Origin of the sequence: Caulobacter sp. 17J80-11 (assembly GCF_014349105.1) — a bacterium.
Taxonomy (GTDB): domain Bacteria; phylum Pseudomonadota; class Alphaproteobacteria; order Caulobacterales; family Caulobacteraceae; genus 17J80-11.
Genome location: NZ_JACSJI010000001.1, coordinates 323,731 through 379,626, shown reverse-complemented (window position 1 = coordinate 379,626; position 55,896 = coordinate 323,731). Strand labels below are relative to the sequence as shown.

The 55,896-nt window shown below is 71.1% G+C and carries 52 protein-coding genes (2 of these 52 cut by a window edge); 33 read left to right on the top strand and 19 right to left on the bottom strand.

Annotated features, from left to right (window positions below; translation table 11 throughout):
• Window positions 1–430 carry the final stretch of an aromatic ring-hydroxylating dioxygenase subunit alpha gene (locus H8B08_RS01970; protein ID WP_187448531.1) on the top strand. 632 nt of this gene lie to the left of the window's left edge, so only the last 430 of its 1,062 coding nucleotides appear in the window; the start codon falls outside the window, past its left edge; it ends in the stop codon at window positions 428–430.
• Between the two features lie 18 nt (window positions 431–448).
• Window positions 449–1,759 (top strand): amino acid permease, encoded by a 1,311-nt coding sequence (locus H8B08_RS01965; RefSeq protein ID WP_187448530.1) that lies wholly within the window; start codon window positions 449–451, stop codon window positions 1,757–1,759.
• Here H8B08_RS01965 and H8B08_RS01960 read toward each other — a convergent pair.
• Both H8B08_RS01960 and H8B08_RS01955 read right to left on the bottom strand, forming a co-directional pair.
• Window positions 1,756–2,235 (bottom strand): GNAT family N-acetyltransferase, encoded by a 480-nt coding sequence (locus H8B08_RS01960; protein WP_187448529.1) that lies wholly within the window; start codon window positions 2,233–2,235, stop codon window positions 1,756–1,758. The genes H8B08_RS01965 and H8B08_RS01960 overlap by 4 nt on opposite strands.
• Window positions 2,232–2,477, bottom strand: coding sequence for a DUF1272 domain-containing protein (locus H8B08_RS01955; RefSeq protein WP_187448528.1), 246 nt, complete (start codon window positions 2,475–2,477; stop codon window positions 2,232–2,234). Before H8B08_RS01955 ends, H8B08_RS01960 begins: the two co-directional genes overlap by 4 nt.
• A gap of 194 nt (window positions 2,478–2,671) precedes the next feature.
• Between H8B08_RS01955 and H8B08_RS01950 the strand changes: the two genes are divergently transcribed.
• Entirely contained in the window at window positions 2,672–3,097 is a 426-nt protein-coding gene (locus H8B08_RS01950; RefSeq protein ID WP_187448527.1) for a hypothetical protein, read from the top strand.
• 147 nt (window positions 3,098–3,244) lie between these two features.
• On the top strand, window positions 3,245–4,411 hold the full coding sequence (carA, locus tag H8B08_RS01945; RefSeq protein WP_187448526.1) for a glutamine-hydrolyzing carbamoyl-phosphate synthase small subunit: 1,167 nt from the start codon (window positions 3,245–3,247) through the stop codon (window positions 4,409–4,411).
• Between the two features lie 151 nt (window positions 4,412–4,562).
• On the opposite strand, the gene H8B08_RS01940 is transcribed toward carA, so the two are convergent.
• Window positions 4,563–7,694, bottom strand: a complete 3,132-nt coding sequence (locus H8B08_RS01940; RefSeq protein WP_187448525.1) for a TonB-dependent receptor domain-containing protein — start codon at window positions 7,692–7,694, stop codon at window positions 4,563–4,565.
• A 275-nt stretch (window positions 7,695–7,969) separates the two neighbouring features.
• On the opposite strand from H8B08_RS01940, the gene carB reads away from it, so the two are divergent.
• The 5 genes from carB to H8B08_RS01915 all read left to right on the top strand — a co-directional run bounded on the left by carB (window position 7,970) and on the right by H8B08_RS01915 (window position 14,625).
• Complete coding sequence (carB, locus tag H8B08_RS01935; protein ID WP_187448524.1) at window positions 7,970–11,266, top strand: carbamoyl-phosphate synthase large subunit; 3,297 nt, start codon at window positions 7,970–7,972, stop codon at window positions 11,264–11,266.
• A gap of 119 nt (window positions 11,267–11,385) precedes the next feature.
• Window positions 11,386–11,634 (top strand): hypothetical protein, encoded by a 249-nt coding sequence (locus H8B08_RS01930; protein WP_187448523.1) that lies wholly within the window; start codon window positions 11,386–11,388, stop codon window positions 11,632–11,634.
• A 222-nt stretch (window positions 11,635–11,856) separates the two neighbouring features.
• Entirely contained in the window at window positions 11,857–12,540 is a 684-nt protein-coding gene (locus H8B08_RS01925) for a response regulator transcription factor (protein ID WP_187448522.1), read from the top strand.
• Window positions 12,540–13,892: a HAMP domain-containing sensor histidine kinase gene (locus H8B08_RS01920; protein ID WP_187448521.1), complete on the top strand. Its 1,353-nt coding sequence runs from the start codon at window positions 12,540–12,542 to the stop codon at window positions 13,890–13,892. The genes H8B08_RS01925 and H8B08_RS01920 overlap by 1 nt, the downstream gene beginning before the upstream one ends.
• Before the next feature lie 70 nt (window positions 13,893–13,962).
• On the top strand, window positions 13,963–14,625 hold the full coding sequence (locus H8B08_RS01915) for a glutathione S-transferase family protein (RefSeq protein WP_187448520.1): 663 nt from the start codon (window positions 13,963–13,965) through the stop codon (window positions 14,623–14,625).
• On the opposite strand, the gene H8B08_RS01910 is transcribed toward H8B08_RS01915, so the two are convergent.
• Together H8B08_RS01910 and H8B08_RS01905 are read right to left on the bottom strand one after the other, a co-directional pair.
• Window positions 14,622–15,452, bottom strand: coding sequence for a DMT family transporter (locus tag H8B08_RS01910; RefSeq protein WP_187448519.1), 831 nt, complete (start codon window positions 15,450–15,452; stop codon window positions 14,622–14,624). The two genes, H8B08_RS01915 and H8B08_RS01910, sit on opposite strands and share 4 nt — an antisense overlap.
• Window positions 15,452–15,892 (bottom strand): Lrp/AsnC family transcriptional regulator, encoded by a 441-nt coding sequence (locus H8B08_RS01905; RefSeq protein WP_187448518.1) that lies wholly within the window; start codon window positions 15,890–15,892, stop codon window positions 15,452–15,454. The genes H8B08_RS01910 and H8B08_RS01905 overlap by 1 nt, the downstream gene beginning before the upstream one ends.
• Window positions 15,893–16,011: 119 nt before the next feature.
• Between H8B08_RS01905 and H8B08_RS01900 the strand changes: the two genes are divergently transcribed.
• From H8B08_RS01900 to H8B08_RS01890, 3 genes are all read left to right on the top strand, one after another.
• Window positions 16,012–16,584 carry a cysteine hydrolase family protein gene (locus H8B08_RS01900; protein ID WP_187448517.1) on the top strand — a complete coding sequence of 191 codons (573 nt, stop codon included), beginning with the start codon at window positions 16,012–16,014 and terminating at the stop codon, window positions 16,582–16,584.
• Window positions 16,585–16,763: 179 nt separating this feature from the next.
• On the top strand, window positions 16,764–17,237 hold the full coding sequence (greA, locus tag H8B08_RS01895; protein ID WP_163260461.1) for a transcription elongation factor GreA: 474 nt from the start codon (window positions 16,764–16,766) through the stop codon (window positions 17,235–17,237).
• Between the two features lie 51 nt (window positions 17,238–17,288).
• Window positions 17,289–18,335: a mitochondrial fission ELM1 family protein gene (locus tag H8B08_RS01890; protein WP_370545374.1), complete on the top strand. Its 1,047-nt coding sequence runs from the start codon at window positions 17,289–17,291 to the stop codon at window positions 18,333–18,335.
• Window positions 18,336–18,356: 21 nt separating this feature from the next.
• On the opposite strand, the gene H8B08_RS01885 is transcribed toward H8B08_RS01890, so the two are convergent.
• From H8B08_RS01885 to H8B08_RS01875, 3 genes are all read right to left on the bottom strand, one after another.
• Window positions 18,357–20,099 carry a hypothetical protein gene (locus tag H8B08_RS01885; protein WP_187448516.1) on the bottom strand — a complete coding sequence of 581 codons (1,743 nt, stop codon included), beginning with the start codon at window positions 20,097–20,099 and terminating at the stop codon, window positions 18,357–18,359.
• Window positions 20,100–20,224: 125 nt separating this feature from the next.
• On the bottom strand, window positions 20,225–21,277 hold the full coding sequence (locus tag H8B08_RS01880) for a LacI family DNA-binding transcriptional regulator (RefSeq protein WP_187448625.1): 1,053 nt from the start codon (window positions 21,275–21,277) through the stop codon (window positions 20,225–20,227).
• 67 nt (window positions 21,278–21,344) lie between these two features.
• A complete protein-coding gene (locus H8B08_RS01875; protein WP_187448515.1) occupies window positions 21,345–22,868 on the bottom strand; it encodes an MFS transporter in 1,524 nt (507 codons plus the stop codon).
• A gap of 272 nt (window positions 22,869–23,140) precedes the next feature.
• Here H8B08_RS01875 and H8B08_RS01870 point away from each other — a divergent pair, with 272 nt between their 5' ends.
• Complete coding sequence (locus H8B08_RS01870; RefSeq protein ID WP_187448514.1) at window positions 23,141–23,587, top strand: VanZ family protein; 447 nt, start codon at window positions 23,141–23,143, stop codon at window positions 23,585–23,587.
• On the top strand, window positions 23,584–24,006 hold the full coding sequence (locus H8B08_RS01865; protein ID WP_187448513.1) for a hypothetical protein: 423 nt from the start codon (window positions 23,584–23,586) through the stop codon (window positions 24,004–24,006). Before H8B08_RS01870 ends, H8B08_RS01865 begins: the two co-directional genes overlap by 4 nt.
• Here the strand turns inward: H8B08_RS01865 and H8B08_RS01860 are convergent.
• Window positions 23,972–25,291, bottom strand: coding sequence for a J domain-containing protein (locus H8B08_RS01860; RefSeq protein ID WP_187448512.1), 1,320 nt, complete (start codon window positions 25,289–25,291; stop codon window positions 23,972–23,974). The genes H8B08_RS01865 and H8B08_RS01860 overlap by 35 nt on opposite strands.
• Window positions 25,292–25,524: 233 nt before the next feature.
• On the opposite strand from H8B08_RS01860, the gene H8B08_RS01855 reads away from it, so the two are divergent.
• The 6 genes from H8B08_RS01855 (at window position 25,525) to H8B08_RS01830 (ending at window position 32,350) form a co-directional block, all read left to right on the top strand.
• Window positions 25,525–26,322, top strand: a complete 798-nt coding sequence (locus H8B08_RS01855) for a tyrosine-protein phosphatase (protein WP_187448511.1) — start codon at window positions 25,525–25,527, stop codon at window positions 26,320–26,322.
• A 20-nt stretch (window positions 26,323–26,342) separates the two neighbouring features.
• Window positions 26,343–27,026 (top strand): polysaccharide biosynthesis/export family protein, encoded by a 684-nt coding sequence (locus tag H8B08_RS01850; RefSeq protein WP_187448510.1) that lies wholly within the window; start codon window positions 26,343–26,345, stop codon window positions 27,024–27,026.
• 57 nt (window positions 27,027–27,083) lie between these two features.
• A complete protein-coding gene (locus H8B08_RS01845; RefSeq protein WP_187448509.1) occupies window positions 27,084–29,324 on the top strand; it encodes a polysaccharide biosynthesis tyrosine autokinase in 2,241 nt (746 codons plus the stop codon).
• A 7-nt stretch (window positions 29,325–29,331) separates the two neighbouring features.
• Entirely contained in the window at window positions 29,332–30,576 is a 1,245-nt protein-coding gene (locus H8B08_RS01840) for a type IV pilus biogenesis/stability protein PilW (protein ID WP_187448508.1), read from the top strand.
• Between the two features lie 151 nt (window positions 30,577–30,727).
• The gene (locus H8B08_RS01835) at window positions 30,728–30,952 is read left to right on the top strand and encodes a hypothetical protein (protein ID WP_187448507.1); all 225 of its coding nucleotides are present in this window, start codon (window positions 30,728–30,730) and stop codon (window positions 30,950–30,952) included.
• Window positions 30,953–31,039: 87 nt separating this feature from the next.
• Window positions 31,040–32,350 (top strand): O-antigen ligase, encoded by a 1,311-nt coding sequence (locus tag H8B08_RS01830; protein ID WP_187448506.1) that lies wholly within the window; start codon window positions 31,040–31,042, stop codon window positions 32,348–32,350.
• A gap of 4 nt (window positions 32,351–32,354) precedes the next feature.
• Here H8B08_RS01830 and tviB read toward each other — a convergent pair whose 3' ends face one another.
• A complete protein-coding gene (tviB, locus tag H8B08_RS01825; RefSeq protein ID WP_187448505.1) occupies window positions 32,355–33,632 on the bottom strand; it encodes a Vi polysaccharide biosynthesis UDP-N-acetylglucosamine C-6 dehydrogenase TviB in 1,278 nt (425 codons plus the stop codon).
• Window positions 33,633–33,840: 208 nt separating this feature from the next.
• Here tviB and H8B08_RS01820 point away from each other — a divergent pair, with 208 nt between their 5' ends.
• A complete protein-coding gene (locus tag H8B08_RS01820) occupies window positions 33,841–34,854 on the top strand; it encodes an NAD-dependent epimerase (protein WP_187448504.1) in 1,014 nt (337 codons plus the stop codon).
• On the opposite strand, the gene H8B08_RS01815 is transcribed toward H8B08_RS01820, so the two are convergent.
• Entirely contained in the window at window positions 34,851–35,189 is a 339-nt protein-coding gene (locus tag H8B08_RS01815) for a hypothetical protein (RefSeq protein WP_187448503.1), read from the bottom strand. The two genes, H8B08_RS01820 and H8B08_RS01815, sit on opposite strands and share 4 nt — an antisense overlap.
• A 78-nt stretch (window positions 35,190–35,267) precedes the next feature.
• Window positions 35,268–35,816 carry a helix-turn-helix transcriptional regulator gene (locus H8B08_RS18870; RefSeq protein WP_255500614.1) on the bottom strand — a complete coding sequence of 183 codons (549 nt, stop codon included), beginning with the start codon at window positions 35,814–35,816 and terminating at the stop codon, window positions 35,268–35,270.
• A gap of 125 nt (window positions 35,817–35,941) precedes the next feature.
• On the opposite strand from H8B08_RS18870, the gene H8B08_RS01805 reads away from it, so the two are divergent.
• On the top strand, window positions 35,942–36,406 hold the full coding sequence (locus tag H8B08_RS01805; protein WP_187448502.1) for a hypothetical protein: 465 nt from the start codon (window positions 35,942–35,944) through the stop codon (window positions 36,404–36,406).
• Between the two features lie 5 nt (window positions 36,407–36,411).
• On the opposite strand, the gene H8B08_RS01800 is transcribed toward H8B08_RS01805, so the two are convergent.
• The gene (locus H8B08_RS01800) at window positions 36,412–37,497 is read right to left on the bottom strand and encodes a patatin-like phospholipase family protein (RefSeq protein WP_187448501.1); all 1,086 of its coding nucleotides are present in this window, start codon (window positions 37,495–37,497) and stop codon (window positions 36,412–36,414) included.
• A gap of 320 nt (window positions 37,498–37,817) precedes the next feature.
• On the opposite strand from H8B08_RS01800, the gene H8B08_RS01795 reads away from it, so the two are divergent.
• From H8B08_RS01795 to trxB, 3 genes are all read left to right on the top strand, one after another.
• On the top strand, window positions 37,818–38,270 hold the full coding sequence (locus H8B08_RS01795; RefSeq protein WP_187448500.1) for a DCC1-like thiol-disulfide oxidoreductase family protein: 453 nt from the start codon (window positions 37,818–37,820) through the stop codon (window positions 38,268–38,270).
• Complete coding sequence (locus tag H8B08_RS01790) at window positions 38,267–39,979, top strand: DUF4166 domain-containing protein (protein ID WP_187448499.1); 1,713 nt, start codon at window positions 38,267–38,269, stop codon at window positions 39,977–39,979. The genes H8B08_RS01795 and H8B08_RS01790 overlap by 4 nt, the downstream gene beginning before the upstream one ends.
• Before the next feature lie 89 nt (window positions 39,980–40,068).
• A complete protein-coding gene (gene trxB / locus H8B08_RS01785; RefSeq protein ID WP_187448498.1) occupies window positions 40,069–41,079 on the top strand; it encodes a thioredoxin-disulfide reductase in 1,011 nt (336 codons plus the stop codon).
• A 72-nt stretch (window positions 41,080–41,151) separates the two neighbouring features.
• Here the strand turns inward: trxB and H8B08_RS01780 are convergent, their stop codons facing one another.
• From H8B08_RS01780 to H8B08_RS01770, 3 genes are all read right to left on the bottom strand, one after another.
• Window positions 41,152–42,099 (bottom strand): aldo/keto reductase, encoded by a 948-nt coding sequence (locus tag H8B08_RS01780; RefSeq protein WP_187448497.1) that lies wholly within the window; start codon window positions 42,097–42,099, stop codon window positions 41,152–41,154.
• A gap of 78 nt (window positions 42,100–42,177) precedes the next feature.
• On the bottom strand, window positions 42,178–43,218 hold the full coding sequence (locus tag H8B08_RS01775) for a cell wall hydrolase (protein ID WP_255500613.1): 1,041 nt from the start codon (window positions 43,216–43,218) through the stop codon (window positions 42,178–42,180).
• Between the two features lie 206 nt (window positions 43,219–43,424).
• The gene (locus tag H8B08_RS01770) at window positions 43,425–43,904 is read right to left on the bottom strand and encodes a Dps family protein (RefSeq protein WP_187448495.1); all 480 of its coding nucleotides are present in this window, start codon (window positions 43,902–43,904) and stop codon (window positions 43,425–43,427) included.
• 200 nt (window positions 43,905–44,104) lie between these two features.
• On the opposite strand from H8B08_RS01770, the gene H8B08_RS01765 reads away from it, so the two are divergent.
• The 6 genes from H8B08_RS01765 to nadC all read left to right on the top strand — a co-directional run bounded on the left by H8B08_RS01765 (window position 44,105) and on the right by nadC (window position 51,284).
• On the top strand, window positions 44,105–46,291 hold the full coding sequence (locus tag H8B08_RS01765) for a PAS domain-containing sensor histidine kinase (protein WP_187448494.1): 2,187 nt from the start codon (window positions 44,105–44,107) through the stop codon (window positions 46,289–46,291).
• Between the two features lie 171 nt (window positions 46,292–46,462).
• A complete protein-coding gene (gene nadA / locus H8B08_RS01760) occupies window positions 46,463–47,560 on the top strand; it encodes a quinolinate synthase NadA (protein WP_187448493.1) in 1,098 nt (365 codons plus the stop codon).
• A gap of 7 nt (window positions 47,561–47,567) precedes the next feature.
• Complete coding sequence (locus H8B08_RS01755) at window positions 47,568–48,389, top strand: metalloprotease (protein ID WP_187448492.1); 822 nt, start codon at window positions 47,568–47,570, stop codon at window positions 48,387–48,389.
• A gap of 2 nt (window positions 48,390–48,391) precedes the next feature.
• Complete coding sequence (locus tag H8B08_RS01750; RefSeq protein ID WP_187448491.1) at window positions 48,392–48,922, top strand: O-acetyl-ADP-ribose deacetylase; 531 nt, start codon at window positions 48,392–48,394, stop codon at window positions 48,920–48,922.
• Window positions 48,919–50,442 carry an L-aspartate oxidase gene (locus H8B08_RS01745; RefSeq protein ID WP_187448490.1) on the top strand — a complete coding sequence of 508 codons (1,524 nt, stop codon included), beginning with the start codon at window positions 48,919–48,921 and terminating at the stop codon, window positions 50,440–50,442. Before H8B08_RS01750 ends, H8B08_RS01745 begins: the two co-directional genes overlap by 4 nt.
• Window positions 50,439–51,284 carry a carboxylating nicotinate-nucleotide diphosphorylase gene (gene nadC / locus H8B08_RS01740; protein WP_187448489.1) on the top strand — a complete coding sequence of 282 codons (846 nt, stop codon included), beginning with the start codon at window positions 50,439–50,441 and terminating at the stop codon, window positions 51,282–51,284. The genes H8B08_RS01745 and nadC overlap by 4 nt, the downstream gene beginning before the upstream one ends.
• Here nadC and H8B08_RS01735 read toward each other — a convergent pair.
• The gene (locus H8B08_RS01735) at window positions 51,238–52,356 is read right to left on the bottom strand and encodes an acyltransferase (RefSeq protein WP_187448488.1); all 1,119 of its coding nucleotides are present in this window, start codon (window positions 52,354–52,356) and stop codon (window positions 51,238–51,240) included. The two genes, nadC and H8B08_RS01735, sit on opposite strands and share 47 nt — an antisense overlap.
• A 136-nt stretch (window positions 52,357–52,492) precedes the next feature.
• Between H8B08_RS01735 and H8B08_RS01730 the strand changes: the two genes are divergently transcribed.
• Complete coding sequence (locus tag H8B08_RS01730; RefSeq protein WP_187448487.1) at window positions 52,493–52,708, top strand: hypothetical protein; 216 nt, start codon at window positions 52,493–52,495, stop codon at window positions 52,706–52,708.
• 1 nt (window position 52,709) lies between these two features.
• Window positions 52,710–52,919, top strand: coding sequence for a hypothetical protein (locus H8B08_RS01725; protein ID WP_187448486.1), 210 nt, complete (start codon window positions 52,710–52,712; stop codon window positions 52,917–52,919).
• Between the two features lie 16 nt (window positions 52,920–52,935).
• Here H8B08_RS01725 and H8B08_RS01720 read toward each other — a convergent pair whose 3' ends face one another.
• Together H8B08_RS01720 and H8B08_RS01715 are read right to left on the bottom strand one after the other, a co-directional pair.
• Window positions 52,936–54,018: a cell wall hydrolase gene (locus H8B08_RS01720; RefSeq protein WP_255500612.1), complete on the bottom strand. Its 1,083-nt coding sequence runs from the start codon at window positions 54,016–54,018 to the stop codon at window positions 52,936–52,938.
• Between the two features lie 396 nt (window positions 54,019–54,414).
• Window positions 54,415–55,896, bottom strand: partial view of a glucan ABC transporter ATP-binding protein/ permease gene (locus H8B08_RS01715; protein ID WP_187448485.1) — the 3' portion only. 273 nt of this gene lie beyond the right edge of the window; only the last 1,482 of its 1,755 coding nucleotides appear in the window; the start codon falls outside the window, past its right edge; its stop codon occupies window positions 54,415–54,417.

Genomic DNA, 55,896 nt, shown 5'->3' with positions numbered 1-55,896 from the left:
CATGGACGGCCGGATCGCCGTGCACGAGGTGCCCTCGGCCGAGGGCAGCACCCAGGAGGGCCTGTGGGCCTGGGTCTGGCCGAACCTGGCGGTGAACGTCTACCGGCGCGGGCTGATGATCGAGCACATGCGCCCGGACGGCTTCGGCCGCACCCGGCTGGACTACCTCTACCTGCACCACGCGGACGAGCCGATGGACGACACCCTGGCCGCCTCGGACCGGCTGACGGCCGAGGACGCCTGGATCTGCGAGAAGGTGCAGCAGAACCTCGACGCCGGCGTCTACGAGTTCGGCGCCTTGTCGCCGCGCCAGGAAAACGCCGTGGCCTGGTTCCAGGCCCAGGTGGCCGAGGCGCACGCGCGGCCGCATAGACGGGCTGAAGAACCCGAGCCGGGCTTCGCCGAGGGCGGCTGCCTGGTGGCTGAGTAGAGCGCGCCGGGGGGCGGCATGACTACGACCAAGAAGATCGGGCCGTTCCTGGCCGCCCTGCTGGTGGCGGGCAATATGATCGGCTCCGGCGTCTACCTGCTGCCGGCCACCCTGGCCTCGGTGGGCTCGTCCAGCGTGCTGTCGTGGCTGGCGGCCACCGCCGGCGGCCTGGTGCTGGCCGGGGCGTTCGCGCTGCTGGCCATGCTGCGCCCGACGCTGAACGGCATCGCCACCTACGCCGGCGACGGCCTCGGCCGGCCGTTCGGCTTCGCCTCGTCCATGGCCTACTGGGTGTCGAGCTGGGTCGGCAACGTCGCCATCGCGCTGGCCGTAGTCGGCTATCTGGCCGTGTTCGTGCCCGGCCTGAAGGGCCCGGTCCCGACCACCGCCGCGGCGATCGGGGCGATCTGGCTGCTGGCCGGGGCCAACCTGCTGGGCCCGCGCCTGGTGGCGCGCCTGTCGGGCCTGACCCTGCTGATCGGCCTGCTGCCCATTCTGGCGGTGATCGTGCTGGGCGTGATCGACTTCGACCCGCACGTGTTCACCGGCTCGTGGAATCCCTCGGGCAAGCCGCTGGCCGAGACAATCCCCCCCTCGGTCGTGACGGTGTTCTGGGCCTTCCTCGGCTTCGAAAGCGCCAACGTCGCCGCCGCGGCGGTGCGCGACCCGCAGCGCGACATCCCCATCGCGGCGCTGGGCGGCGTCGGCCTGGCCGCCGTGGTCTACATGGCCGCGACCGTGGCCATCATGGGCATCATCCCGGCCGGCGAACTGGCGACCTCGACCGCGCCCTTCGCCGACGCGGTCACCCGCCTGGCCGGCCCGACTGTCGGCGCGGCGGTGGCGGTCTGCGCCCTGGTCAAGGCGATCGGCACGCTCGGCGGCTGGATCCTGGTGGCGGCCGAGACCAACCGCGCCACCGCCGCCGAAGGCTTCCTGCCGCGCGCGATCAGCGAAGTCGAACCGGACCGCACGCCGGTGCGCGACATCCTGGTCACCAGCGCGCTCATGACCGGCGCGGCGGTGCTGTCCGCCTCGCCGACCCTGGGCGAACAGTTCGAGGTGCTGATCAACGTCTCCACCGTGCTGTTCATGGTGGTCTACGGCCTGTGCGCCCTGGCCCTGGTGCGCTTCGCCGGCGCGATCGAACGCCCGGGGCCGCGGCTGGGCGCGCGCCTGCTGGCGCTCGCCGGCGCGCTGTTCTCCATCTGGACGATCTGGTCGTCGGACCGCGAGCTGCTGAAGGTCACCGGGGTCGTGCTGCTGGCGACCACGCCGCTGTGGGCGATCTCGGCCCTGACGCGGCGGCGGGCGGCGGCGGCGGCCTAACCCCGACCCAGCGCCTCCAGGGCCGGCCCGGTCAGGCGGCACACGCGCCAGTCGGGCAGCACGGTCGCGCCCAGGCCCTCGTAGAAGCCGATGGCCGGCGCGTTCCAGTCCAGCACCGCCCATTCCAGCCGCGCATAGCCCTGCTCGACGCAGCGTTTGGCCAGGCCCGCCAGAAGCGCCTTGCCGATTCCCCGCCCGCGGAAGGCCGGACGGACGAACAGATCCTCCAGATAGATCCCGTGGCGGCCGCGGAAGGTGGAGAAGTTGTTGAACCACAGGGCGAAGCCGGCCGGCTCGCCGTCGACCTCGGCGATATCGCAGAAGGCGCGCGCGCCCTCAGCGAACAGGGCGGCGGTGACGTCGGCCTCGCTGGCCACGACCTCGTGCAGCAGCTTTTCGTAGTCGGCCAGCTCGCGCACGAGCTGAAAGACGAGGGGCGCGTCGGACGGGCGCGCCGGACGGATGGTGAGCATCACCCGGCTTTACAGCCCGCGTGCGGCTTGGTCACCCGTTCCGTCGAAGCCGGGAAGCGCTCCAGCGCGGCGGCCGGGCGGACCGGGCGGCGCACCAGTTCGCCGCCGCAGTTCGGGCAGACGCCGGCGAAGCGCCGGTTGGTGCAGTCGGTGCAGAACGTGCACTCGAAGGTGCAGATGAAGGCCTGCGCCGCGGGCGGCAGGTCGCGATCGCAGCACTCGCAATTGGGACGCAACTGAAGCATCGGCCGGGCGCCTCCAGACGACGGTGAAGAGCATTCCGCCAAGCTTTCTGCCGCGCCCTGGCCGCGCCCGCCAGTGAACATTCGGTTAGGCGCAGCGGCGGGTTTCACCGCGCCCGGGACCGGGTTCGCCGCAGCCGCCGCGCCCGCGCGCCGACTGGCGTGAGAGCGTGACGTCGACGCACGGAGTTCGAATCATGCTGGAGGCCCTGCTTTTTCTCGCGATGGCGGCGACCGATCCGGCGCCCGCTGCGGCCCCCTACGAGGTGATCCGCGCCGGCGACCGCGCGAAGACCTGCGAAGTCCTGCTCCAGGAGGTCAACGGCCTCAACGCCGAGCTCCAGGCCGAACAGAACCGTCAGGCCGAAGCCATGAACGACACCGTCAAGGACCAGATGGGGGCGATGACGGGCGGGGTCGGCTCGACCGTCGCGTCCAGCCTGGCCGGCCTGGTTCCGTTCGGCGGCCAGGCCCTGTCCATGGCCCGCCAGGCGCAGGTGAGCGCGGCGCAGCGCAAGATGGCCGATGAGATGACCGCCCTGCAGCAGGAGGCCATGGCGCTGGGACCGAAGTACCAGCGGCTCGACTACCTGATGGATCTGTACAACTCCAAGGCCTGCTGACCGGCCGCCCGCCGCCGGGCTGCGACCGAAAACGCGTTGACCGCGTCTGCCTGAATCACTACCTACGCGACCGTTTGCGCGGCGGGCCGAGAAAGACCTCGGCCCGCCGTTTTGCAAGCCTGGTGTGATTTCCGAGGAGACGCTGCGATGACGACGAAACTCATGAGCGGCGCGACCGGAGTGCTGGCCCTGGCCGACGGCACCATCCTGCAGGGAATCGGCGTCGGCGCGACCGGCGAGGCGCTGGGCGAGGTGGTCTTCAACACCGCCATGACCGGCTATCAGGAAATCCTGACCGACCCGTCCTACATGAGCCAGATCCTGGCCTTCACCTTCCCCCACGTCGGCAACGTCGGCGTGAACCTGGAGGACGTGGAGCAGATCGGCCAGGGCGGCGAGACCTCGGCGCGGGGCGCGATCTTCCGCGACCTGCCGACCGCGCCGGCCAACTATCGCTCGCAGGGCGACCTCGACGGCTGGATGAAGCGCCGCGGCGTCGTCGGCCTGGCCGGCGTCGACACCCGCTCGCTGACCAAGCGCATCCGCGAGCACGGCTCGCCGCACGGGGTCATCGCCCACGATCCGGAAGGCAAGTTCGATCTGGACGCCCTGGTCGCCAAGGCGCGCGAGTGGAGCGGCCTGGTCGGCCTCGACCTGGCCAAGGACGCCACCACCCTGCAGCCGTTCGTCTACGACGAGGGCCTGTGGACGTGGCCGGAAGGCTACGCCAAGGCCGGCCAGCCGAAGTACGAGGTCGTGGTCCTCGACTACGGCGTGAAGCGCAACATCCTGCGCGCCCTGACCAGCGTCGGCGCCCGCGCCACCGTGCTGCCGGCCACCGCCACCGCGGAAGAAGTGCTGGCCCGCAATCCGGACGGCATCCTGCTGTCGAACGGCCCGGGCGACCCGGCCGCGACCGGCGAGTACGCCGTGCCGGAGATCAGGAAGCTGGTGGAGAGCGGCAAGCCGGTGTTCGGCATCTGCCTGGGCCACCAGATGCTGGCGCTGGCGCTCGGCGCCAAGACCGTGAAGATGGACCAGGGCCACCACGGCGCGAACCATCCGGTGAAGGACCTGACCACCGGCAAGGTGGAAATCGTGTCGATGAACCACGGCTTCACCGTGGACCGCGACAGCCTGCCCGCGCCCGTGCAGGAGACCCACGTCTCCCTGTTCGACGGCACCAACTGCGGCCTCGAGGTGAAGGACCGCCCGATCTTCAGCGTCCAGCACCATCCTGAAGCCTCGCCCGGGCCGACCGACAGCCTCTACCTGTTCGAGCGCTTCGCCGCCCTGATGGACGCGCAATCCTAAGGCCAGCAAGGCGGGCCGGCCGCCGGCTCGATCCCAAAAAAAAGGCGGCTCCGCGAGGAGCCGCCTTGAAGGGCTGGGGGCAAACACGCCGCCCAGGAGGAATTGGCGTGAAGCTAAACGCCTCAGGAGCGAAAAGGCTCCCGCGCCCGCGTCAATATTGCAGCTTGACCCCGGCGTAGTAGAACCGGCCGACCCCGTCGTAGACGTCGGGGAAGGTGGTCCAGCCGGTCGCCTGGCCGGCGCCGCCATCGGTGCCGCCGACGAAGACGTACTCGTCGAAGATGTTGTCGACGCCCAGGAACAGGGTCGACTGGTCGTTGAAGTCGTAGCGGACCTGCATGTCGGAGAAGGCGCGCTCACCGATCTCAGCCCCGAAGAAGATGTCGTCGGAGTTGTTGGTGATCTTCACCTTGCCGATGTACTGCGTGGTCCAGGCCACGGTCAGCTTGTCACGGCTGTAGACCAGGTTGAGCAGCCACTGGTTCTCGGGCGCGCCGACGGTGCCCTTCAGGTCGATCGGATCGGCCCCGGCGAACGGCACCGTCTCCAGTTCGTCGACCCAGGTGTAGTTCCAGGTGGCGAGCAGCGAGCCCCAGTCCGTCGAGCTCTCGAAATAGTCGTTGAACTGGAAGGTGTAGCTGGCCTGGACGTCGATGCCCTTGGCGGTGGTTTCGGCGACGTTGTTCTGGGTCTGGTTGACGAACTGCAGCGCGCCGATGGTCGGGCCGCTGTTGAAGCGGACGATCGACGAGCAGAACAGGTTGGTCGGGTCGAACCCGCCGGCGCCGCCGTAGCAGTTGTTCAGCAGGTCCTGCTCGTCGATGGCCTGGATCCGGTTGTCGATCTTGATGTCGTAGTAGTCGATCGACATCGACAGCGGGGCCAACCAGTCGTTGAATTTCGGGTTGAAAATGACCCCGAAGGTCCACGATTTGCCGGTTTCGGCCGCGAGGTCCGGGTTGCCGGTGTCGAAGCCCGAAACGCCCTGCAGCTCAAACTGGGTCTGCGAGAAACCGCCGGTGGCGGCGACGCGCGCGGCCAGGGCCGGATCCGCCAGACAGGCCGCGGCGATCGGATCGCCGATGGTGGTCGGGTCGACGCCGCTGCTGAGAACGTTGCTGGGGTTCTCGCTGTCCTGGCGCACGTTCAGGAACGCCGCCTGGCCGCCGGCGGTGACCGTCACGCCCGCGCACGGATCCGATACGGACGGGAAGTCCTGCTGGGCGGGCTGGAACAGCTCGCTGATGTTCGGCGCGCGCACCGCCTTCGAGTACTGACCGCGGAACTTGGCCCAGTCGGTCGCCTGCCATTCCAGCGAGGCGGCGTAGGCCTGGGTCCAGCCGACGGTGGAGTACTCGGACCAGCGGCCGGCCAGGTTCAGGTCCAGCGACTGGGCCCAGGCCATGTCGGCCAGCAGCGGAATGCGCAGTTCGCCGAAGAACTCGTAGACGTTGAACTCGCCGATGGTCGCCGGCGTGGCGTTGCCGGAGGTGGCGCCCGCCTGGGTGAGCGGGTCGGGGATGTCGCGCGACTTCTCCTGGCGGTACTCCGAGCCCGCCACCCACTCCAGCGCGCCGGCCGGCAGTTCCCAGGCGTGGCCGGTCACGAAGCCGTTGATCACCCACTCTTCGATCGCCGAATCGCGGCTGGTCTGAGCGCGGATGAAGTCGGCCGCCGCCGGCGAGATCGAGTTCTCGCCGAAGATGTTGATCGGCACGCAGCCCTGGGCGCGGAAGTTGATGTCCGAGCAGACGATCTGGCCGGTGGCCGGATCGACCACGGTGTCCAGGGCCGCGCGCAGGCGGTCGGTGTTGATGTCGCCGGTCGAAGTCTGGTCGTCGTCCGTACGACCATAGTTCATGCTGACTTCGTAGTGGATGTTCTCGACCGGATCGCCCTCGACGCCGAACACGACGCGGAAGGTGTCGCGGTTGATGTCGTTGCCGCGGTTGCCGACTTCGGGCGTGCGACGAGCGAAGCCGACGACCAGGTCTTCGTCCGCGAGGCCCGGATTGGCGGCGCGCACCAGGTCCTTGATGTCTCCGGGCACGGAAGCGCTGGTCAGGGGGATGCCGAACCGGCACGCGTCCACGACCCCGTCGCCGTTGTCATCCGCACAGGTGGGAAGGGCGCCGAAGCCCGCTTCGTTGAAATAGACCTGGTCGCTGCCCAGCGGCGTCGGCTCGATCTGGGATTCCGCCTCGGTGCGGATGTAGGCCAACTCCGAGAAGAACCGCATGTTGTCGGTGATGTCGTAGGCGAACTCGGCCCAGGTCGAGATCCGGTTGCTCGGCACCTGCAGCAACCGGAACTCCTGACGGTTGAAGCCGAAGGCGGCGCTCGAATACGGGAAAATCCCCGCGTCGGTGAACACGCCGGTGTCGTTCTCCGTCAGGACCACGGGGCCGTCAGGGGTGGTGACCACGGTGGGCACCGGGATCAGGAAACGGCCCTCGGGGATGAACGAGGAGAAGAGGTTGGTCTGGCCCTTCAGGTCGTTCGGATCGCCGGAGCGGGTCACGGCGTTGACGGCGTCAAACGCCATGCCCTGGTCGCCGCGGCTGCGCGCCCGGATCGGCCCGACGTGGTCGTAGCCGAGGTTCACCACGGCGTGGCCGCGGCCGTCCTGGAACTGCGAGCCGGCCAGGGCGGCGACCTTCCACTCGACCCCGTCGCCGCGGTCGCTGATGCCGTACTGGCCGTTGAGCTGGAAGCCCTCGAAGTCGTTACGGGTCAGGATGTTGACCACGCCGGCCAGGGCGTCGGAGCCGTAGACTGCGGAAGCGCCGCCGGTGATCACGTCGATGCGGTCGACCAGCCCGGTCGGGATGGTGCTGTAGTCGACCGCCTGGGTGCCGACCACGCCCGGCACGAACCGGCGGCCGTTGACCAGGGTCAGGGTGCGGTCCTCGCCGAGGTTGCGCAGGTCCACGGTGGTGATGGCGTTGCCGGTGGTGGCGAAGCCCGAATTGGTCGGCGTGATCGACGAGACGCCGGTCGCCGGCAGGGTGCGGACGATGTCGCCCGTGTTGATGGAGCCGGTCTGCTCGATGTACTGCGTCGTCACCACCTGCACGGCGGTGGGCGAGGTCTGGTTCGGCCGCGGGATGCGCGAACCGGTGACCACGATCTCCTCAACCTCGGACTGTTGCTCCTCCTGCGGCTGATCCTGCTGTTCGGGGAGATCCTGCGCGCGCACGAGCGGCGCAATGGTCATCGCGGCCGCGAACGCCGCTCCCGCGTAGACGGACGAGCTCAGCAGCCCTCTCTTAAGAGCGGTCATAGGGATTCCCCTCGCGTCTCGCCGCTTGTTGGTACGCCACTCGTTGCAGGCGGCAGGCTTGGCTAAAGACGTCCCCCCAACAGCCCTGTTCGTAGTGAAGTTCCCCTAGGGGCTGGGGGGAGAATTCACAGGCCGGCGCGTCGTGTCGCGGCCCTGTCCGTCCTCGCCGCTTGCGCGGAGGCGACTCCGCCTCTAAACGGCCCCCTTAACCTGCAAGTCGACCGACCCCGGGCGCGCGGCCCCCCGCGCGAGCCCGCCAACGCGCGCGAGTACCCATGCCGAAACGCACCGACATCTCCTCGATCCTGATCATCGGCGCCGGGCCCATCGTGATCGGTCAGGCCTGCGAGTTCGACTATTCGGGCGTGCAGGCGTGTAAGGCCCTTAAGGCCGAGGGCTACCGGATCGTGCTGGTCAACTCGAACCCGGCCACGATCATGACCGACCCGGAGGTGGCCGACGCCACCTACATCGAGCCGATCACCCCGGAGATGGTCGAGAAGATCATCGCCAAGGAGCGCCCGGACGCCCTGCTGCCGACCATGGGCGGCCAGACGGCGCTGAACACTGCGCTGGCGCTGGAGTCGAACGGCGTGCTGGCCAAGTACGGCGTGGAGATGATCGGGGCCAAGGCCGAGGTCATCGACAAGGCCGAAGACCGTCAGAAATTCCGCGACGCCATGGACAAGATCGGGCTGGAGAGCCCGCGCTCGCGCGTCGCCAACACCATGGAGCAGGCGCTGGAGGCGCTGGAGTTCGTCGGCCTGCCGACGATCATCCGCCCCAGCTTCACCCTGGCCGGCACCGGCGGCGGTATCGCCTACAACGTCGAGGAGTTCCGCGAGATCGTCGAACGTGGCCTGGACGCCTCGCCGGTCACCGAGGTGCTGATCGAAGAATCGGTGCTGGGGTGGAAGGAGTACGAGATGGAGGTGGTCCGCGACCGCGCGGACAACTGCATCATCATCTGCTCGATCGAGAACATCGACCCGATGGGGGTGCACACCGGCGACTCCATCACCGTGGCCCCCGCGCTGACGCTGACCGACAAAGAGTACCAGCGCATGCGCAAGGCCTCGATCGACGTCCTGCGCGAGATCGGGGTGGAGACCGGCGGCTCGAACGTGCAGTTCGCGGTCAACCCGCGCGACGGCCGCATGACCGTCATCGAGATGAACCCGCGGGTGTCGCGCTCCTCGGCCCTGGCCTCGAAGGCCACCGGCTTCCCGATCGCCAAGGTCGCGGCCAAGCTGGCGGTGGGCTACACTCTCGACGAGCTGACCAACGACATCACCCGCGTCACGCCGGCCTCGTTCGAGCCGTCGATCGACTACGTGGTCACCAAGATCCCGCGCTTCGCCTTCGAGAAGTATCCGGGCGCCGAGCCGACCCTGACCACCTCGATGAAGTCGGTGGGCGAGGTCATGGCCATCGGCCGCACCTTCCAGGAAAGCGCGCAGAAGGCCCTGCGCGGGCTTGAAACCGGCCTGACCGGCTTCGACGAGATGGACATCCCGGGCGTCGACGACGCCGAGGATCCGGCCGCGGTGAAGGCCGCCGTCGTGCGCCAGCTGGGCCTGCCGACCCCGGACCGCCTGCGCGTCATCGCCCAGGCCTTCCGCCACGGCCTGAGCGTCGAGGAGATCAACGCCGCGTGCAGCTACGAGCCGTGGTTCCTGCGCCAGATCGAAGACCTGGTGAAGGCCGAGGCCGAGCTCGAGAAGACCGGCCTGCCGGAGGACGCCGACGCCTTCCGCCGCCTGAAGGCCAAAGGCTTCTCCGACAAGCGCCTGGGCCTGCTGACCGGCCTGACCGAGAAGCAGGTGCGCGCCAAGCGCCGCGGCCTGGGCGTGCGCCCGGTGTTCAAGCGCATCGACACCTGCGCGGCCGAGTTCGCCGCCGACACCGCCTACATGTACTCGACCTACGAGACCGGCGCGCTGGGCCAGGTTCCGGAGTGCGAATCCAACCCGTCGGATCGCAAGAAGGCCGTCATCCTCGGCGGCGGTCCCAACCGGATCGGCCAGGGCATCGAGTTCGACTACTGCTGCTGCCACGCGGCCTTCGCCTTCGACCAGATCGGCCTGGAGTCGATCATGGTCAACTGCAACCCCGAGACGGTCTCGACCGACTACGACACCTCCGACCGCCTGTACTTCGAGCCGCTCACGGCCGAGGACGTGCTGGAGCTGCTGCACGTCGAGAAGTCCAAGGGCGAGCTGGTCGGCGTCGTCGTCCAGTTCGGCGGCCAGACCCCGCTGAAGCTGGCCCACGCCCTTGAGGAGGAAGGCATTCCGATCCTGGGCACCACGGTCGACGCCATCGACCTGGCGGAGGACCGCGAGCGCTTCCAGCAGTTGCTGAACGAGATCGGCCTGAAGCAGCCGATCAACGCCATCGCCCGCAACGACGAGGAAGCCTTCGCCGGCGCCCACCACGTCGGCTATCCCGTGGTGATCCGTCCGTCCTACGTGCTGGGCGGCCGGGCCATGGAGATCGTCCACGACGACGAACAGCTGGCCCGCTACGTCCGCGAGGCCGTGCAGGTCTCCGGCGACAGCCCCGTGCTGATCGACCAGTACCTGAACCGCGCCACCGAGGTGGACGTGGACGCCATCTGCGACGGCGAGACCGTGTTCGTGGCCGGCGTGCTCGAGCACATCGAGGAAGCCGGCGTGCACTCGGGCGACTCGGCCTGCTCCATGCCGCCCTTCTCGCTGAAGCCGGAAACCGTGGCCGAGCTGCGCCGCCAGACCGAGCTGATGGCACGGGCGCTGAAGGTGCGCGGCCTGATGAACGTGCAGTTCGCCATCGAGGAGCCGCACTCCGACGAGCCGCGCATCTACGTGCTGGAAGTGAACCCGCGCGCCTCGCGCACCGTGCCGTTCGTGGCCAAGACCATCGGCGAGCCGGTGGCCGGCATCGCCGCCAAGGTCATGGCCGGCGAGCGCCTGGCCGACTTCAAGCTCGACCAGAAGCCGATGAACCACGTCGCGGTGAAGGAAGCCGTCTTCCCGTTCGCCCGCTTCCCGGGCGTCGACACCGTGCTCGGCCCGGAAATGCGCTCGACCGGGGAGGTCATGGGCCTGGACTGGATCCGCGAGGGCGAGACCGCCCAGGCGGCCTTCGCCCGCGCCTTCGCCAAGAGCCAGTTGGGCGGCGGCTCCAAGCTGCCGACCTCGGGCACCGTCTTCGTGTCGGTGAAGGAGTCGGACAAGCCGTGGATCGTCGAGCCGATCCGCATCCTGCTGGCCCAGGGCTTCAAGGCGATCGCCACTGAAGGCACCCACAAGTTCCTCAAGGAGCAGGGCCTGGAGGTCGGCTACGTGAAGAAGGTGCTGGAGGGCCGTCCGCACATCGTCGACGCCATGAAGAACGGCGAGGTGCAGCTGGTCTTCAACACCACCGAGGGCCGCCAGTCGCTGCTGGACAGCTTCTCCATCCGCCGCACGGCGCTGATGATGAAGATCCCCTACCAGACCACCGCCTCCGGCGCCCTGGCCGCCGCCCGCGCCATCGAAGCGGTCAAGACCGGCACCCTGGAGGTCCGTCCGCTGCAGAGCTACGGCTGACCCGTCGCGCCCCCGGCGCCGTCTGGCACATTTGTCAGGTCGGCGTCGGGGTGCGGACAGGTGGGGATGTTTTGATCCCGAAGCGCCGGACGAGCCGGCGTCCTTCGGGAGTGTCCCTCATGACCAAGCTGCTCACCTCCGCCGCCTTCGTCGCGGCCCTCATCGCGGCGCCCGCCGCCTTTGCAGCCACTAACCCGGCCCCGGCCCCGGCCCAGACGAAGCCGGCTTCCACCTCGACGGCGCCCGTCAAGTCGAACGCCAAGTCGGCCGCGCACGCCAAGAAGGCCGAGTGCGTGAAGAAGTGGAAGTCCGAGAAGAAGCACACCCAGTCCGAGAAGGAATTCCTGGCGGCCTGCGAGAAGGCCTGACGGGACCGCGCCGGCGGGGATGGGCCGCCCCCCTCCCGTGTTCCCCGCCGGCGCCCTTTCGGTTCTCCGCAGCCTCGAATCGAGGCCCGAGAATTCTCCGACCTGATCGGGTCGGAAAATGCTCAGGTCGTCATGAAGGTAGACCACTTCCTTCGCCGAACCGGTGTCCACTTCGGCGGGAAGTGGTCTAGCATCCCCCTCTCGTCCAGCAGGCGGAGTCCGATGAGTTCGCGCATTCTCGTCATCGAGGACGACGCCGACACCGCCGACCACATCCTCAAGGGCCTGCGCGAAGAGGGCCTGACCGTCGAGCATGCGGCCGACGGCGGCGACGGCCTCTATCTGGCCACCACCGGAAAATTCGACGCGGTCGTTCTGGACCGCATGCTGCCCGGCCTGGACGGTCTGAGCGTGCTGAAGGCCATGCGCGCGGCCGAGATCCACACGCCGGTGCTGATCCTGTCCGCCCTCAGCCACTTGGACGAACGGGTGAAGGGCCTACGCGCCGGCGGCGACGACTACCTGATCAAGCCCTTCGCCTATTCGGAGCTGTCGGCCCGGCTGCAAAGCCTGCTGCGCCGGCGCTCGGGCGCAACCCCGGCCACCGTGCTGACCTGCGGCGACCTCACCATGGACCTGCTGTCGCGGCGGGTGACCCGGGGCGAGCGCACGCTGGACCTGCTGCCGCGCGAGTTCAAACTGCTTGAGCACCTGCTGCGCAACAAGGACCGGGTGGTGACCCGCACCATGCTGCTGGAGCAGGTGTTCGACTATCGCTTCGATCCCCACACCGGCCTGATCGACACCCACGTCAGCCGGCTGCGCAAGAAGATCGACGAAGGCTTCGACAAGCCCTTGCTGCGCACCCTGCGCGGCACCGGCTATCGCCTGTCGGACAAGGCCTGATGCGACTGCGGCCCTGGATCCTGCCGGTGGCCGCCCTGACGGTCGCCGCCGCGGCCCTGGCGGCCGGCTTCCTGATCGTCGGCCACGCCGGCGAGTCGCTGATCTCCCGCCAGCAGGCCGCCACCGCCCGCTCCGAGCGCGACTACTTCGTCACCTATGCGCGGGAGGAAGGCGTCGAGAAGCTGGCCGCGGCCATCGAACGGCGCGAACGGCTGGGCTCGGCCGACGGCTTCCACTACGCCCTGGTCGACAAGGCCGGACGCACCATCGCCGGGGCCGACCTGCAGAGCATCAAGCTGCCGGCGTCCGGCTGGCGCACGGTCGCCGAGACCGGCCAGCCGCGCCAGCTGTGGCGGGTGCTGGCCCAGCCGCTGGGCAGAGGCATGACCCTGGTGGTGGCCGAGGACCTGGAGGCCCGCGACGCCTTCCGCGACGCCCTGTTCCGCGGCACCGCCTGGGCGCTGCTGGTGGCGGTGGTGATGGTCGCGGCGGTCGGGGTCGCCTTCAACGCCCTGATGCTGCGGCGCGCCCGCGACATCGCCCACACCGCCGGCGCGATCGCCGCCGGCGACCTGTCGGCCCGAGCGGCCGCGCGGGCCGACGGCGACGTGTTCGATCGGCTGGGCCTGTCGCTGAACGCCATGCTGACCCGCATCGAGGAGCTGATGACCGGCCTGCGCACGGTCACCGACAGCCTCGCCCACGACCTGCGCTCGCCGCTCATGCGGGTGGAGTTCGCCCTGGACCGCGCCGCCGAGCCGGACCTGCCCCCTGCCGAGCTCGCCGCCGTGCTGGACCACGCCCGCGGCGAGGTCGACGCCGCCCTCGCCACCCTGTCGGCCCTTATGGAAGTGGCCCGCGCCGAGACCGGCCTCTCCGGCGACGCCATGGGGGTGATCGACCTGGCCGCCCTGGCCGACGAGATGGGCGACCTGTTCAGCCCGGTGATCGAGGACGCCGGCCAGCTGCTTGTGGTCGACACGCCCCAGGCCCCCCTGCCCGCCCGCGTGCACGAGACCCTGCTGCGCCAGGCGCTGGGCAACCTGCTGCACAACGCCGCCGTCCACGCCGGCCCGGGCGCCGACGTGCGCCTTCAGGTCGCCGAGACCCCGGACGGCCAGGTGCGGATGACCGTCTCCGACACTGGCCCTGGCGTGCCGGCCGAGCACCTGGGGCGGGTGGCCGAGCGCTTCGTGCGGGTCGACAGCTCGCGCTCAACGCCCGGGGCCGGCCTGGGCCTGGCCATCGTCGCCGCGTGCGCCAAGCTGCATGGCGGGCGCCTGGTGCTGTCGGACAACGCGCCGGGCCTGATGGCGGCCATGGAATTCCCGCGTCGCCGCCGGCCGGCCTGAGAACTTCGAGAGGGTTGCTTTTCCGGACGCGCTCGCGGCAACCTCGGCTGCAGCCGGAGGGGGGCTTGTCATGATCGTCGTCCATCACCTGAACAACTCGCGCTCGCAGCGCGTGCTCTGGCTTCTGGAGGAGCTGGGCCTGCCCTACGAGGTGAAGCGCTACCAGCGGAACGCCAAGACCATGCTGGCCCCGCCGGAGCTGAAGGCGATCCACCCGCTGGGCAAGTCGCCGGTGATCACCGACGGCGGGCAGACCGTCGCCGAGACCGGCGCGATCATCGAATACCTGCTCGAGACCTACGGCCAGGGCCGGCTGATCCCGGCCGCCGGCACGCCGGAGCGGCTGCGCTTCACCTACTGGCTGCACTACGCCGAGGGCTCGGCCATGTCGCCGCTGCTGCTAAAGCTGGTGTTCGCCAACCTGCCCAAGCGCGCCCCCTTCCTGCTGAAAGGCTTGGTCGGTTCGGTCGCCGCCAAGGCGCAGTCCAGCTTCATCGATCCGCAGCTGAAGACCCACGTCGACTACTGGGAGGCCGAGCTCGGCAAGGCCGACTGGTTCGCCGGCTCCGAATTCTCCGCCGCCGACGTGCAGATGAGCTTCCCGGTCGAGGTCGCCGCCGTTCGGGTCGGCTTCAAGGGCCGGCCGAAGCTGCAGGCCTTCCTGGAGCGGATCCAGGCGCGCCCGGCCTACCAGCGGGCGCTGGAGCGCGGCGGCCTCTACAAGCTGGGCTAGCCTGCGCTCAACAGCAGAGCGGCGGCGCCGGCGGCGATCACCGCCGCCCCGGCCGCCCGGGCGCGGGTCACCGGCTCCTTCAGCACCAGCACGGCGATGACCAGGGCGAACAGGATCGAGGTCTCGCGGAGCGCCGCGAGCCTGGGCGTGTCGCCCAGCCGGTAGGCCCACAGCGCCAGGCCGTAGGTCAGGATCGACAGCGCGCCCGCGGTCAGGCCCGCCCGCCACTCCGCGCGGGCCGCGACCAGGAAGGCCGGCCCGCGCCACAGGGCGAACACCCCGCCGACGCCGATCCCCAGCAGCAGGAACACCCAGACGATGTAGCTGCCGGCCGAGGGCGCGGCGCGCACGCCCTGGGCGTCAATCACCGTGTAGACCGCGATGGTCACGCCCGTGCCCGCCGCCCACAGCAGCGAGCGCCGGTTCACGCCGCGCCCGGCGCCCACGATCACCACCCCGCAGCTGACCAGGGCCACGCCCAGCACGGTGACCGGCGAGATGTGCTCGCCGAAGGCCAGCACCGCCCCGGCCGCCGCCAGGACGGGCGCCAGGCCGCGCATGATCGGATAGGCGACGCTCATGTCGGTCGACTCGAAGGCCTTCACCAGGCAGGTCAGGTAGACCAGGTGGGTCAGGCCCGACGCCGCCAGCCAGCCCCACGCGCCGTGCGGCAGGGGCATGAAGAAGGCGGCCGGGAAGACCAGCAGGGCGCTGAAGCCGTCCAGCAGGGCCCGGCTCGACATCTTGTCCCGGCCGGACTTCAGGATGGCGTTGACCACCGCGTGCGCCGCGCCCGAGGCCACGATCATCAGGGCGGCGACCTGCATCAGCCCGCGCGACGCCAGTGGGTGGTCAGCACCAGGTGGGTGGTCGCCGCCGCCACGCCGGGCGTCGCCGCCACCCGCTCGCGCACCGCGCTCAGCGCCTCGGGGCTGGCGCAGGCGACCTCGAGCAGCAAGTCGATCGGCCCGGCCAGGGATCGGGCGGAGACGATTTCCGGCGCGCCCGACAGGGCCGGCAGCACCTGGGCGCAGGTCCGGCCCGGCTCCAGCGTCACCGACAGGACCGCGCTGACGCCGGCGGTCTCCGCCCCGGGCGCCAGGCGGACGGTGTAGCCCTCGATCACGCCGGCGCGCTCCAGCCGCGCCAGGCGGCCTTGCGTGGCGCTGCGCGACAGGCCCACGCGCCGGGCGAGCGCCACCAGCGGCTCGCGCGCGTCATGCGTGAGGGCGGCGATGAGCTGGCGGTCCTTGTCGTCGAGAATCACGTCGAAACGTCTAGCCGTCTCGCGTCCGCGCCGCCAGATCGCCGGTCGGCGCGACGCATTGACGAGTGAAACCGGCGTGGTTCGCTTCCACGCTGCGGGCCTCAGTTCCGGAGCCCGCCATGGACCTCGCCAACGCCGCCCTCCTGCCCATCGACATGCAACGCGGCTTCGACGGGCCGCCCTGGCCGAGGCGCTGGAACAGCCGGCTGGACGCCAACGGCCTGGCCCTGCTGGCGGCCTGGCGGGCGACCGGCCGGCCGCTGATCCACGTCCGCCACGACTCGGTGGAGCCCGGCAGCGTGTTCGCGGCCGGCTCGCCCGGCAACGCCCTGCGCGACGGTTTCGAGCCGAAGGCGGGCGAGCCGCTGGTCAGCAAGAGCGTCAACGCGGCCTTCATCGGCACCGACCTGGACCTGCGCCTGCGCCGGCTGGGCGTCGACACCGTCGTCACCTTCGGCGTCTCCACCGACATGTGCGTGTCCACCACCGTGCGGGTGGGGGCCAACCTCGGCTACCGCATGATCCTGGTCGGCGACGCCTGCGACTGCTTCGACCTGCCCGACGGCCGCGGCGGGACGGTGAAGGCCGAGGACGTCCACCGCGCCCACCTGGCCACCCTGGGCTACGAGTTCGCCACCGTGATCGACACCGCCGCCCTCCTGACAGCGCTGTCGGCGACGCGGGCCGCCTGACGTCACGGCTGATTGCAAAAGGGAATAGCCGGCCGCCCACAAGAGCTGCGCCATATCGCCGCCGGTGCGGCTTGAAGTCGGGCGGGGGTTGGTCATATGCTCTCCACCCCGATCGTATTTCGCCCGCGATCGGGCGGTTTGCCTTTCCTCCCGGGCGCACTAAGCGAACCCAATCGCACATGGAAAAAGTGCCGATGACGGCCGAGGGCTACCGCGCCCTCGACGAAGAATTGAAGCGTCTCAAGTCGGTGGAGCGGCCGAACGTGATCGCCGCCATCGCCGAGGCGCGCAGCCACGGCGACCTCTCTGAGAACGCGGAATATCACGCGGCCAAGGAGCGCCAGGGCTGGATCGAGGGCCGGATCGCCGAGATCGAGGACAAGATCTCGCGCGCCCAGGTCATCGACGTGTCCAAGCTGTCCGGCTCGCAGGTGAAGTTCGGCGCCACCGTCTCGGTGGTGGACGAGGACACCGAGGAAGAGGCCAGCTACCAGATCGTCGGCGAGCACGAAGCCGACGTGAAGGGCGGCAAGATCTCCGTTTCTTCGCCGCTGTCGCGTGCGATGATCGGCAAGGAGGTCGGCGACGTCGTGGAGGTGAACACCCCCGGCGGCGTGAAGGCCTACGAAATTCTCAAGGTCGAGTGGCGCTGACGATTCGTCGGCGCCTCTTTTCCCTCCGCAGTTTCCGACGCTAAATCGGGCGTGTCCGAAACGCCTCCAGACGACCGCGACCTGGCAACGCCCTCGGCGGCGCGCCTGTTCGCGCGCATGGACGAGCGCCCGATCACCATCTGGGCCGTGTCCGACGGCCGGGCCGGGATCGAGAACCAGGCGCTCGGCCTGGCCGAGGCGGTCGCCCGCCTGACGCCGGCCTCCATCGTGCGCAAGCACGTCCGCTTCCGTGAAAACTACGACCGGCTGCCCACGGGGCTGAAGCTGCACCCGCGCCGATTCCTGGCCGCCGACGCCGACCCGATCGAGCCGCCGTGGCCGGACCTGTGGATCGCCGCCGGCCGGGCGACCATGCCGTTCTCCCTGCGCATGCGCCGCTGGTCCAAGGGCAAGACCTTCGTGGTCCAGGTCCAGGATCCGCGCTGGCCGCCGCAGATGTTCGACGCGGTGGTGCCGCCGCGGCACGACCGGGTGGTCGGCCCCAACGTCATCGACATCACCGGCTCGCCCCACCGGGTCACCCCGGAAAAGCTGGACGACGCCCTGGTCCGCTTCCGCGACCTGGTCGATCCCTTGCCTCACCCGCGCGTGGCGGTGCTGATCGGCGGCAAGTCCAAGGCCTTCGACATCTCGCCCGAGCGCGCCTCACGCCTGGCCGCCGAGATCGCCCTGGCGGTGGAGACCGAGAAGGGCTCGGTGATGGTCACCTTCTCGCGCCGCACGCCCCAGCGCGCGCGCGACCTGCTGGCCAGCCGGCTGAAGCCCCTGCCCGGGATCGTCTGGGACGGCGAGGGCGCGAACCCCTACTTCGCCTTTCTGGCGGCGGCCGACTACGTGCTGGTCACCGAGGATTCGACCAACATGGCCACCGAGGCCGCCTCGACCGGCAAGCCGGTGTTCATCCTCAAGATGGACGGCGAGAGCCTGAAATTCCGCCGCTTCCACGAGGAGCTGGAGCGGCGCGACGTGGCCCGCCCGTTCGGCGGCACGCTCTACCGCTGGGACTACCCGCCGCTGCGCGAGACCGACTGGGCCGCCACCGACGTGCTGGCCCGCATGCGCGCGCGGGCGGGTTAGTCGCGGCGCCCGGAGGTCGCCTCAGTTCTTGCGACCGCCCGCCGCCTCGGCCTTCGCACGCGCCGCCCGCTCCTTCACCCACTCGGCCTTCAACTCCGCCTTCGAGGGGTAGAACCGGTCCAGGGCGCCGTAAACGGCCTGGGCGTCCAGCACCCGCCAGCCTTCGCTCTCGTAGCCGGGCGGCAAGGCGGCGGGATCCACGAACAACACGTCCAGAGTGGTCGTGTAGCCGGCCGTATAGGGCAGCCCGCTCTCGAGGAGCACGTGCCGAACGTCCACGCGGCCCTTCACGATCAGTCCGGGCTTGCCGGCCGCCAGCGCCATGTTGGCGGCGCGCAGCAGCACCACCTCGGCCACGGCCTCCGGCGCCGTCGCGCCGTCCGTCATGTCGACTGTCGCCCCGTCGCGCGGCTTCCTGCCTGGCAGGGTGTCGAAGGGCGACGGGTCCGGATAGCGCGGCAGGGTTTCGAACCGCTCCGCTTCGGGCAAGCTTTGTAAGAGCGCAGCCAGGCCCGCCGCCGGCGCGATCCGGGCCGGAACCTGCGGCAGGTCGGCGACCGTCGCGCGCTCTGCCGCCGGTAGACGCGCGCGCAGCGCGGCATGAAGCTCCGCCCGGGCGTTCCCGAGCCCCTTGGCTTCGGCCCTGTCGACAGCGGGAAGCTGCGCGCGGGCTTCCGTGGTCCGGCCTTCGGCGATCAGGCCGCGCGCCTCGACCAGCGGCGCCCAGGCGTCCAGCAGCTCGGTCCCGAACTGCCGGAAGCCTTCGCGCGCCTCGACCTCGAAGTTGTGGACGTCGACGTCCAGCTTGCGCGGTCGGTTGTCATTGACCTTCGTCCGCAGCTGGAGCGGGGGCGGCGGCTCCGAGGCCGCGAGCACCCGAGCGCGGGCCTCGGCCAGGGCGGCGCGCGCGCCCGCCGCATCGCCGTTCGCCGCCATGGCGTAGGCCTTCCAGCCGCTACGCTCGACCCGGAACGTCTCGTCCGCGACGCGGTCGCGCGTCTCCTGCGTCCGCTCCTCGACTTCCGTACGCAGCGGACCGAGGTTGTCCCGGTAAGGCAGGGTCAGACGCGGATAGAGCGCGATCGCCTCGCCCCAGCGCCCTTCGGCCAGGAACCTTTGGAACAGGATGTCCAACGCCTCGGGATACAAGCTCGCAAGGGCGCGCAGCTGCGCCTCCTGTTCCGACTTCAGGCCGGCCGCCTCCAGCACCAGCCAGGCCGCCGTCGCCGACTTGCGGCTGTACGGCCGCTTCGCGAAGGCGGCGCTGGCCAGGCCCGCGGCCTTGGCCGGATCCCCGGCCAGGGCGGCGGCGTAGGCTTCCACGTAGTCGTTTCCGACCCCGAGGCTGCGCCGGTAGAAATCCTGCGGCCCGAACGCGCCCGCGGCGCGGGCGGCGGCGACGTCGGCCCGGGCGCCGTCGATATCGCCGATCGCCAGCTTGTGGACCGCCCGGGCCTGCAGGAGGCTGACCTTGCGCAGGTCGTAAGTCGCCAGCATCGGCTCGGTCAGGGCGGTGTCGCACTTCGCCACGCCGTCGGACCCGACCCGGACCACGACCCGGACCGTATCGCCCTGGCCCTCGAGATGCATGTCCCTGAGCGCGGCTTCATTGAGATAGCCGCCGGCCGCCTCGGTCATGGCGTCGCCGATCTTCGTGGGGGCGGCGAAGCCGTCGCAACCCAGGAACGGCGCGACCTGCGCCTGCGCCGGCGCCCCGACCAACACCAGGGCGGCCGCCGCGGCCGCCGTCGAACTCACCCGCACCAGATCGCCCCCTCGTCCGCCGCCCCGCAGATTTCGCGAAAAGGCGAGCATCGTCGCGTATCACGCGCTCAAGTGGTGCAACAAGGCTCGCGGCGAAGACGTCGGCGCGCGCCCGTCCAGGCGGGTCAGGCCCCGCAAGACTCCCGCACGATCAGGTCGGTGGGCACCCGCTCCGAGCGGGCGCCGCGCGAGCTGGCGTCGAGCAGCTTGGAGACCAGCAGCCGGCCGGCCTTGGCGGTGTCCTGGGCGATAGTGGTCAGCGCCGGGCGGCTGTAGCGCGAGAACGGCACGTTGTCGTAGCCGACCACCGAGACGTCGCCCGGCACGGTCAGGCCGTTGTTGCGCAGCGCCCGGATGGCGCCCAGCGCGATCAGGTCGGAGGCCGCGACCACGCCGTCGAAAGCGACGCCGCGCTGGATCAGCGAGTCGACGCTGGCCTCGGCCGATTCCACCTCGAAGTGGGCCGGCACGATCAGGTCCGGATCGACCGGCAGGCCGCTCTGGCGGAGCGCGTCGAGATAGCCCCGGTGACGCTGCATGGCTTCCGGCGCCTCGGTGTCGCCAAGGAAGACCACGCGCTTACGGCCCAGCCGGAGCAGATGAAGCGTGGCGCGCCGGCCGCCCAGTGGGTTATCCGAGCCGACCGAGCAGTAGTTCTGGTCGGGTAGCTGCGCGCCCCAGACCACGAAGCGGCGGTCGCTCTCGGCCAGGCGGTTGAAGGCGGTGTGCAGCGAGCTCTGGCCCAGGAAGATCACCCCGTCGGCACGGCTGGTGGTCATGGCGGCGTAGAGGTCTTCGTAGCTGGAGGGGGCCACGTGGCTGACCAGCACGTCGCAACCGCGCTCGCGCGCCGCTTCGCCCACGCCGGCGAACAGCTCCAGGAAGAACGGGTCAGACAGGCCGCCCTCACGCCCCTGCGGGCGTGGGACCACGATGGCGATGGTCGCCTCCGCCCCGATCGGGCCGGCCGGCATGTAGTTGCGGAACGGATAGTCCCGCTCGCGCGCCAGCTTCCAGATCAGCTGCTTGGTGCGGGCGTTCACCGCGGGGCTGTCGTTGAGCGCGCGCGAGACCGTGGAGATCGACACCCCGGCCAGCTTGGCCAGGTCCTCCAGCCTTGTGACGCTCTTGTTCACCACGCCCCGCTCGCTGCAAATGTTTGCTGCAAATATTTTCAGCGCACATAGGGCGTAGCCGCAGGTCTACGCAAGGGCGCCTGCGACGAAAGCCGACGAAACCTAAGGGTCAGGCCGCCGGAGCGGGCTCCAGAGCCTCGGCGTCCGCGCGACGGCCGACCGGGTCACGGACCAGGAACATGCAAACCGCCGCGACGAACATGGATCCGCCGCCGAGCACCAGGGCGTAGATCGGCTCGCTGTTGAACCAGGTCTTCAGGGTCAGACCCAGGATGGTCGCGGCGACGAGCTGCGGGATGACGATGAAGAAATTGAAGATGCCCATGTAGACGCCCATCTTCTTGGCCGGCACCGCCCCGGCCAGGATCGAATAGGGCGCCGACAGGATCGAGGCCCAGGCGAAGCCCACCCCGACCATGCCGATCCACAGCAGCTTCGGATCGCGGATGAAATAGAACGAGAGCAGGCCCAGGCCGCCCAGGCACAGGTTCAGCGCGTGGCAGGCGCGCCGCCCGATCCGTTTGGCCAGCATCGGGAGCAGGAAGGCGGCCAGGGCCGCGACCCCGTTGTAGACCGCGAACAGCACGCCCACCCAGTCAGCCCCCTCGTTGTAGGCCTTCGAGGCGGTGTCGGTGGTCCCGAAGTGGACCTGGGTGACGGCGAGCGTCGTGAAGATCCACATGGCGAACAGGCCGAACCACGAGAAGAACTGGACCACCGCCAGCTGCCTCATGGTCGCCGGCATGTGGAAGAAGTCCTCGACGATCTCGAACAGGCCCTCGGAGGCGGCCCGGCCGCGCCGGCGCCAGCCGGCGAACAGCTGGACCAGGCCGAAGGCGGCGACCACGCCGGAAAGGATGTAGAGCTCCTTTTCCAGGCCGAAACGCTCGATCAGCACGGTGGCGACCGCGCCGACCACGGTCCAGATCAGGCCGCTGGCGAAGAAGGGCGGCGCCTTGCGCGCTTCCGCGGCCTCGGCCGGCCGGTCGGCGCGCTCGAACGCCTCGACTTCGGAGGGGCTGTATTCGCGCGTGGTCAGCACCGTCCACAGCACCGCGACCAGCAGCATGGCGCCGCCGATGTAGAAGGCCAGGCGCACCGACTCCGGCACGCCGCCGTCCGGCGCCTCGTTGCTGACGGCGAACCAGTGCGACAGCATCCACGGCAGGGCCGAAGCGAACACCGAGCCCACCCCGATAAAGAAGCTCTGCATGGCGTAGCCGGTGGTCCGCTGTTCTTCCGGCAGCAGGTCGCCGACGAAGGCGCGGAACGGCTCCATGGTTACGTTGACGGAGGCGTCCAGGATCCAGAGCGCTCCGGCCGCCATCCACAGCACGGGGGCGGTGGGCATGAAGAACAGGGCGGCGGTGGTGAGGATCGCGCCCCAGAAGAAGTAGGGCCGGCGGCGCCCCAACCGCCCCCAGGTCCGGTCGCTGAAGTGACCGACCAGCGGCTGCACGATCAGGCCGGTCACCGGCCCGGCGATCCACAGCAGCGGAAGCGCGCTCATGTCCGCCCCCAGCGTCTGGAAGAGACGGCTGGCGTTGGCGTTCTGCAGGCCGAACGCGATCTGGATGCCCAGGAACCCGAAACACATGTTCCAGATCTGGAAGAAGCTCAGGCGCGCCTTCATGGTCGTCCCCCCGAACGGCCGTTTTCAGTCTTTTTCTGCGGGCATCTGCGCACGGCCGGGCCGGCTTGGCAATCAGCGCGCCCTTTACAGCGGTCGACGAACGCCGAAACCTTAGCCGTCGATACCGCGGGGACTTGCAGGTGTTTGCAGTTGTTTGCAGAGGCCCCCCGCTCGGCTGCGCGCGCGCCGGGGAGCACTTCACGCCCTAGATATGCGGCCGCCGGCGCCCTAAACCGCACGCAGCGGTTCGCCGCTTCGGGTGTTGGGGTGTCATGAACTTTCGAGATCGCCTGCCCACGGCGCTGGGCGTGCTGGCGAAGGCCGCCTTTGTCGGCGCGGCCGGCTTCGCCCTCTGGAACGCGCTTATCCCGGGCGGTGACGACAAGAGCCTGTTCTTCTGGGACAAGCTCGCCCACTTCACCGCCTTCTACGTGGTCGCCCTGCTGGCCATTCCCGCTTTCCCGCGCGCGTCGCTGGCGGTCATCGCCGTGGCCCTCACGGGGCTGGGCGTCCTGATCGAGGTGCTGCAGGCCCTGCCGATGATCCATCGCGACTCGGACGTGAAGGACGTGGTCGCCGACGTCGCCGGCATCGCCTTCGCCCTGCTGCCGGTCCTGGCCTGGCGGCTGCGCGCGCTGGGCGCGCGCGCAACGCAGGAGACCGAAAAGAACGCGATCGTCGACCTGCCGACCGCCCGCAAACTGAAAAGCCGGGCGTGACGTCCGGCATCCGCACGCAGACCGCGGACTTCTCCTGGAACCCGCTGGTCGCGATCGCCGACGACGCCCACGCCCGGGCGCTGGCCCGCGGCGGCGTGTGGGCCGCCGGCCTGCTGGTCCTGAGCTACGCGCTCGTCCTGGCGAACGCCGTAAACGCCGCGACGCTCGTGACTGTGGCCCTCGTCGCCTGCGTCGCCGGCGCCCTCGCCTGGGGGCTCAGCGCCCGCGCCTCGGCCATCGCGGCGGGCCCGCTGCTGCTCTGGGTCGTCGTCGAGACGGCCGGGGACCTGTGGCTGGCGGTCACCGCCTTCAGCGTCACCCAAGGGCTGAACGCGCTGGTCGACCTGTTCAGCCTGGTCCTGGCCATCCAGGCCTGGCGCGGGTCTATCGCGCTCCGGCGCGCGACGCCGGCGGCGTGACCGGGGGCGCCTCTTCGCCCAGGTCGATGTGCGCGCGGACGTAGCCGCTGCGCCGCAGGAAATCCTCCAACGCCGCGGGATAGCCGGTGAACCGCCGCCCCTGACCGGCCGGGCAAGGCACGGCCTCGGCGGCGCAGCCCGAGGGCAAGGGCCAGCCCGCCTTGCGGTCGTAGCTCTGCAGCATCACCGACCAGGCCCATTCCAGCCGCCCGACCCGTGCGGCGTCGGCGACGAAGGCGGCGCAGGCGCTGTTCGACCCGAGCGCGCAGATCGGGCGGGCCGCCTCCATGTCGGCGCGGAAGACCGCGACGAAGCGGCCGCTGTCCGAGACGTCCACGACCTGTCCGGCGCGCACCTGCAGGATCTGCGGCGGGAACAGGGCCTGGCGCGGCGGCCCGAACACCGACAGGAAGCGCGCGTCCGGCAGCACGAATTCCGCGACGCCGTCGCCGTCGATCTCCTCCGGAAACACCGCCAGCGGCGCGCCCGGGCGGGGGCCCAGGTCGACGATCTTCCAGCCACGATCCACCGGCGCGGCGACCTTCAGCTGTGCGCCAGCCTCACCCCGGCTGCGATAGGCCAGGACCACCGAAGCGCCGCGGCTGTCGGGATCCAGCCGGCCCACGCCGTAGCGCGCGCCATCGAGCTCGGCGTCTTTCGGCAGGGAGAGGGCGACGGTGTCGCCCCCCGCGTCGCGCACCGTCAGCCGCGCCCCGCCGTCGCCGCGGGCCGCCTCGAACGACAGCTCCAGCCCGCCCGAGCGGACCTGCGCGCCGCGGCCGGGCCACGGCAACATGACGTTTTCCGGCGCGGCGTCACCGCCGCCGATCGCGAGGTTCGCCCGCATCGCCTCGGCCTCGGGGCGAGCGTCGAAGTGCGCCAGGGAGAACCGGGGCAGGCCGTTCGCATGCGCGACCGCCAGCACGGAGACCGCGACGAGGGCGCCGGCCGCGCCCGCTCCCCCGCGCGCGATGACCCGAGACCGCCGCGACGCGAGCCGCCGGGCCTCGGTCGGGCTGCGGTGGACGGCGGGACGGACGCCGTCCACCGCGGCGACCACGGCCGCCTGCGCCGCCCGGTCGTAGGCCGCGCGCCTGCGCGCATCGCCCAGCACCGCGAAGGCCGCGTTGATTTCCTTGATCCGGTCTTCCGAAGGCCCGGCCCCGCCGGCCCGGCGGTCGGGATGGTGCTGCCGCGCCAGGGCCAGGTAGGCGGCGCGGATCTGCGCCGCGTCGGCGTCCGGGGTCAGGCCGAGAACCGCGTAGGGATCGGCTGACCCGCTCATACGGTCCGGCCACCGCCGTGCGGAGCTGACGCGAACGCTCGCCACATGCCGATTCCCCTTCCCCGCGCGACCATAGACGAAAGCCGGAACGGGCGAGAGCCGTCGGAGAACGCTGTCATGCCAGCTTGACTGCAAAGGGGGTGCAAGCGAGAAACCAACGTTCGAGCGACAACGTCGTCTTCGATTCTGGGGCGTCGGCCTTGGGGGCGGTCGAGCGAGGTGGTGACCTACGCATGATCGATCTGCACTGCCATCTGCTGCCTGGAATCGACGACGGGGCTCCGGATCTGGAGACCTCGCTGGAGATGGCCCGCGTCGCGGTCGCCGACGGCATCCAGATCACCGCCTGCACCCCGCACATCATGCCCGGCTACTACGAGAACACCGGCCCGGACATCCGCGCCCGCGTGGACCGGCTGCAGACGCAGCTGGACGAGGCCGGCATTGTGCTGGAGCTGGTCGCGGGCGCCGACGTGCACCTGGTCCCCGGCCTGGCCCCGGGGTTGCGCTCCGGCCGCCTGCTGACCCTGGCGGATTCCCGCTACTTCCTGTTCGAGCCGCCCCACCACGTGGCGCCGCCGCGCATGGAAGACGCCGTGTTCGACGTGATGGCGGCCGGCTACCAGCCGCTGATCACCCACCCCGAGCGGCTGCGCTGGATCGAGAGCCACTACGAGGTGATGACCCGCATCGCCCACGCCGGCGCCTGGATGCAGATCACCGCCGGCTCGCTGACCGGTCGCTTCGGCAAGCGCGCCCAGTACTGGGGCGAGCGCATGCTGGACGAAGGCCTGGTCCACGTGCTGGCCACCGACGCCCACAACCTGCGCAACCGAAGGCCCGCCCTGGCCGAGGCTCGCGACCTGGTCGCTCGCAGGCTCGGCGAGCAGGCGGCGACCGACATGGTGATGACCCGCCCGCTGGCGGTGCTGGCGAACGCCCCGCCGGCCAGCCTGCCGACCGCCGTCGGCGTGCGCCGCGAACCGACCAAGCGTCCCGGCCTGCTCAGCCGGCTGTTCCGCGCCGCATGAGCTGGAGAAAGGCTGCCCCCATGGCTTCAAGAGCTCCCCTGGCGATCGCCGTGGCCTGCGCCCTGCTCGGCGCCGGCGCGGCCCACGCTCAGGATCGGGACCCGGCCCAGGTTGCGACGACCGCGCCAGGCGTCCACGCGACGCCCCGCGGCGAGTACCGGATCGGCGCGCTCGACAAGCTGAACATCACCGTTTTCCAGGTGAAGGACCTGACGCTGGACCGGGTGCAGGTGGACGCCAGCGGGCGCATCCTGCTGCCGCTCATCGGCCAGGTCATGGCCGGGGGCCGGACCACGACCGAGCTCTCCGACGAGATCGCGGCCAAGCTGGAGGCCAGCTATCTGCAGCATCCGCAGGTGTCAGTGGTGGTTTCCGAAGCCGCCAGCCAGAAGGTCACGGTCGACGGCGCCGTGACCGAGGCCGGGGTGTTCGAGCTGCGTGGCCGCACCACCCTGCTGCAGGCGGTGGCCATGGCCAAGGGCCCGGCGCGCAACGCCAATCTCAAGCGGGTCGCGGTGTTCCGTCAGGTCGACGGCCAGCGCCAGGCGGCGGTGTTCGATCTGAGCGCCATCCGCAAGGGCAAGGCCGAGGATCCGGAGATTTACGGCGACGACGTGATCGTGGTGGACAGCTCGGGCCTCAAGGGGGCCTGGCGCGAGGTTCTGGGCGCCCTCCCGGCGTTCAGCATCTTCCGACCGTACTGAGATCGAAACGAGTTCGGGCGCGGGGGCGCGCCCACCACCGGCAACGGGCGGGGCGAGATGAGCGGCGACGACACGAATGAAGGCGAGTACGGCGCCCTGCGGCGGTTCCAGTCGATCGACGGCGGCCGCACCGGCCTGCCGACCGTTCGCGAATCCAGCGCCCTGCTGCAGTGGACCCCAGTCGCCGAGGAAGCCGGGGCGAACGCCTTCAACATCGGCGAGTACTGGCGGCTGCTGGTCAAGCACCGGGTGGTGATCGGCGCGACCTTCGCCGTGTGCCTGGCCCTGGGCGCGGCGGCGACGATGCTGATGACCCCGGTCTACACCGCCACGACCACCCTGCAGATCGACCGTCAGGCGGCGAAGGTCACCGAGGACGACGACACTTCCCCGCGCGACTCGATGGTCGCCGGCGAAGAGTTCTTCCAGACCCAGTACGGCCTGCTGCGCAGCCGCTCGCTGTCCCTGCGCGTGATCGACAGCCTTGGCCTGGCCGGCTCGGACAAGTTCCTGAAGCAGATGGGGATCACGCCGCCCAAGCCCGAGCCGGGCAAGCGACCGCCCAACCGCCGCGAGCAGGTGCTGCGCCTGGTGCAGGCCAACCTCGGGGTCAATCCGGTGCGCGGCTCGCGCCTGGTCAGCGTCACCTTCGACAGCCCCGACGCCCAGCTGTCGGCCCGGGTCGCCAACGCATTCGCCGAGAACTTCATCCAGTCGAATCTGGACCGCCGCTTCGAGTCCTCCTCCTACGCCCGCGAATTCCTCGAGCAGCGCCTGGCCCAGGTGAAGGCCAAGCTGGAGGAATCCGAGCGCCAGCTGGTCGCCTACGCCGCCCAGCAGCAGATCATCGAGACCGGCGACCACGCCGGCGCCGCCCAGTCGCTGGACACCAACAACCTGCTGGCCCTGAACTCGGCCCTGGCCGCCGCCAAGACCGAGCGCGTGCGCGCCGAGGAGCGCTGGCGCGAGGCCAAGAGCGCCCCGCTGATGAGCCTGCCGGAGGTGCTGCAGAGCCAGACCGTCCAGCAGCTCAGCCAGGAGCGGGCCCGACTGACGGCCGAGTACGAGCAGAAGCTGCGCGTGTTCAAGCCGGACTTCCCCGAAATGCGCCAGCTGAAGGCGCAGATCGACGAAGTGAACCGTCAGATCCAGGCCGAGGCCGGCAACATCCGCGCCTCGATCCAGGCCCAGTACACCATCGCGATGAACCAGGAGGCCTCGCTGCAGCAGCAGGTCGCCGGCCTCAAGTCCGACGTGCTGGACCTGCGCGACCGCAGCATCCAGTACAACATCCTCCAGCGCGAGGTGGACACGTCGCGCACGCTCTACGAGGGCCTGCTGCAGCGCTACAAGGAGATCGGCGTCGCCGGCGGCATCACCACCAACAACATCTCGGTGGTCGACCGGGCCGACCCGCCGCTGGGGCCGTCCAAGCCGAACCTGATGCTGAACATGATGCTGGCCGCCGTGCTGGGTCTGGGCCTGGGCGTGCTGGCCGCCTTCGTGATCGAAGCGCTGGACGAGACCCTGGCCACCCCGGACGACGCGGAGCAAAAGCTGGGCGTGCCGATCCTCGGCAGCATCCCGCTGCTCGAGAAGGGGGTCACCCCGCCCGAGGCTCTGGCCGACATCCGTTCGGGCTTCGCCGAGGCGTACTACTCCCTGCGCACCGCCCTGCAGTTCTCCACGCCCGACGGCATTCCGCGCTCGCTGCTGGTGACCAGCACGCGCCCGGGCGAAGGCAAGTCGACCACCTCGCTGGCCGTCGCGCTCAACCTGGCGCGGCTGGGCCAGCGGGTGCTGCTGATCGACGCCGACCTGCGCAATCCGTCGATGCACCGCAGTCTGGGCGCCGACAACAGCCGCGGCCTGTCCAACGTGCTGGCCGGCGTCTCCACCCTGGGGGAGGTCGTGCAGTCGACCGGCGCCTCGGCCCTGTCCTTCGTCGCCTGCGGACCGCGGCCGCCGAACCCGGCCGAACTGCTGGCCGGCAGCCGGGTGCGCGCCTTCCTGGAGGAGGCCCAGGCCCGATACGACGTGGTGGTCATGGACGGCCCTCCGATCGCGGGCCTCGCCGACGGGCCGGTGCTGGCCTCGATGGTCGGCGGCACCATCTTCGTGCTGGAATCCCGCGGCACCCGTCGCGGCCAGGCCCGCAACGCGCTGGCCCGCCTGCATATGAGCCGCGCGCGCCTGCTGGGCGCCCTGTTGACCAAGTTCGACCCCCGCATCGCCAGCTACGACTACGCCTACGACTATGACTACGGCGTCGACGCCAAGAAGCGCGCCCAGGCGTGAGCGCGCGGTGAGCGAGGCTGCAGAACGCCGCCCGGCCGAACCGGCCAAGCGCCTGGCCGCCGCGGCGGCGATCGGCGTAGGCGCGCTCATGGCCTGGCAGATCGTCGCCCAGGCCGCGGCCGACCGCCTGCCCCCGGCGGCGGCCCTGAAGCTCGCGCCCCGCTCGCCTCGCCTGCTAGCCCTGGAAGCCGAGGCCGAGCTTGAGGCCGGACGCCCGGCGGCCGCCGAGTCCCTGGCCCGTCGCGCCCTCCTCGCCCAGCCGCTGAACGCCCGCGCGCTCCGCGTGCTCGGCATCGCCGTCGACCGCGGCGGCGACCCGCAGCGTGCCGACGATCTGGTGACCCAGGCCGGCAACTGGAGCCTGCGCGACGGTCCCGCCCACGTCTGGCTGGTCGACCAGCGCCTGCGCCAGGGCGACTTCGCGTCGGCCTTCGCCCACGCCGACGCCCTGATGCGCCGCAAGCCGGAGCTGCAGCCGCACTTCTTCAAGCTGCTCTCCGCGGCCGCCGCCGCCGACCGCCGCGCGCTCGCCCCCATCGCCGAACGCCTGGCGCACCAGCCCGCCTGGCGCGAACCCTTCCTGCAGAACCTCGCCTCAACCCCCAAAGGTCTGGAGAGCGCCGCGACCCTGGCGATCATGCTGCAGCCCGGCCGCGCGCCCCTGAGCGACAAGGAGCAGGGCTTCCTGCTGACCCGCCTGGTCAACGGCGGCCAGTTCGCCGACGCTGCCGGCCTGCGCCGCCGGCTCGCGCCGGCGGCCGCGGCCGTCAGCCCCTTCGACGGCGAGTTCGACGACCGCGCCGGTCCCGCGCCGTTCCGCTGGCAGATCGAGTCAGGCGCCGGCGCGTCGGTTGAGATCGCGCCGGACGACCGGCTGGCCGGCCAGTCGGCCCTGCGTGTCGAGTACGACGGCTATTCCACACCGGGCCTGATCCACCAGTTCGTGGTTCTGTCGGCCGGCGCGCACGAGCTCGAGGTGCGCTGGCGCAGCGACACGCCGGTGCCCGCCGAGCGGCTGGCCTGGACGGTGCGCTGCATCGGGGACAACCGGATCGCGGCGCGCGCCGTCCAGCCCGCCGCCGCGGCGCCGACACCCTGGCGCGCATCGTCCATCCGGTTCGAGGTCCCGGCCGAGGGCTGCGCGGCCCAATGGCTGGAGCTGAGGGCCCTGCCCGGCGATCGGCGCACCACGCTGGTGGTCTGGTACGACGGGATGAAGATTCGCCCGGCGAACGGCTCCGCCGAAAAATAGGTGGCCCAACAACGGTTTGCGGGACCGGGTGCGATCATCCCATTGCAAGGGTCGACGAACACAGATCGGCGAAGCTTGCGGCTAGGCTTGCGGGCGGCTACCAGAGACCTAACCGCAAAGCTTGCGGGCTGTTTCGACCAGGGGTGTGTTCATGCGCAAGTCAGTTCTCGCCGTGACGGCGGGCCTGCTACTCGTCGCGGGCCAAGCCGCCGCGGGCAACACCGCCACCGTGCGGGTCGGCGACCGAGTCGGCGCCAAGAGCGGCGCGGCCAACGAGTTCGCCGCCGAAGCGTTTGTCCCCTGGCTGATCGTAGGCGCCGCCGTCGTGACCGCGACGGTCGTCGCCAACGAAGACGACAGCCCGACCAGCCCGTAATCGACCACGGCCGCCTCGGGGCCGGTTCCAGTATCGGCCGATGAGGCGCGGGTGATCGCCAGAGTTCGAGAGGGTCGGCAGGACGTGATGGCCATTATGGCGTTCGTCCTGCTGGCCCTTTCTGTCGTTTTGGGGGGCGCCAGCCGCGAGAACGCCCTGCCCCTGGCGCTGGTCGAGCTTGCGGCCACGCCCCTGCTGGTGATCGCCGGCCGGCGGCTGATCGCCTCCGGCGCGTGGCGCGAGCACAAGTTCCCCCTGGCGCTGCTGGCCGGCCTTGTCGCCGTCCCCCTGCTTCAGCTTCTTCCCCTGCCCTTCGGCCTGTGGCGACAGCTGCCCGGCCGGGCGCCCGTCGCGGCGGTCGCGGATCTGGCCGGCGCGGCGCCCGCATGGGCTACGTTCAGCCTGACCCCGGAAGCGACCTGGCGCGCCGTCCTGGCCCTGATCCCGCCGGCGGCCATGTTCCTGGCCGCCCTGACGGTGTCCTCCGACGCGCGTCGGCGCATGGCGGTCGGCTACCTGCTCGCGGCGATCCTCAGCCTGCTGCTCGGGGCGCTGCAGCTCCTCGGCGGCGTCGACGGGCCCTTCTATCCCTACGCCAGCACGAACTACGGCTCGGCCGTGGGCCTGTTCGCCAACCGCAATCACCTGGCCGCCCTGCTGGTGGCGAGCCTGCCCCTGGCCGGCGTGTTCGTCGGCGAGGCGCTGTCCAGCCGGCGGCGCGACCGGAGCCTGCGCATGGTGCTGGCGGGGCTGTTCTACCTGCTGGTGCTGGTCGGGATCGCGTCGGTGCGCTCGCGCGCCGGCATCCTGCTGGCGGGCCCCGCCCTGGTGGCCAGCCTGCTGATCGTGTGGCGCACCACCGGCGCGCGGCGGACCACGCCGGCGGTGCTCGGCGTGGCCGGTGTCAGCGCCGCCGCCCTGGCCGCCGTCGCCCTGTTCGCCCTGAATCCGATCCTCGCCCGCTTCGACGAGCAGGGCCCCGAGGGCCGCTTCGAGACCTGGCCGACCATCACCCAGGCAGCCGACGCGCACCTGCCGCTGGGCGCGGGTGTCGGGGCGTTCGACGTCGTGTATCGGACGGTCGAACCGCTGGAGTCGGTCGGCGAGACCTTCCTCAACCACGCCCACAACGACTTCCTGGAGACCTGGCTCGAGACCGGCTGGCTGGGCGCCGCCGTGCTCGCCGGCTTCGTAGCGTGGTGGGCGAAGCGCAGCTGGCGCGCCTGGACGGCGGACGGCGGCGACCTCGCCCGCGCCGCCTCGGCCGCGATCGCGCTTTTGTTGCTGCACTCGGCGGCGGACTATCCTCTGCGCACCGAGACCCTGGCCGTCTTCCTGGCCTTCTGCTGCGCGGTGCTGGAGCGCGGCGGCGCCCGCCAGCGCCGCACACCGGCTTGAGGCGTCAGAGCCGCGCGTCGACCCCGGCCTGCGAGAGGACCGACTTCACGTCGTAGATCACGTGCGGCCCGTTCCCGAGGCGACGCAGCCCCTCGTGGCCCAGCGCGACGAACTCCGGATGGCCGACCGCCAGCACGATGGCGTCGTAGGCGCCTTCCTTGGGCTGCTCGACCAAGCCGAAGCCGTACTCGTGGCGCGCATCCTCCGGCGACACCCAAGGATCCCAGATGTCGACCTCGGCGTTGAAGCGCTGCAGCTGGCGCACGACGTCGACCACGCGGGTGTTGCGGATGTCCGGGCAGCCCTCCTTGAAGGCCAGGCCCAGCACCAGCACCTTGGCCCCCACCGGATTGATGCGGTTGGTCGCCATCAGCCGCAGCACCTGGTCGGCCACGTAGGCGCCCATCCCGTCGTTGATGCGCCGCCCGGCCAGGATCACCTCGGGGTGGTGGCCGATCTCCACCGCCTTGTGGGTCAGGTAGTACGGGTCCACGCCGATACAGTGGCCGCCCACCAGGCCCGGCCGGAAGGGCAGGAAGTTCCACTTGGTGCCGGCTGCGGCCAGCACCTCGTGGGTGTCGATGCCCAGCCGGTTGAAGATCATCGCCAGCTCGTTGACGAGCGCGATGTTCAGGTCGCGCTGGGTGTTCTCGATCACCTTGGCCGCTTCGGCGACCCGGATCGAGCTGGCCTTGTGAGTGCCGGCCGAGACGATCGCGGCGTAGAGCGCGTCGACATAGTCGGCGATCTCCGGCGTAGAGCCGGAGGTCACCTTCACGATGTCGGTCAGGCGGTGGGCCTTGTCGCCCGGGTTGATGCGCTCGGGGCTGTAGCCGCAGAAGAAGTCGCGGTTGAAGGTCAGGCCCGACACCTTCTCCAGGATCGGCGCGCACACCTCCTCGGTCGCCCCCGGGTAGACCGTGGATTCGAAGATCACGACGTCGCCGCGCTTCAGCACCGAACCGACCGAACGGCTGGCGGCGACCAGCGGACCGAAATCGGGGCGCTTGGCTTCATCGATGGGGGTCGGCACCGTCACCACGAAAGTGTTGCAGCCGGCGAGTTCCTCCAACTTATGGGTGAAGCTCAGCTGCTCGGCTCGGACGAAGTCCTCCGGCTCCGACTCGCGCGTGCGGTCCGCGCCGGCCTTCAGCTCGGCGATGCGGCCCGCGTCGATGTCGAACCCTACGGTCAGAAAGCGGCGGCCGAACGCCAGCGCGAGTGGCAAACCGACATAGCCCAGCCCCACCACCCCGAGGTGCGCAGAGTCGATGGAATGCATGTCCGATTCCCCCGATCCGGGGGCATGACCCGCACTGTCAGTCGCGCCCGACCGCCGAGCCACGTTTCGGCGCGCGGGGTTGTACGCGCGACTCGCAAGCGCCGCCCCCACGGCGCCAAGGGAGTCTTCCCTCGCTATCGGATACATGGCAAGCGGCGACACCCGCGTTCGCGGACCGCGGCAGAAAGACGAGCGAGACGGACATCAGATGCGCATACTGGTCACCGGAACGGCCGGGTTCATCGGCTTCCACCTCGCCCGTCGGCTGATCGCGCAGGGCCACGAGGTCTTCGGCGTCGACGGCATGACGACCTACTACGACGTCAAGCTGAAGGAGGCGCGCCACGCCCTCCTGAAGCGCCACAACGGCTTCTCCGAGCACGTTCTGATGCTGGAGGACAAGACCGCGCTGGAGCAGGTGGTCGAGGCCGCGCGGCCCGACGTGATCGTCCACCTCGCCGCCCAGGCCGGGGTCCGCTACAGCCTCGAGAACCCGCGCGCCTACGTCGACTCCAACCTGATCGGCACCTTCAACATCCTGGAGCTGGCGCGCGCCCACCGGGTCGGCCACCTGCTGCTGGCCTCGACCAGTTCCGCCTACGGCGCCAACACCGAGATGCCGTTCGGCGAGACCCAGCGCTGCGACCACCCGCTCACCTTCTACGCGGCCACCAAGAAGGCCACGGAAGAGATGAGCCACGCCTACAGCCACCTGTGGGACATCCCCACCACCGTGTTCCGCTTCTTCACCGTCTACGGCCCGTGGGGCCGGCCGGACATGGCGTTGTTCAAGTTCGTGAAGGGCATCCTCTCGGGCGAGCCGATCGACATCTACAACAACGGCCAGATGGAGCGGGACTTCACCTACGTCGACGACCTGGTCGAAGGCATCGAGCGGCTGATTCACGCGGTCCCGGTGAAGGGCGAGCCGGCGCAGGGCGTGGTCGATTCCCTGAGCCCGGTCGCACCGTGGCGACTGGTCAACATCGGCCGCGGCGCGCCGGTGAACCTGCTGGAGTTCGTCGAGGCCATCGAGAAGCAGCTCGGCCGCGAGGCCGTGCGCAACTACATGCCCATGCAGGCCGGCGACGTGCCAAAGACCTGGGCCGACGCCGAGCTGCTGGTCGCCCTGACCGGCTACCGTCCGTCGACGACCGTCGAGGACGGCGTGCGGGCCTTCTGCGACTGGTATCTGGAGCACTACGCCCCGGCGGGCGCCTAACAGACCAGGCGAAGGCCGCCGCCGCCGACGTCGGCGGTGACGATCCAGGCCCGCGCCAGCTCCAGATAGAACAGCGCGTCGCCCCGCCCCGTCTCAAGCGTGCGGCGGACCTCATCGGCCGAGCCGCCGGCGGTGCGGCACGCGCGTGCGTCCGTCCGCGCGTGGCGCAGGCATTCCACCGCGCTGGCGGCGGCGTAGTACAGCCGTGCGGGCGGCACGCGCCCCTGGCGATCCTGCGAAACGAGCTGGTGGTGATACCGCTTCAGAAGCCGGCGCTCGGCGGCGCTGAAGCCGCTGACGTCAGGGCATTCGAAGTCACTGCAAACGATGGTCATGTCGCCTCCGCTGAGGGAGAGCCATGCCTGATCCGGTCCCGGGCGCCGGCCCCGTAGACCTACGGGGGCGCTGAATTTTCAGAGAATTCCGGCGCGAGTCGCCGCTGCGACGGCCTGGGCGCGGCGCTTCACCCCCAGCCGCCGGCAAGCGTTGTCCAGATGCTCGTCGACCGTGCGAGGGCTCAGCCCCGTGATCTGCGCGATGTCCCAGGAGCTCTTGCCCTCGGCCGCCCAGCGCAGGCACTCGGCCTGACGCGGCGTGAGCAATCCCGCCGTCGGGAACTTGGCCGAGAACTCCACCTTCAGCCGGTCGGCTTCCGGCGCCGAGGCCATGCCCCAGCGGCGCGTCAGCGCCTCGAACAGCTCCGTCAGCCGCGCGAGGCGCGCCTCCGACAGGAACGGCAGGAACCAGACCGGCGGCTCGGGCCCCAGCGGCCGCGCCTTGGGATTGTCGAGCGAAATGCCCGCGATCTCGGCGGTGGCGCGCTCCACGTTGTAGGCGAACAGCTGCAGGTCGCCGGGCTCGGCGCCCTGCCGTCGCCGGCGCGCCTCTTCGAACGCGCCGAAGGCGCCGTGGCGCGCCACCAGCACGGCCGCTTCCTCGCGGACCGCTCGGTGAAAGGCCATGTTGGCCCGGATCCCCATCGCCCCGACGCTCGACTGCGGCTTCCCTGAACGACGTACATACATCCTAAGACTTGCCACGCGAAGGTTCCGCCGACACCAAGGACCTCGCCCGGGGATGCGCGTCGTTGCTGCTGGTTCTGATCTACATATTCGTCCAGTTCGCGGTGGTCGCGCTCACGTGCACCTTCGGCGGCCGTTACGAGCGCTACGCCGCCCTGGTGGTTCTGGCCGGCACCACCCTGGGCGCGCTGGGGATGAAAGCCTCCACCAGCCTGCTGGCGCGCGACGCCGCCATGGCGATTGTGAACGCCGGCATGTTCCTGGGCGCCTTGTGGATCTGGTGGCGCTGCCGCGCGCCGTGGGCGACCGCCCTGGTGGTGGTCGAAGCGTTGCCGGTTGATCTGATCCGGTTGTTCATCCACGCCCTGGCCCCGGAGCAGCGCGGCGTGCTGCGGGCCTTGTGGTGGGTCTCCAGCGTCTTGGCCTACCTGCAGCTCGGCGTGCTCGTGTTCGCCGTGTTGCGCCGCGAACTCGGGCCGCCGATCGGGCTAAGATCGGCTCCAGACCACCGGCCGCCCGCGTCCGCCTGATCGCCTCAGGCCGCCACCGCGGCGGCGACCTCCGTCGACCCGACAGGCGCCGCCATAGGCGCGGTCACGGCCGCCGCCGGGTCCATCCAGCCCAGCCGGCGGGCCAGCCGCTGAGCCCAGGCGTCGAGGTCGCGCGAGTGCTCGGCGATCCAGGCCTGGGCCTGGCGCTCCAGCGCCTTCAGATTGCGCCCCGAGGCCAGATCGCTGCGCTCGCTGACGCCGGCGCTCAGCGGGCCGTCGATGCGGGTGTACTGCAGCTCGCCGCCCTGGTTGAGGAACAGGTCCGCCTGGTAGGCCACGCCGTCGGCCGCCGCCTGAGCGGCTATGGCGATCAGGGCCGAGCCCTTGCGCCGGTCCAGCCAGCGTTCCGGCGTCCACTTGCGCGTCTTCCTGGCCGGGAAGGCCCGGGTCGGACGCCCCGTGCCCAGGGACAGCACGAAGATCTTCTCGTGGCCCCAGTCCATGCGCGCGGCCTCGGCCAGCACGGCCATCGCCGGGTCGTTGGCGAACAGGGTCCCGCCGATCAGCGGCATCGGCTTGCCGGACGCGAAGGCGTTCTTCACCTCCGCCGGCTGGAACCAGGTCGGGGTGGCCGTCGTCGCGCGCACGGCGTCGCGATAGCTCGCGTCCAGGTCGCTCCAGGCGTAGGGGCCGCCAGCCACCAGGTGCGCCGGCCGGCGCGCCTCCAGGTCGTAGGCGGTCATCATCACCGGAGCGAGGCACTCGCTCAGCCGCGTCGCGCCGAACAACTCGCCGAGCAGGCGCTCCAGGCGGCGGTGGTCGTACAGCCCCTCGCCCACGCGCGGCGCGAACCAGCCGTTCGGATAGATCTTGCGCACGCGCTTGCGGAAGAAGGCGACCAGTCCGTCCACCCCCAGCACAGCCCGGTCGCGATCGGCCCCGGCCGGCGCGGTCAGCCCGGCGGCCAGCAGACCCCCGGTCTCGGTTCCTGCGATCAGGTCGAAGCACTCGTGCGCCTCGGGACGGCGGCCCAGGCGCTCCCCCACGCGCCCTAGCAGCTCCTGCAGGACCAGCGCCGGCAGCAGCCCGCGCACGCCTCCCCCGTCGATCGACAGCACGAAGCGCGCCATCCCAGCCCCCACTGTTAAGGTTCGCTTAACTCTGTTCAGGAACCCGCGTTTTCTGCAAGCGGACCAATTGCGAGGGACCCGGCCTGTGGCCTCGACGCCGCAGGCCCCGAAACAGGAGCGGCAACGGGCGGTATTTTCGCGTCAGGGCCGCTCCGGAGCGCACGATTTGTGCACTGCGGCAGGCAATGAAGGGATGATCCGATCCGGCGCTCGAGGCGGCGATGCCGGCGCGGCGGCGGTTCTTGCGCGCACGATTGGAAATTTTTGGTCCTGAGCAGCCCGTTTTCGGCTTCGGACGGTGTTTGGAGTAAGCTTCGCCGGTGAACCGCGCGCCCTACAGCTACCGCGACGACCCCGCCGTCCCGGCCTTCCCCGACGACCGGCCTGTCATCGTGTTCGACGGCGCGTGCGTGTTCTGCTCGGGGTGGGCGAAGACGGTGCTGCGCCACGACCGGCGGCGGCGCTATCGGCTGGCCACGGCCCAGTCGCCGCTGGGCCAGGCGCTCTACGTCCACTTCGGGCTGGAGCCGCAGGACTACGAGACCAACCTGCTGATCGAGGACGGGCGCGCCTGGACGAAGTCCGAAGGCACCATCCGCATGTTCGAGGGCCTGGGCGCGCCCTGGTCGGCGGCCGTGGTCATGCGCGTGCTGCCCGAGCCGATCCGCGACGCGCTGTACGAATTCGTCGCCCGCAACCGCTTCCGCCTCGCCGGCCGGCGCGAGGTCTGCTTCGTGCCGCAGCCCGGCGACCGGGAAAGGGTCCTCGGATGAAGCTGCTGATCCTCGGCGGCTACGGCATGTTCGGCGGCCGCCTGGCCCGACTCCTGGCGGACGAGCCGCGCCTGACGCTGGTGCTGGCCGGCCGGTCGCGGTCGAAAGCCGACGCCTTCGCCGCGACCCTGCCGTCGGGCGGCGCGCGGATCGAAACCGCCGTGTTCGACCGCGACGGCGACGTGGGCGCGCAGCTCGCGGCCCTGGCCCCCGACATGGTGGTCGACGCCAGCGGCCCCTTCCAGGGCTATGGCGAGGCGCCCTACCGGGTGGTCGAGGCGGCGCTGGCGGTCGGCTGCGACTACCTCGACCTGGCCGACGGTTCGGACTTCGTGCTGGGGATCGGCCGTTTCGACGAGGTCGCCGGGGCGCGGGGCCGCTTCGTGCTGTCCGGCGTCAGCAGCTGCCCGCTGCTCACCGCGACGGTGGTGCGCAGCCTTGCGCACGACATGGCCAGGGTCGATCGCGTGGTCGCCGGCATCGCCCCCTCGCCCTTCGCGAAGGTGGGATTGAACGTCGTGCGGGCGGTGATCGGCTATGCCGGAAAACCCGTGCCGCTGGTCCGCGACGGCCGCCCTGCGCTCGGGACCGGCTGGGCCGAGAGCCGGCGCTTCGTGATCCGTCCGCCCGGCCGCGTGCCGCTGAAGAACATGCGCTTCTCGCTGGTCGACGTGCCGGATCTGCGCGTGATGCCCGAGCTCTGGCCGGAGGTGCGCGAAGTTTGGATGGGCGCGGGCACGCTGCCGGAGAGCCTGCACCGCGTGCTCAACGCCCTGGCCGGCCTGGTCCGGTCGGGCCTGGCGCCCTCGCTCGCCCCGCTGGCGCCCCTGGCCAACCGCGTGATGAACGCGCTCCGCTGGGGCGAGCATCGTGGCGGCATGTTCGTCGAGGTCGCCGGCGCCGCCGCCGACGGTCGCTCGATCACCCGGTCCTGGCACCTGACCGCCGAGGGCGACGACGGCCCGCACATTCCGTCGATGGGCGTCGAGGCGATCGTGCGGCGCATGCTCGACGGCAAGACGCCCGCCGTCGGCGCCCGCCCGGCGACGCACGAACTGGACATGGCCGACTACGAGCGGCTGTTCGCCCGGCGAGCCATTCACACCGGCGTGCGCGAGCCCGCGCCCCCCGACGCCCCGCTCTACCGCCGCATCCTCGGCGAAGCCTTCGAGCGCCTGCCCGAGCCCGTCCGCGTCCTGCACGACCTCGGAGACGGCGGCGAGACGACCTTCGAGGGCGTCGCCGACGTCGAGCGGGGGCGCAATCCCCTGGCCACCCTGGTCGCCGCCGTGATCGGCTTCCCGCGCGCCGGGCGCGACGTGCCGGTGACCGTCCGCTTCCGCAGCACGCCCGCCGGCGAGGTCTGGCGCAGGACCTTCGCCGGACACTCGTTCTTCAGCGTGCAGTCGGAGGGCCGCAGGCGCGCCGAGGGCCTCGTCACGGAGAGGTTCGGCCCGATGGCCTGCGACTTCGCCCTGGTGCTGGAAGGCGAGCGCCTGAAGCTGGCGGTGCGCGGTTGGCGGATGTTCGGCGTTCCCATGCCGGCCGCGCTCGCGCCCGGCGGCGAGATGTACGAGGCGGCGGAGGACGGGCGCTTCCGCTTCCACGTCGAGATCGGTCTGCCGCTGGTGGGCCTGGTGGTTCGCTATCGCGGGACGCTGGCCCGATCCGGACGCGAACCCGACGCGGCGCCGGCCCAGGCCGCCTGAAGGCGACCCAATCGGCCGTTCGGCCGTTTCAGGACCACGCCCGCGATCAGCGGTCGCGCCCGCACGGAATCGACCCTAAATAGCCGCCCATGTCGAACGTCTCCGCTCCCCACATCGTCCGCGTCGCCATCATCGGTTCCGGCCCCGCCGGCTGGACCGCGGCGATCTACGCCGCCCGCGCCCTGCTGAAGCCCGTCGTGTTCGCCGGCCTCCAGCCCGGCGGCCAGCTCACCATCACCACCGACGTCGAGAACTATCCGGGCTTCGCCGACGTCATCCAGGGTCCCTGGCTGATGGACCAGATGCGCGCCCAGGCCGAACACGTCGGCGCCGAAGTGATCCATGACGTGGTGGTCGAGGCCGACCTGTCGAAGCGGCCGTTCCGCCTGAAGCTCGATAGCGGCGCCGAGTACCTGGCCGAGACCGTGATCATCTCCACCGGCGCCCAGGCCAAGTGGCTGGGCCTGCCGTCCGAGCAGCACTTCCGCGGCTTCGGCGTGTCGGCCTGCGCGACCTGCGACGGCTTCTTCTATCGCGGCAAGCACGTGGCCGTGGTCGGCGGAGGCAACACCGCGGTCGAAGAGGCCCTGTTCCTGACCAACTTCGCCGAGCAGGTGACCCTGATCCACCGCCGCGACGAGCTGCGGGCCGAGGCGGTGCTGCAGGAGCGCATGCGCCACAACCCCAAGATCAAGGTGATCTGGGACACCGCCATCGAAGAGGTGCTGGGCACCGAGAACCCGACCGGCGTCACCGGCCTGCGCCTGATGAACCTGAAGTCCGGCGAGGTGTCGGAACTGGCCGTCGACGGCTTCTTCGTCGCCATCGGCCACGCCCCGTCGTCGGAGCTGTTCAAGGGCCAGCTCGAGACCAACGAGGGCGGCTATCTCAAGGTGAAGCCGGGCACGGCGTCGACCGCCATCCCGGGCGTGTACGCCGCCGGCGACGTCACCGACGACGTCTACCGCCAGGCGGTCACCGCCGCCGGCATGGGCTGCATGGCCGCCCTGGAGGCCGTGCGCTTCCTGGCCGAGGAAGACCACGCCCGGTCCAGGCACCCGATCAGTCACGCCGAGGCAGAGAAGATCGGCCAGTGGTGATCCGCGACGCGCGCGAGGGCGACCAGCTCGCCGTCGCGCGCCTCACCGACCCGGCCTTCGCCGGTCCCAAGTTCACGCGCTGGCGGAATCCAGCAGCCGCATCAGCTCGGAATCCAGCTTCAGCCGCGCAGCCCCGACGATGTCGTTAAGCTGCTCGACGCTGGTTGCGCTGGCGATGGGCGCGGTGACGCCGGGCCGAGCCATCAGCCAGGCCAGGGCGACCTGAGCCTGGGTCGCGCCCAGCCGGTCGGCCGCCTCGTCCAGAGCCGCCAGGATGCGCAGGCCGCGATCGTTCAGGTACTTCTTCACCCCGCCGCCGCGGGCGCTTTTGCCGAGGTCGGCCTCGGAGCGGTACTTGCCGGTCAGGAAGCCGCTGGCCAGGCCGTAATAGGTGATCGCGCCGACCTGTTCGCTCTGGCAGAGCGGCTGCAGTTCGGCCTCGAAGTCGGAACGGCTGTAGAGGTTGTAGGGCGGCTGCACGCTTTCATATCGCGGCAGGCCCAGCCGGCCGCTGGTCTCGAGCGCCTCCTTCAGGCGCGGCGCCTCGATGTTCGACGCCCCGATCGCGCGCACCTTGCCCTGCTCGATCAGCTTGGCGTAGGCGCCCAGGGTCTCCTCGAAGGGCGTCGCCCTGTCGTCCACGTGCGACTGGTAGAGGTCGACATAGTCGGTCTTAAGCCGCTTCAGCGAACCTTCGATCGACGAGGTGATGTAGGCGGCCGACAGCCCCTTTCGGTCGGGACCCAGCTCCCAGCCGACCTTGGTGAAGATCAGCACGTCGTCGCGGCGGCCGCGCGCCTGCAGCCAGTCGCCGACTATGGTCTCGGACTCGCCGCCGACGTGGCCAGGCACCCAGGCGGAATAGGCGTCGGCGGTGTCGACGGCGTTGAAACCGGCGTCGACGAAGGCGTCCAGCACCCGGTGCGAGGTCGCCGCGTCGGCGGTCCAGCCGAAAACGTTGCCGCCGAGGACCAGCGGGGCGAACTCGAGGGACGAGCGACCGAGCCGACGTTTCTGCATGCGAGCCTCCGAACGGCCGGACCCTGCGCCCGGCGCGCGCGACAGATAGGGACGGCCGAGCTCGGCGTTAAGCCCGGCTCAGGCCGCGGGCGAAGCGGGCTCGCCGCCGGCGGCCTCCGGCGCGGCGGCCGGGCTCGGCGTCTCGGCCTCGAACCGGCGCAGCTTCTCGTTGATGCGGGCGATGTCGTCGGCGGTGGGCTTGCGCCGACCGCCCAGCACAGCGGCCACCCGGCCGTGCCCGTCCTCGGAGGCCAGCACCACCGTGTTCTCCGCGTCGGGCAGGCGCGGACGGGCGAAGCGGGCCTCGTCGATGAACGGCTCGCGCCCGGCGTAGCGCTGGACGAAGGCGGCCGGCTCGCCGGGGCTTCCGGCCCAGCGGTAGAAGATGTGGGTGCCGATCTGGCCGACCTTGCGCACGGTCGGACTCCACCACGGCAGCACGTAGTCGGCGTGATAGTGGGTGGCCGTGCCGACCTCGGCGACCACCTGGCCGGCCAGGGCCCGCTCGGCGACGACCTTGGCGCGGTCCCACGCCCAGGGCACGACGCCCCCGGCCATGGCGCCGTCGCAGGTGAAGGAGAACTGGCAGCCGGTGGTCCGCTCGGCGCCCTGGAACACCACCCCGCAAACGCTGGCGGGGAAGTTCGGGTCGCGCACCCGGTTCAGCACGACCTGGGCGACCGCGGCCTGGCCCTTGTCGCTCTCCAGCGCGGATTCGTAATAGACCGCCTGGGTCAGGCAGCGCAGCGCCTTCTTGCGCTCCGCGGCCGAGCCCTGGAAGACGAACGGCCGCGCCGGCTTCAGCTCGCCGGCGGCGATCGGGATCAGCGCGTTGATCTGGCGCGCGCGATCGCCGTCCAGGGCGCCGATGCCGAGATCTGGACGCACGGACACGTCGTAGTTCGGCCAACCTTCGACCCGGCCCCACTCCTGCGGCTCGGCGGCGGGATCGTGGCGGGCGGCGAGCGCGCGGGCGGCCGGGTCCATGCCGGCGGCGAGCGCCTTCAGCGCGTCTTCCGACAGCGAACCGCCGGTGACCTTCAGAATGTGCTCGTGCGCGCGATCCGGCGCCGGCCCCGGGCTCGAACTGGCCGAGAGCGCGGTGGCCAGGACGGCCATGGCCGTCGCGGCTCCGCCGAGCGCGCCGAGCGCGCGAGACTGCTCTCGCGAAACCGCTCCAAACATCCGCTCTGCTTTCCCTCGTGGCGCGGGCCCCGCCGGCTCCGCAAAGGTACTACGTCGCCCCCGGAGGGGTAACGGCGTTTTCGGGCGGCTTCGTGGCGCCCCGGGAGACCGGTGTCAAAGACTGAGTGCGGCGACGACGCTTACTTGTGACCGAGCGTGGCGCGCAGCATCCAGGCGTGCTTCTCGTGAGCTTCCAGGCGCATGGTGATGGTGTCCACGGTGGCCTGGTCGTCGGCCTCGTCGGCGACGCTCAGGGCGGCCCGCGCGGTGCCGATGACCGTCTCGTGGTCGCGCATCAGCTCTTCAAGCATGCCGCTCGCCGCCTTCTCCGGATCCCCGTCCTTGATCGAAGTCAGGTTGGCGAAGGCGCCATAACCCTGGGGCGCGAACTCGCCCAGGGCCCGGATGCGCTCGGCCATCTCGTCCAGCGCCTGCCACATCTCGGTGTACTGGGCCTCGAACATCTTGTGCAGCTCGCCGAAGTTCGGGCCGCGGACGTTCCAGTGATAGCCGTGGGTCTTGAGGTACAGCGCGTAGCTGTCGGCCAGCAGCTTGGTCAGTCCGGCGGCGATCTCGCCGCGCTGTTCGGCCGTGAAGCCGGTCCGGATGTCGACAGCCATGCGGTGATGCTCCCTGTAGCGCCTGACGTGAGGTAGGCGCCCGCGGCCGCCCGCCAAGGTCGCGAGGGGGCCAGCGCGACCGGCGCGCCGCCCCGCGACGCAGGCCGTAACGCCTGCGGCCGTCGCCGCGTTCCCGGCACTAGCGGGGCGACCGCTGAGCGAATACCCTCGGTCGGCGGGGCTTAGGGGCGAGGTCCGGGGTGGCGTTCAAGCGTTTGCTCGATCGGATCGCCGCGCGCGATCGCCGGCTGACCGCGGTCGCCGCCGGGACGTGCACGCTCGCCGCCCTCGCCGCCGGCGCGCTGGTCCAGCAGACCCCCGCCCTGGCGGTTCCGTTGGTCTTCCTGGGCGGCGCCGGAGCGGCTTTCGCCCTGTCGCGTCTGGGCCAGCGCCCGCAGCCTGCTGTCGGCGAACAGCGCGAAAGCGACGCGCGTTTCCGCCTGGTCGCCGACGACGCGCCGGTGATGCTGTGGATGGGCGACGCCGAGGGCGGCGGGCTCTACCTCAACCGCATGTTCCGGGACTTCTGGGGCCACCGAACTCCGGAAAGCCTCGCCGGCATGGGCTGGTTCGAACTGGTCCACCCCGAGGACCGCGAGAGCCTGAAGGCCACCATCGTGGCCGGCGTCGCCTCGCACGCGCCCTTCACCATGTCGCCGCGCCTGATGCGCGCGGACGGCCAGTGGCGGCTGATCGACGCCACCGCCGTGCCGCGCTTCAGGCCCTGTGGCGCGTTCAAGGGCTTCATCAGCGTCTGCCACGACGTCACCGAGGCGCGCGCCGCCGACGCCGCGCGCCTGGAGAGCGAAACGCGCTTCCGCCTCATCGCCGACAGCGCCTCGGTGTTCATGTGGGTCAGCGAACTGGGCGCACGGTTCGTCTTCGTCAATCGCGCCTATCTGGACTTCGCCGGCGTCACCTACGAGGAGGCCCTGCAGAAGAGCTTCGTCGAGCGGCTGCACCCGGACGACCGGGATCGCGTGCTGGGCGTGCAGGCCGCGGGCATGGCCAGCCGCAAGCCGTTCGCCTTCGAGGCCCGGTTCCAGCGGGCCGACGGCGAGTGGCGCTGGCTCCGGGCCCAGGCCACGCCTCGCAAGGGGCCGGGCGGCGAACACGCCGGCTATGTCGGCGTCGCGGTCGACGTCACCGAGGCCAAGCAGGCCGAGAGCGACCTGAAGCGCATCAACGAGCTGCTGGAGGAGCGGGTCGCCGCGGCGCTGGCCGAGAAGGCCGACGCCGAAGCCGCCCTGTTCCACGCCCGCAAGATGGAGGCGGTGGGCCAGCTGACCGGCGGCGTGGCCCACGACTTCAACAACCTGCTGACGGTCGTGATCGGCGCGCTCGACATGATCCTCAAGCACCCCGAGGACGGGGCCAAGCGGCGCCGGCTGGGCGAGGCGGCCCTGGCCGCAGCGCGTCGCGGGGAACGCCTGACCCATCAGCTGCTCGCCTTCTCGCGACGCCAGGCCCTGCGGCCCGAGACCTGCGACGTCAACGCGCTGATCCGCGACGGCGAGCCCCTGACCCGGCGCGCGGTGGGCGAGGCCATCGCCTTCGACCTGCGGCTCAGCGAGGGCGCGGCGACCGCGCGGGTCGACACCGCCCAGTTCGACGCCGCCCTGCTGAACCTGGTCGTCAACGCGCGCGACGCGACGTCGGCGGGCGGCGAGATCACGGTCGAGACCGAACGCCTGGACGTCTCGGCCGACCAGGTGCCGGAGCTCGCGCCGGGCGCCTACGTGGTCGTGCGCGTGCGCGACAGCGGCGTGGGCATGAGCGCCGACGTGCTGTCCCAGGTGTTCGAGCCCTTTTTCACCACCAAGCCGGCCGGCAAGGGCACGGGTCTCGGCCTTTCGCAGGTCTACGGCTTCGCCCGCCAGTCCGGCGGCGTGGCCCACCTGGAGAGCGCCGAGGGCCGGGGCACCACCGTGGCCCTCTACCTGCCGGCCGCCGAGAGCCAGCCGGAGGCCGCCCGGCCGCGAACCGTCGGAACGCCGTCGACCCGCGTGCTGCGGGTGCTGCTGGTCGAGGACGACCCGTCGGTCGCCGTCATCGCCGAGACCATGCTGGTCGAGCTGGGCCACGCGGTCATGCGGGCGGAGAACGCCGAGCAGGCGCTGAAGCTGCTGCACGCCGACCGGCCGGTCGACCTGCTGCTCACCGACGTGATCATGCCGGGCGGGGTGAACGGGGTGGAGCTGGCGCGCCTGGCCTCGGTCCTGCGCCCCGGGCTGGCGGTCCTGCTCAGCTCAGGCTACGCGGGCGAAACGGTCGACGCCGCCCTGGCCGAAGCGCCCTGGCCGTTCCTGAAAAAGCCCTACGACGCCGACGAGCTGGCCGCGACCCTGCAGGCCCTGGCCCCTTCCCGCGAAACGGAAACCGCCTGATCCGTCACAATTCGTGAACGTGGGAAGGCGGATCAGGCTTGTCTTCAGGGCCGCCCGACCTATTTTAACCGCCAACTTATGCTCACTTTAAGCATAAGTCGCCGACCGACCCCGGCCGGCGTTTTCTCGGCCCCGAGATATGCTCAGTTTGAGCATAAATGAGAGGACCAAATGGCCGACGGCTCGATCGCCCCCGCCGCTTTCGCCTTCACTGCGGAGGTCGAAGCGGAGACCGCCCCGATCTGGGAGAAGGTCAAGGACAAGGTCACGCCGATCGAGTGGCGCTTCCACGCCCCGCTGATCGCCGCCATCAACCGGCTGAAGCGCGAGAAGAACGCGGTCATCCTGGCGCACAACTACATGACGCCGGAGATCTTCCACGGGGTGGGCGACTACGTCGGCGACAGCCTGGGCCTGGCGCGCGAGGCGCAGAAGGCCGAGCACGCCGAGATCATCGTCCAGGCCGGCGTGCACTTCATGGCCGAGACCTCGAAGATTCTCTGCCCCGACAAGAAGGTGCTGATCCCCGACCTGCGCGCGGGCTGCTCGCTGGCCTCCTCGATCACCGGCGACGACGTGCGCCTGATCAAGCAGCGCTATCCGGGCCTGCCGGTGGTCACCTACGTGAACACCACCGCCGACGTGAAGGCCGAGACCGACGTATGCTGCACCTCGGCCAACGCCGTGCAGGTGGTCGAGCAGGTCGCCAGGGACTGGGGCGTCGACCGGGTCATCCTGATCCCGGACGAATTCCTGGCCCGCAACGTCGCGCGCCAGACCAACGTCGGCATCATCGCCTGGAAGGGCCGCTGCGAGGTGCACGAGCGCTTCACCGCCCAGGACATCCTGGACATGAAGGAAGCCTGGCCCGACGCCGAGGTGCTGGCCCACCCGGAATGCCCGGCCGAAGTGCTGGAGGTCTCGGACTTCGCCGGCTCGACCGCGGCCATGAACGACTACGTGATCCAGCGGAAGCCCAAGCGCGTCGTGCTGATCACCGAGTGCTCGATGGCCGACAACGTCGCCGCTGACGCGCCGGGCACCGAGTTCGTCCGCCCCTGCAATCTGTGCCCGCACATGAAGCGGATCACCTTGCAGAACATCTACGACGCCCTGCTGAACGAGCAGCACGAGGTGACCGTCGACCCGGCCATCGCCGAGGCCGCCCGCGGCGCCGTGCAACGGATGATCGACCTGCCGCCGCCGGCCGTCCCGGCCCGCTACGACCTGGTCAAGGCCCGCCACCACGTCGACGTCGAGCTGATCTGAGGTCGTCATGACCGACGCGCCGCGCCAACCCGGACCGTGGGAGGAGGCGGAAGGCCTTCGCCCCGGCGCGCCCGCCCCCGCGGCGGCCGCCGAACCGACGACCGCCGGGTCCGGCCGGACCAAGGAGATCGTCTGGGCCCTGATCTCCTCGGCCCTGATCGCCTTGTGGCTGGGCTGGCGGATGGGGCCGGTCGTGGCGGTCGCCGGGGTGTTCGGCATCCTGGTGCACGAGCTCGGCCACCTGTTCGCGATCAACCGGCTGGGGTGCGGCCCGGGCAAGATCCACTTCATTCCGTTCCTGGGCGGCGCGGCCACCGCCAAGCGGGCCTCGCCGACCGAATGGATCGACGTGCTGATCGCGCTGGCCGGCCCGGCGGTCGGGATCTTCGCCGCCCTGCCGTTCTTCGCCGCCTGGGCCGTCACGCGTCAGGCCATGTGGCTGGACGGCGCGATCTTCATCGCCGTCATCAACCTGCTCAACCTCGCCCCGGCCCCGCCTCTGGACGGCTCCAAGGCGCTGGGCCCGGCGCTGGCGCGCCTGCACCCGCAGGTCGAACGTGTGGCGCTGGTGCTGGTCGGCGGCCTGGCGATCCTGTGGGCGGTCGAGCGCAACGCCGTCTTCCTGGCCGTGTTCATGGGCTTCGGTCTGTTTCTCACCCTGCGCTCGGCGCGGATGCGCCCGCAGGCGGTGAAGCTGGACGGGCGCCAGCAAGCCGCGGCCTTCACCCTGTGGCTGGCGACCGCCGGCCTCTGCGTGGGCACGCTCTACGCCGCCTTCCGACTGGCGGGCGGCAGGTCCGACCTGCTGACCCTGCTGGGCTCGATCTGACCATGGCCGTCTCCCGTTCCATCGAGGTGGTGGTCGGCGACATCACCCGCCTGACTGTCGACGCTGTCGTCAACGCCGCCAATTCCAGCCTGCTGGGCGGCGGCGGAGTCGACGGCGCGATCCACCGCGCGGCCGGCCCGGAGCTGCTGGAATCCTGCCGCAAGCTGAACGGCTGCAAGATCGGCGACGCCAAGATCACCCCGGCTTTCCGGCTGCCTGCCCGTCACGTGATCCACACGGTCGGACCGGTGTGGCGCGGCGGCCAGAACGGCGAGCCGGCCCTGCTGGCCAGCTGCTACCGACGAGCGCTGGAACTGGCGGCCGAAAACGGCGACCGCTCCGTCGCCTTCCCCGCCATCTCCACCGGCGTCTACGGCTATCCCAAGGACGAGGCCGCCAAGGTGGCGGTCGAGACCGTCTCGAACTTCCTGGCCGGATCGGAAGCGATCGACCAGGTCCTGCTCTGCTGCTTCGACGAGGCCTGCGCGGCCTGGCATCGCGCCGCCCTCGCCGATCTGGAGGCGCGCGCATGACGAGCCGCTATGTCCACGACGGCGTGCTGGTGATCGGCGGGGGCCTGGCCGGCCTGTCCGCCGCCCTGGCCTCGCCCCGCAAGGCGCTGGTGCTGTCGCCGGCCCCGCTCAGCCAGGCCTGTTCCTCGGCCTGGGCCCAGGGCGGGCTGTCGGCGGCCCTGGCCCCCGACGATTCCGCCGAACTGCACGCCCAGGACACCGAAGCCGCCGGCGCGGGCCTGGTCGATGCGGCCGCGGTCCGCCGGCTGACCGCCGCCGCCGCCCACACGGTGGCCTGGCTCGCCGAGCTCGGCGCCCCGTTCGACCGCGACCCGCAGGGCCGCCTGCTGCAGAGCCTCGAAGCCGCCCACTCCCGCCCCCGCGTCGCCCGCGTGAAGGGCGACCAGGCCGGCCGCGCCATCATGGAGGCGGTGGTCGCCGCCGCCCGCGCCGCCCCCAGCGTCGAGGTCTGGGAGCAGGCCCGCGCCCGCGCCCTGCTGACCGACGCCACCGGCCGGGTCCGCGGCGCCCTGGTCGAGCGCGCCGGCCGCCTGATCGAGGTGACGGCGCCGGCCACCGTCCTGGCCACCGGCGGCGTCGGCGGCCTCTATGCCGTAACCACCAACCCGGCCGCCGTGCGTGGCGAGGGCCTGGGCCTGGCCGCCCTGGCCGGGGCCGAGATCGCCGATCCGGAATTCGTGCAGTTCCACCCGACCGCGCTGGACGTCGGCCTTGACCCCGCGCCGCTGGCCACCGAGGCGCTCCGCGGCGAGGGCGCGGTGCTGGTCGATCGCAACGGGCGGCCGTTCATGGGCGCGGTGCACCCGCTGGCCGATCTGGCCCCCCGCGACGTGGTCGCCCGCGCCGTGCATCGCCAGGCGCTGTCGGGCGAAGGCGCCTTCCTGGACGCCAGCAAGGCGGTCGGCCAGGCCTTCCCGCACGAGTTCCCGGCGGTCTACGCCGCCTGCCTGCGGGCGGGCCTCGATCCGCGCGTGCAGCCGATGCCGGTGGCGCCGGCGGCGCACTACCACATGGGCGGGATCGCCGCCGACGCCGACGGGCGCACCTCCCTGCCGGGGCTCTACGCCGTCGGCGAATGCGCCTCGACCGGCGTGCACGGGGCCAACCGCCTGGCCTCGAATTCCCTGCTGGAGGCGGCCGCCTTCGGCGCGCGCGCCGGGATCGCCGCCGCCCAGGACGTCGCCGCGACCGCCCGCCTGATCAAGCCGCAGGCGACGCCCGACCTGCCGGCCCCTGCCCTCGCCGAACTGCGCGCCGCCATGAGCCGCGAAGCCGGGGTGGAGCGCAACGGGGCGGGTCTGACGCGCCTGCTCGACACGGTCCAGCGGCTGGAGGACGCGCACGGCCGCGCCGCGCCGCTGGTCGCCGCCCGCCTGATCGGTCACGCCGCTCTGCTGCGCCAGGAAAGCCGCGGCGGCCACTTCCGCTCCGACTTCCCCAATCCGGCGGCCGAGGCGCGACGCGCCGTTTTCCGCCTCGCCGACCTCTCCGCTTCCGCCGAACCCATGGCCGCCGAATGACCGCTCCGCTTCCCGACCTCCTGATCGAGCCGATCGTGCGCGCCGCCCTGGCCGAGGACCTCGGCCGCGCCGGCGACGTCACCGGCGCCGCCTGCATTCCCGCCGACGCCCGCATGAACGCGGTGTTCGCGGTGCGCCGGGACGGCCGGATCTCGGGCCTCGACTGCGCGCGGCTGGCGGTGAAGGTGATGGATCCCGACGCCCGGTTCGAGGCGCTGGTCGCGGACGGCGACGACGCCTCGGCCGGAACGGAACTGGCCCGGGTGTGGGGGAACGCCCGCGCCCTGCTGGCGGCCGAACGGGTCGCGCTGAACCTGCTCTGCCGGATGTCCGGCGTCGCCACCCTGACCCGCGCCTATGTCCGCGCCGTCGAGGGAACCGGCGCGAAGATCGTCTGCACCCGCAAGACCACGCCGGGCCTGCGCGCGCTGGAGAAGTACGCCGTGCGCTGCGGCGGCGGGATCAACCACCGCTACGGCCTCGACGACGCCATCCTGATCAAGGACAACCACGTCGCCGTCTGCGGTGGGGTCGGCCCGGCGCTCGCGCGCGCCCGCGCCGAGGTCGGTCACCTGATGAAGATCGAGCTGGAGGTCGACTCGCTGGGCCAGCTGGAAGAGGCCCTGCCCTTCCGGCCGGACGTGGTGATGCTGGACAATTTCAGCCCGGAGCACCTGCGCGCCGCCGTCGCCCTGGCCAAGGGCAAGGTGGTGCTGGAGGCCTCCGGCGGGGTGAACCTCGACACCGTGCGCGCCATCGCCGAGACCGGGGTGGACGTGATCTCGGTGGGCGCCCTCACCCACTCGGCGCCGGTGCTGGACGTGGGGCTGGACGCAATTTGAACGCCGCTAGGCGGGCCTGCAGGGGCGCGTCGATCCAGCGGTTGAAGGCCCAGGCCGCGGCCAGGGCGAACGGCAGGCCGCCGGCCCACAGCGCCCACGCGGCTGTGCGGCCGAGCTGGGCGCCGGCGACCAGCACGCGAACCGCGCCGAACCAGACCGCGCCCGCCAACGCGTGGGTGATGAACAGGGCGAAGGACAGGGCCGCGGCCTGCGCGGCGATCGACGAGCCGCGCCTGGGCCGCGCGTCGGCGGCCACGACCAGCACGGCGATGGCGATCACCGCGGCGAAGTCCGCCAGCGCCGACCGCGGGGCCAGCGCGAACAGGACCAGGCCCAGCGCCCCGGCCAAGGCGAGGGTGGTCGCGCTCCCTGCGCCGATCTCCCGCCCCTGGCGGAAGCGCGCGAGCAGGACGCCGGCGACGAACAGCGGCAGCGCGCGCAGCACCCCGTACTGGAACGGCAGGTCGAACAGCGAGCGGCCGAGGACGACCAGGCTGACGACAGCGCCGAGCGCCAGCACGATCAGCGCGCCGGCCGCCGCCAGCGTCCGCCCCTTGAGGGACCGGGCCGCACGCCAGATCGGCGGGAAGGCGAGATAGCAGACGACCAGGGCCGAAAGCGTCCAGCTCGGCACGTTCCAGGCGGGCTGGCTCGTGGTCCCCCAGGCGTGGATCAGGGCCGCCTGCAGCCAGAAACTCTCTGCGCCGAACCGGCCCGGATGCAAGGGCCCGACGCGCAGGAGCGCGCTGAGCCCGACCAGGGCGACAAAGCCCAGCAGCACCAGCAGGTGCGCCGGCCAGACGCGGCGCAGACGCCGCCCGACGAAGCCCGCCGCGCTCCAGCGTCCGGCGTCCAGCCCCGCCCCGTAGGCGCGGCCCAGCACGTAGCCCGACAGCAGTAGGAAGAAGTCCGTAGCCAGCCAGCCGCGGCCGAGCACCGGCGCCACCTGGTCGAGCGGGACCGGGGCCTCCGAGCCGTAGTGGTAGAGCACCACGAAGGCGGCCGCGAGGAAGCGCAGGGCGTCCAGCGCGCCGCCGCGTTCGGGCCTGTCTGTGATCGATGCGCCGGCCAAACGGCGTCCGAGGCGCCCCGGAATGGGACGAAGCCGTGGCTGTTGCAGATCGCGGGCCGCCCTCCCGACGGGCGCCGTCGAGCGAGGAACCGGCCCCTAGCCGGGACGTTGGCCTTTGACAGTACGGAGGTTTTGCATGTCCAGAACGCCCCCGATTCCGAAGGATCAACGCAGCTTCCATCGCGAAGGGAAGCCCGACGTCGCCGGCGCGCGCCAGGACCGGCGCGACGCGACGACCGGCGCCCAGTCGGGCCAGCCCGGCGACGCCGACATGAACCTCAAGGAGCAGGGCCGCGCCGGCAACCTGAAGCAGAACGTCGCCGCGACCCACTGGAAGACCCAGGACCGCTGACATGCCTCAGAAGAATCCCAACACCCGTCGCTGGGGCGGACCCGGCTCGAGCCACGAAGACGCCAGCAAGCCGGCGCCGGCCTTGTTCGATCCCCGCCCGCCCGGCACGCCGACCAATCCGCCGGTCAGCCAGGTTTCGGGCGGCGGCGGCGAACGCGACATCCGCCACAGTCACGACGACTTCCATCGCTCGTCGAAGAAGACGCCCTGAAACAGCCTAGGGCGGCTTAGAGCGCGCCCGGCTCGACCCGGACCGCCGCTGGGGCCAGCGCGCCGTCCACCGGGGCGGGTTCGGAGGCGCTCGCGCGCGGCAGGGCGGCGATGGTCGCGGCGCGCTCCGCCGGGGTCACCGTCGGCTCGCCGCCCGGCAGGCCCGCGAACAGCACCTTGTAGGTCTGGCCCTCGGCCCCGGCTTCGGCCGGGCCGGGGAAGCCGGCGTAGACCGGCTTGAACTCTTCGGTCGACGGCTTGGCCTGGTAGCGGAAGGCGCCGGTGCCGCCGGCCTTGCCGCCGAAGCGGTAGAACACATGGCTGCCCACCTGGGCGACCTTCAGCAGGTTCGGGGCCCAGTTCGGGGTGACCGCGGTGGTGTGGAAGTGGGTGGCGGTGCCGACCTCGCCCATCACCTGGCCGCCCAGAGCGCGGGCGGCGACCTTTTCGGCGCGAGTCCACATCTCGCGCTGGACGCCGGCGCGCATGGAGCCGTCGCAGGCGAAGCTGAACTGGCAGCCGGTCTTGTGGGCCGCGCCCTGGAACACCACCCCGCAAACGGTCTTCGGGAAGGCCGGGTGGCGCACGCGGTTCAGCACCACCTGGGCGACCGCGCGCATGCCGGCCGCGCCCTCACCCCGGGCCTCGTAATAGACCGCCTGGGTCAGGCACTCGAGATCGCGGGAATCGTCCAGCGCGCCGACCATGTGGAACGGCCGCGCGGCGGGGCTGGTGATCAGGCTGGCCTTGCGCAGGCCGGCGCGGATGGTGTCGGCCCGGCGGCTGCGCTCGAGACGGGCGGCGAACTGGGCGGCCTGACGGTCGCGGTGCGCGCCGCCGGCGATTTCGTAAGGATCGTGACGACGGGCGATGGCGACGGCGCTCTCGTCCAGACCGACGGCGGCGTCGATCACCGCCGGGGCGGCGTAGCCGGACTCCGCGGCGTCGGCCAGGCGCTCGGCCCGGGCGTGCACGGCGGTCGACTTGGCGAGGGCTCCGCCCAGGTACGCGCAGCCCATGGCCAGTCCCACCAGGGAACCGAACGCGGCGGCGCCGACCAGGGCGCGTGCGGGCGCACGCGTCTGCGTCTTCGTCGTCAAGGCTGTAGATCCTCTATGGCGAGGCCCGTCCCGACCCCTGACCGTACGCCGCGTCCGACTGTCTCAGAGCCGGACCGCGACTGTGCCCCAGTCAAAAATCACGCCACTCGGCGACCGGGGTTTGTACGCCTATAGCCGACGCAATGTGGCGCCATTGTGGTCGATTCGCAACCTCGACCGCCCAAGCGCCAGAAACCCTTGAAAGCCCAGTGAGTTTCCCCCCAGGGAACCCGAGGATATCCACAGTGACGCGAACACTATTGTGGACGGTACAGCTCAAGTAATCGATCTACAAACCTTGGTGTTAACGACACGCGATTACAGAACGTCTGACGCCCCGCCCCGCACCGCTCGAACGGATCGAAACGGGACTTTCCCCGGCGATTCGCACGGACCTCAGGCGGCCTCGGCCAGGCCCTCGGCGTCGCGCTCCAGCAGGCCCGCTTCCTCGGCCATGCGGGCGAACCGGCCGTCGTTCTGGCACAGCTCGGCGAAGGTTCCGCGCTCGACGATCCGCCCCTTGTCCATGACCAGGATCAGGTCGGCGTCGACCACGGTCGACAGCCGGTGGGCGATGACGAAGGTGGTGCGCCCGCGCCGCGCGGCGTCCAGCGCCGCCTTCACGCGCGCCTCGGTGACGGTGTCGAGCGCGCTGGTCGCCTCGTCGAGGATCAGCACCGGCGCGTCCTTCAGAATGGCGCGGGCGATGGCCAGGCGCTGACGCTCGCCGCCGGACAGCAGCTGGCCGCGCTCGCCGATCTTGTAGTCCAGCCCGCCCTCCTTCTGCTGGACGAAGTCCCAGGCCTGGGCGGCGCGGAGCGCGGCCTCCAGCTCGGCCTCGGTGGCCTCGGCCCTGGCCAGGCGCAGGTTGTCGGCGATCGAGCGGTTGAACAGGCCGGCGTCCTGGAACACCACGGCGGTCGATTTGCGCAGCGACTCCAGGGTGACCTTGCGGATGTCGACGCCGTCGAGGGTGATGCGGCCCTGATCCGGGTCGCGCAGGCGCTGCAGCAGCGCCATCAGGGTGGTCTTGCCCGCCCCCGAGGCGCCGACCAGGGCCACGGTGCGGCCGGCCTCGACGTTCACGTCCACGTCGAACACGCCGAGCTCGGAGTCGGCGGTCACCCGGTGCGTGACGCCCTCGAAGGCGACCGCGCCGTCGACCCGCTCCAGCGGCTTGGCCTCCGGATCGTCCTGCGAGCCGGCCTGCTCGTCGACCAGGTCGAAGAAGGCGTCCAGCGTCGGCACCCCCATGACCATGCGGGCGATCGAGCCGGACAGCACGTCCAGCTTGGAGATCAGCATGCCGGCGAAGCCGCCGAAGCTGACGATCTCGCCGACCGTGGTCTTGCCGGCGGCGGCCAGGGCGGCGCCGACGACGAACACGCAGACCATGGCCACGGTCGAGGCGGAGCGGGTCAGCACGACCAGCAGGCCCCACCAGTTCAGCACCGGGAACTGGGCCTTCAGCAGGGCGTGGCCCAGCGCCTCCAGCTTGGCGGTCTCGGACTTCAGGTTGGCGTAGGCCTGCACCACCGAGACGTTGGCGACCACGTCGCCGATCCGCCCCGACACCTCCTGGTGGTGCTGGTCGACCTCGCGCTGGCCGTCCTCGGTCTTGCGCACCACCATCACGTTGACGACGACATAGACCACCGCCAGCACGGCCAGCACGGTGGCCATGGCCGGGTTCATCCAGAACGCCACCGGGATCAGCAGCACCAGCGCGAAGGCGGCCGGCAGCTGCTCGCGCATGAGGCCCAGGAACAGCCAGAACAGGCTCTCGCCGCCGGCCAGGATGACGCGCACCAGCTTGCCGGTGCCCTGCTCGGACACCCGGCTGATCGGCAGGGTGACAGCGTTGTCGAAGGCGGCGGT

Excerpts from the sequence above, each read along its gene's own strand:
- H8B08_RS01965 (WP_187448530.1), top strand. The coding sequence starts at position 449 with ATGACTACGACCAAGAAGATCGGGCCGTTCCTGGCCGCCCTGCTGGTG.
- H8B08_RS01955 (WP_187448528.1), bottom strand. The coding sequence starts at position 2,477 with ATGCTTCAGTTGCGTCCCAATTGCGAGTGCTGCGATCGCGACCTGCCG.
- H8B08_RS01950 (WP_187448527.1), top strand. The coding sequence starts at position 2,672 with ATGCTGGAGGCCCTGCTTTTTCTCGCGATGGCGGCGACCGATCCGGCG.
- carA (WP_187448526.1), top strand. The coding sequence starts at position 3,245 with ATGACGACGAAACTCATGAGCGGCGCGACCGGAGTGCTGGCCCTGGCC.
- H8B08_RS01940 (WP_187448525.1), bottom strand. The coding sequence starts at position 7,694 with ATGACCGCTCTTAAGAGAGGGCTGCTGAGCTCGTCCGTCTACGCGGGA.
- carB (WP_187448524.1), top strand. The coding sequence starts at position 7,970 with ATGCCGAAACGCACCGACATCTCCTCGATCCTGATCATCGGCGCCGGG.
- H8B08_RS01930 (WP_187448523.1), top strand. The coding sequence starts at position 11,386 with ATGACCAAGCTGCTCACCTCCGCCGCCTTCGTCGCGGCCCTCATCGCG.
- H8B08_RS01925 (WP_187448522.1), top strand. The coding sequence starts at position 11,857 with ATGAGTTCGCGCATTCTCGTCATCGAGGACGACGCCGACACCGCCGAC.
- H8B08_RS01920 (WP_187448521.1), top strand. The coding sequence starts at position 12,540 with ATGCGACTGCGGCCCTGGATCCTGCCGGTGGCCGCCCTGACGGTCGCC.
- H8B08_RS01915 (WP_187448520.1), top strand. The coding sequence starts at position 13,963 with ATGATCGTCGTCCATCACCTGAACAACTCGCGCTCGCAGCGCGTGCTC.
- H8B08_RS01910 (WP_187448519.1), bottom strand. The coding sequence starts at position 15,452 with ATGCAGGTCGCCGCCCTGATGATCGTGGCCTCGGGCGCGGCGCACGCG.
- H8B08_RS01900 (WP_187448517.1), top strand. The coding sequence starts at position 16,012 with ATGGACCTCGCCAACGCCGCCCTCCTGCCCATCGACATGCAACGCGGC.
- greA (WP_163260461.1), top strand. The coding sequence starts at position 16,764 with ATGGAAAAAGTGCCGATGACGGCCGAGGGCTACCGCGCCCTCGACGAA.
- H8B08_RS01875 (WP_187448515.1), bottom strand. The coding sequence starts at position 22,868 with ATGAAGGCGCGCCTGAGCTTCTTCCAGATCTGGAACATGTGTTTCGGG.
- H8B08_RS01870 (WP_187448514.1), top strand. The coding sequence starts at position 23,141 with ATGAACTTTCGAGATCGCCTGCCCACGGCGCTGGGCGTGCTGGCGAAG.
- H8B08_RS01860 (WP_187448512.1), bottom strand. The coding sequence starts at position 25,291 with ATGAGCGGGTCAGCCGATCCCTACGCGGTTCTCGGCCTGACCCCGGAC.
- H8B08_RS01855 (WP_187448511.1), top strand. The coding sequence starts at position 25,525 with ATGATCGATCTGCACTGCCATCTGCTGCCTGGAATCGACGACGGGGCT.
- H8B08_RS01850 (WP_187448510.1), top strand. The coding sequence starts at position 26,343 with ATGGCTTCAAGAGCTCCCCTGGCGATCGCCGTGGCCTGCGCCCTGCTC.
- H8B08_RS01845 (WP_187448509.1), top strand. The coding sequence starts at position 27,084 with ATGAGCGGCGACGACACGAATGAAGGCGAGTACGGCGCCCTGCGGCGG.
- H8B08_RS01835 (WP_187448507.1), top strand. The coding sequence starts at position 30,728 with ATGCGCAAGTCAGTTCTCGCCGTGACGGCGGGCCTGCTACTCGTCGCG.
- H8B08_RS01830 (WP_187448506.1), top strand. The coding sequence starts at position 31,040 with ATGGCCATTATGGCGTTCGTCCTGCTGGCCCTTTCTGTCGTTTTGGGG.
- tviB (WP_187448505.1), bottom strand. The coding sequence starts at position 33,632 with ATGCATTCCATCGACTCTGCGCACCTCGGGGTGGTGGGGCTGGGCTAT.
- H8B08_RS01820 (WP_187448504.1), top strand. The coding sequence starts at position 33,841 with ATGCGCATACTGGTCACCGGAACGGCCGGGTTCATCGGCTTCCACCTC.
- H8B08_RS01815 (WP_187448503.1), bottom strand. The coding sequence starts at position 35,189 with ATGACCATCGTTTGCAGTGACTTCGAATGCCCTGACGTCAGCGGCTTC.
- H8B08_RS18870 (WP_255500614.1), bottom strand. The coding sequence starts at position 35,816 with ATGGCCTTTCACCGAGCGGTCCGCGAGGAAGCGGCCGTGCTGGTGGCG.
- H8B08_RS01800 (WP_187448501.1), bottom strand. The coding sequence starts at position 37,497 with ATGGCGCGCTTCGTGCTGTCGATCGACGGGGGAGGCGTGCGCGGGCTG.
- H8B08_RS01790 (WP_187448499.1), top strand. The coding sequence starts at position 38,267 with ATGAAGCTGCTGATCCTCGGCGGCTACGGCATGTTCGGCGGCCGCCTG.
- trxB (WP_187448498.1), top strand. The coding sequence starts at position 40,069 with ATGTCGAACGTCTCCGCTCCCCACATCGTCCGCGTCGCCATCATCGGT.
- H8B08_RS01780 (WP_187448497.1), bottom strand. The coding sequence starts at position 42,099 with ATGCAGAAACGTCGGCTCGGTCGCTCGTCCCTCGAGTTCGCCCCGCTG.
- H8B08_RS01775 (WP_255500613.1), bottom strand. The coding sequence starts at position 43,218 with ATGGCCGTCCTGGCCACCGCGCTCTCGGCCAGTTCGAGCCCGGGGCCG.
- H8B08_RS01770 (WP_187448495.1), bottom strand. The coding sequence starts at position 43,904 with ATGGCTGTCGACATCCGGACCGGCTTCACGGCCGAACAGCGCGGCGAG.
- nadA (WP_187448493.1), top strand. The coding sequence starts at position 46,463 with ATGGCCGACGGCTCGATCGCCCCCGCCGCTTTCGCCTTCACTGCGGAG.
- H8B08_RS01755 (WP_187448492.1), top strand. The coding sequence starts at position 47,568 with ATGACCGACGCGCCGCGCCAACCCGGACCGTGGGAGGAGGCGGAAGGC.
- H8B08_RS01750 (WP_187448491.1), top strand. The coding sequence starts at position 48,392 with ATGGCCGTCTCCCGTTCCATCGAGGTGGTGGTCGGCGACATCACCCGC.
- H8B08_RS01745 (WP_187448490.1), top strand. The coding sequence starts at position 48,919 with ATGACGAGCCGCTATGTCCACGACGGCGTGCTGGTGATCGGCGGGGGC.
- nadC (WP_187448489.1), top strand. The coding sequence starts at position 50,439 with ATGACCGCTCCGCTTCCCGACCTCCTGATCGAGCCGATCGTGCGCGCC.
- H8B08_RS01730 (WP_187448487.1), top strand. The coding sequence starts at position 52,493 with ATGTCCAGAACGCCCCCGATTCCGAAGGATCAACGCAGCTTCCATCGC.
- H8B08_RS01725 (WP_187448486.1), top strand. The coding sequence starts at position 52,710 with ATGCCTCAGAAGAATCCCAACACCCGTCGCTGGGGCGGACCCGGCTCG.